Annotated in this window: 52 protein-coding genes and 2 pseudogenes (1 of these 54 cut by a window edge); 35 read left to right on the top strand and 19 right to left on the bottom strand. The window is 62.7% G+C overall.

From position 1 onward, the window contains the following. Positions 1-795, bottom strand: the 5' portion of a protein-coding gene (gene tal, locus ACF8FB_RS15295) for a transaldolase (protein WP_020190071.1). 132 nt of this gene lie to the left of the window's left edge; the window shows 795 of its 927 coding nt (coding positions 1-795); it begins with the start codon at positions 793-795; its stop codon lies beyond the left edge, outside the window. A gap of 156 nt (positions 796-951) precedes the next feature. Continuing rightward, positions 952-1,962 carry a tRNA dihydrouridine(20/20a) synthase DusA gene (dusA, locus tag ACF8FB_RS15290; protein ID WP_392510894.1) on the bottom strand — a complete coding sequence of 337 codons (1,011 nt, stop codon included), beginning with the start codon at positions 1,960-1,962 and terminating at the stop codon, positions 952-954. Positions 1,963-2,059: 97 nt separating this feature from the next. Between dusA and ACF8FB_RS15285 the strand changes: the two are divergent. After that, positions 2,060-2,185, top strand: a pseudogene (locus ACF8FB_RS15285) (site-specific integrase); the annotation flags it as partial. Positions 2,186-2,407: 222 nt separating this feature from the next. Further along, positions 2,408-2,716 carry a chorismate mutase gene (locus ACF8FB_RS15280; protein WP_392510892.1) on the top strand — a complete coding sequence of 103 codons (309 nt, stop codon included), beginning with the start codon at positions 2,408-2,410 and terminating at the stop codon, positions 2,714-2,716. A 45-nt stretch (positions 2,717-2,761) separates the two neighbouring features. Here the strand turns inward: ACF8FB_RS15280 and ACF8FB_RS15275 are convergent, their stop codons facing one another. Then, positions 2,762-3,379 (bottom strand): LysE family translocator, encoded by a 618-nt coding sequence (locus ACF8FB_RS15275; RefSeq protein WP_392510928.1) that lies wholly within the window; start codon positions 3,377-3,379, stop codon positions 2,762-2,764. A 174-nt stretch (positions 3,380-3,553) separates the two neighbouring features. Here ACF8FB_RS15275 and ACF8FB_RS15270 point away from each other — a divergent pair. The 4 genes and pseudogenes from ACF8FB_RS15270 to ACF8FB_RS15255 all read left to right on the top strand — a co-directional run. After that, positions 3,554-3,670, top strand: a pseudogene (locus ACF8FB_RS15270) (IS5/IS1182 family transposase); the annotation flags it as partial. A 186-nt stretch (positions 3,671-3,856) separates the two neighbouring features. Continuing rightward, complete coding sequence (locus ACF8FB_RS15265) at positions 3,857-4,330, top strand: hypothetical protein (protein WP_392511530.1); 474 nt, start codon at positions 3,857-3,859, stop codon at positions 4,328-4,330. Positions 4,331-4,769: 439 nt separating this feature from the next. After that, on the top strand, positions 4,770-5,333 hold the full coding sequence (locus tag ACF8FB_RS15260) for a TetR/AcrR family transcriptional regulator (RefSeq protein ID WP_392510888.1): 564 nt from the start codon (positions 4,770-4,772) through the stop codon (positions 5,331-5,333). Next, a complete protein-coding gene (locus ACF8FB_RS15255) occupies positions 5,330-6,304 on the top strand; it encodes an EamA/RhaT family transporter (protein ID WP_392510886.1) in 975 nt (324 codons plus the stop codon). The genes ACF8FB_RS15260 and ACF8FB_RS15255 overlap by 4 nt, the downstream gene beginning before the upstream one ends. Before the next feature lie 71 nt (positions 6,305-6,375). Here the strand turns inward: ACF8FB_RS15255 and ACF8FB_RS15250 are convergent, their stop codons facing one another. The 4 genes from ACF8FB_RS15250 to ACF8FB_RS15235 all read right to left on the bottom strand — a co-directional run bounded on the left by ACF8FB_RS15250 (position 6,376) and on the right by ACF8FB_RS15235 (position 9,523). After that, the gene (locus ACF8FB_RS15250; RefSeq protein WP_392510884.1) at positions 6,376-7,215 is read right to left on the bottom strand and encodes a GyrI-like domain-containing protein; all 840 of its coding nucleotides are present in this window, start codon (positions 7,213-7,215) and stop codon (positions 6,376-6,378) included. A 136-nt stretch (positions 7,216-7,351) separates the two neighbouring features. Then, positions 7,352-7,744, bottom strand: a complete 393-nt coding sequence (locus tag ACF8FB_RS15245) for a GFA family protein (RefSeq protein WP_081273312.1) — start codon at positions 7,742-7,744, stop codon at positions 7,352-7,354. An 81-nt stretch (positions 7,745-7,825) separates the two neighbouring features. Further along, the gene (locus ACF8FB_RS15240; protein WP_392510882.1) at positions 7,826-8,530 is read right to left on the bottom strand and encodes an SDR family oxidoreductase; all 705 of its coding nucleotides are present in this window, start codon (positions 8,528-8,530) and stop codon (positions 7,826-7,828) included. A gap of 99 nt (positions 8,531-8,629) precedes the next feature. After that, positions 8,630-9,523 carry a LysR substrate-binding domain-containing protein gene (locus ACF8FB_RS15235; protein WP_392510927.1) on the bottom strand — a complete coding sequence of 298 codons (894 nt, stop codon included), beginning with the start codon at positions 9,521-9,523 and terminating at the stop codon, positions 8,630-8,632. Positions 9,524-9,736: 213 nt separating this feature from the next. Here ACF8FB_RS15235 and ACF8FB_RS15230 point away from each other — a divergent pair, with 213 nt between their 5' ends. From ACF8FB_RS15230 to ACF8FB_RS15185, 10 genes are all read left to right on the top strand, one after another. Further along, positions 9,737-10,291 (top strand): helix-turn-helix domain-containing protein, encoded by a 555-nt coding sequence (locus tag ACF8FB_RS15230; protein WP_014591753.1) that lies wholly within the window; start codon positions 9,737-9,739, stop codon positions 10,289-10,291. A 27-nt stretch (positions 10,292-10,318) separates the two neighbouring features. Continuing rightward, positions 10,319-11,665: a glutamine synthetase family protein gene (locus ACF8FB_RS15225; protein WP_350297590.1), complete on the top strand. Its 1,347-nt coding sequence runs from the start codon at positions 10,319-10,321 to the stop codon at positions 11,663-11,665. Positions 11,666-11,749: 84 nt separating this feature from the next. Then, positions 11,750-12,523: a gamma-glutamyl-gamma-aminobutyrate hydrolase family protein gene (locus ACF8FB_RS15220; RefSeq protein WP_010953165.1), complete on the top strand. Its 774-nt coding sequence runs from the start codon at positions 11,750-11,752 to the stop codon at positions 12,521-12,523. Between the two features lie 69 nt (positions 12,524-12,592). Next, positions 12,593-13,951: an aspartate aminotransferase family protein gene (locus tag ACF8FB_RS15215; RefSeq protein ID WP_392510879.1), complete on the top strand. Its 1,359-nt coding sequence runs from the start codon at positions 12,593-12,595 to the stop codon at positions 13,949-13,951. Between the two features lie 183 nt (positions 13,952-14,134). Then, entirely contained in the window at positions 14,135-14,689 is a 555-nt protein-coding gene (locus tag ACF8FB_RS15210) for a helix-turn-helix domain-containing protein (protein WP_010953167.1), read from the top strand. A gap of 123 nt (positions 14,690-14,812) precedes the next feature. Next, complete coding sequence (locus ACF8FB_RS15205; protein WP_003248857.1) at positions 14,813-15,328, top strand: ProQ/FinO family protein; 516 nt, start codon at positions 14,813-14,815, stop codon at positions 15,326-15,328. Positions 15,329-15,729: 401 nt separating this feature from the next. Then, positions 15,730-16,212: a formate dehydrogenase subunit gamma gene (locus ACF8FB_RS15200; RefSeq protein ID WP_010953168.1), complete on the top strand. Its 483-nt coding sequence runs from the start codon at positions 15,730-15,732 to the stop codon at positions 16,210-16,212. Continuing rightward, positions 16,206-17,765: an NADH-quinone oxidoreductase subunit NuoF gene (locus ACF8FB_RS15195; RefSeq protein ID WP_190869073.1), complete on the top strand. Its 1,560-nt coding sequence runs from the start codon at positions 16,206-16,208 to the stop codon at positions 17,763-17,765. The genes ACF8FB_RS15200 and ACF8FB_RS15195 overlap by 7 nt, the downstream gene beginning before the upstream one ends. After that, positions 17,762-20,644: a formate dehydrogenase subunit alpha gene (fdhF, locus tag ACF8FB_RS15190; protein WP_392511529.1), complete on the top strand. Its 2,883-nt coding sequence runs from the start codon at positions 17,762-17,764 to the stop codon at positions 20,642-20,644. Before ACF8FB_RS15195 ends, fdhF begins: the two co-directional genes overlap by 4 nt. After that, positions 20,641-20,844, top strand: coding sequence for a formate dehydrogenase subunit delta (locus tag ACF8FB_RS15185; protein WP_010953171.1), 204 nt, complete (start codon positions 20,641-20,643; stop codon positions 20,842-20,844). The genes fdhF and ACF8FB_RS15185 overlap by 4 nt, the downstream gene beginning before the upstream one ends. 113 nt (positions 20,845-20,957) lie before the next feature. Here the strand turns inward: ACF8FB_RS15185 and ACF8FB_RS15180 are convergent, their stop codons facing one another. Beyond that, the gene (locus ACF8FB_RS15180) at positions 20,958-21,821 is read right to left on the bottom strand and encodes a universal stress protein (protein WP_392510870.1); all 864 of its coding nucleotides are present in this window, start codon (positions 21,819-21,821) and stop codon (positions 20,958-20,960) included. 154 nt (positions 21,822-21,975) lie between these two features. On the opposite strand from ACF8FB_RS15180, the gene ACF8FB_RS15175 reads away from it, so the two are divergent. Further along, positions 21,976-22,593, top strand: coding sequence for a tRNA-(ms[2]io[6]A)-hydroxylase (locus ACF8FB_RS15175; protein WP_003248869.1), 618 nt, complete (start codon positions 21,976-21,978; stop codon positions 22,591-22,593). Positions 22,594-22,615: 22 nt separating this feature from the next. On the opposite strand, the gene ACF8FB_RS15170 is transcribed toward ACF8FB_RS15175, so the two are convergent. Further along, entirely contained in the window at positions 22,616-23,041 is a 426-nt protein-coding gene (locus ACF8FB_RS15170) for a YqjD family protein (protein ID WP_010953174.1), read from the bottom strand. A 22-nt stretch (positions 23,042-23,063) separates the two neighbouring features. On the opposite strand from ACF8FB_RS15170, the gene ACF8FB_RS15165 reads away from it, so the two are divergent. Continuing rightward, complete coding sequence (locus ACF8FB_RS15165; protein ID WP_003248880.1) at positions 23,064-23,327, top strand: hypothetical protein; 264 nt, start codon at positions 23,064-23,066, stop codon at positions 23,325-23,327. A 20-nt stretch (positions 23,328-23,347) separates the two neighbouring features. Here ACF8FB_RS15165 and ACF8FB_RS15160 read toward each other — a convergent pair whose 3' ends face one another. Then, the gene (locus ACF8FB_RS15160; protein WP_020192401.1) at positions 23,348-23,827 is read right to left on the bottom strand and encodes an LEA type 2 family protein; all 480 of its coding nucleotides are present in this window, start codon (positions 23,825-23,827) and stop codon (positions 23,348-23,350) included. A gap of 131 nt (positions 23,828-23,958) precedes the next feature. Between ACF8FB_RS15160 and ACF8FB_RS15155 the strand changes: the two genes are divergently transcribed. Together ACF8FB_RS15155 and ACF8FB_RS15150 are read left to right on the top strand one after the other, a co-directional pair. After that, complete coding sequence (locus tag ACF8FB_RS15155) at positions 23,959-25,083, top strand: sigma-70 family RNA polymerase sigma factor (RefSeq protein WP_392510868.1); 1,125 nt, start codon at positions 23,959-23,961, stop codon at positions 25,081-25,083. A 228-nt stretch (positions 25,084-25,311) separates the two neighbouring features. Beyond that, entirely contained in the window at positions 25,312-27,738 is a 2,427-nt protein-coding gene (locus ACF8FB_RS15150) for a TonB-dependent receptor (RefSeq protein ID WP_392511534.1), read from the top strand. 24 nt (positions 27,739-27,762) lie between these two features. On the opposite strand, the gene ACF8FB_RS15145 is transcribed toward ACF8FB_RS15150, so the two are convergent. After that, positions 27,763-28,653, bottom strand: coding sequence for a LysR family transcriptional regulator (locus ACF8FB_RS15145; RefSeq protein WP_392511528.1), 891 nt, complete (start codon positions 28,651-28,653; stop codon positions 27,763-27,765). 102 nt (positions 28,654-28,755) lie between these two features. Between ACF8FB_RS15145 and ACF8FB_RS15140 the strand changes: the two genes are divergently transcribed. From ACF8FB_RS15140 to ACF8FB_RS15115, 6 genes are all read left to right on the top strand, one after another. Continuing rightward, positions 28,756-29,835, top strand: coding sequence for an extracellular solute-binding protein (locus ACF8FB_RS15140; RefSeq protein WP_064491662.1), 1,080 nt, complete (start codon positions 28,756-28,758; stop codon positions 29,833-29,835). 25 nt (positions 29,836-29,860) lie between these two features. Then, entirely contained in the window at positions 29,861-30,826 is a 966-nt protein-coding gene (speB, locus tag ACF8FB_RS15135) for an agmatinase (protein ID WP_004576768.1), read from the top strand. 232 nt (positions 30,827-31,058) lie between these two features. Further along, positions 31,059-31,376 carry a hypothetical protein gene (locus ACF8FB_RS15130; RefSeq protein WP_010953180.1) on the top strand — a complete coding sequence of 106 codons (318 nt, stop codon included), beginning with the start codon at positions 31,059-31,061 and terminating at the stop codon, positions 31,374-31,376. 22 nt (positions 31,377-31,398) lie between these two features. Beyond that, the gene (locus ACF8FB_RS15125; RefSeq protein WP_392511527.1) at positions 31,399-32,544 is read left to right on the top strand and encodes a PQQ-dependent sugar dehydrogenase; all 1,146 of its coding nucleotides are present in this window, start codon (positions 31,399-31,401) and stop codon (positions 32,542-32,544) included. 41 nt (positions 32,545-32,585) lie between these two features. Beyond that, entirely contained in the window at positions 32,586-33,692 is a 1,107-nt protein-coding gene (gene zapE / locus ACF8FB_RS15120) for a cell division protein ZapE (RefSeq protein WP_350297596.1), read from the top strand. A 13-nt stretch (positions 33,693-33,705) separates the two neighbouring features. Next, positions 33,706-34,287: a DinB family protein gene (locus ACF8FB_RS15115; protein ID WP_392511526.1), complete on the top strand. Its 582-nt coding sequence runs from the start codon at positions 33,706-33,708 to the stop codon at positions 34,285-34,287. Positions 34,288-34,359: 72 nt separating this feature from the next. On the opposite strand, the gene ACF8FB_RS15110 is transcribed toward ACF8FB_RS15115, so the two are convergent. The 6 genes from ACF8FB_RS15110 to yegQ form a co-directional block, all read right to left on the bottom strand. Beyond that, positions 34,360-35,358 (bottom strand): alpha/beta fold hydrolase, encoded by a 999-nt coding sequence (locus ACF8FB_RS15110; protein ID WP_392511525.1) that lies wholly within the window; start codon positions 35,356-35,358, stop codon positions 34,360-34,362. A gap of 75 nt (positions 35,359-35,433) precedes the next feature. Next, positions 35,434-35,871, bottom strand: coding sequence for a YqaA family protein (locus tag ACF8FB_RS15105; protein WP_104962177.1), 438 nt, complete (start codon positions 35,869-35,871; stop codon positions 35,434-35,436). After that, positions 35,871-36,299, bottom strand: coding sequence for a DUF411 domain-containing protein (locus ACF8FB_RS15100; protein WP_003248913.1), 429 nt, complete (start codon positions 36,297-36,299; stop codon positions 35,871-35,873). Before ACF8FB_RS15100 ends, ACF8FB_RS15105 begins: the two co-directional genes overlap by 1 nt. 14 nt (positions 36,300-36,313) lie before the next feature. Then, positions 36,314-37,198 carry a copper resistance protein B gene (locus ACF8FB_RS15095; protein WP_392510858.1) on the bottom strand — a complete coding sequence of 295 codons (885 nt, stop codon included), beginning with the start codon at positions 37,196-37,198 and terminating at the stop codon, positions 36,314-36,316. Continuing rightward, the gene (locus ACF8FB_RS15090) at positions 37,191-38,912 is read right to left on the bottom strand and encodes a copper resistance system multicopper oxidase (RefSeq protein WP_392511533.1); all 1,722 of its coding nucleotides are present in this window, start codon (positions 38,910-38,912) and stop codon (positions 37,191-37,193) included. The genes ACF8FB_RS15095 and ACF8FB_RS15090 overlap by 8 nt, the downstream gene beginning before the upstream one ends. A gap of 81 nt (positions 38,913-38,993) precedes the next feature. Continuing rightward, a complete protein-coding gene (gene yegQ / locus ACF8FB_RS15085; protein WP_392511524.1) occupies positions 38,994-40,328 on the bottom strand; it encodes a tRNA 5-hydroxyuridine modification protein YegQ in 1,335 nt (444 codons plus the stop codon). 132 nt (positions 40,329-40,460) lie between these two features. On the opposite strand from yegQ, the gene ACF8FB_RS15080 reads away from it, so the two are divergent. Continuing rightward, on the top strand, positions 40,461-41,525 hold the full coding sequence (locus ACF8FB_RS15080; protein WP_010953190.1) for an AI-2E family transporter: 1,065 nt from the start codon (positions 40,461-40,463) through the stop codon (positions 41,523-41,525). A 169-nt stretch (positions 41,526-41,694) separates the two neighbouring features. On the opposite strand, the gene phnX is transcribed toward ACF8FB_RS15080, so the two are convergent. Together phnX and ACF8FB_RS15070 are read right to left on the bottom strand one after the other, a co-directional pair. Continuing rightward, positions 41,695-42,522 carry a phosphonoacetaldehyde hydrolase gene (phnX, locus tag ACF8FB_RS15075; RefSeq protein WP_392510855.1) on the bottom strand — a complete coding sequence of 276 codons (828 nt, stop codon included), beginning with the start codon at positions 42,520-42,522 and terminating at the stop codon, positions 41,695-41,697. A gap of 34 nt (positions 42,523-42,556) precedes the next feature. Next, entirely contained in the window at positions 42,557-43,663 is a 1,107-nt protein-coding gene (locus ACF8FB_RS15070; RefSeq protein WP_103444025.1) for a 2-aminoethylphosphonate--pyruvate transaminase, read from the bottom strand. A gap of 112 nt (positions 43,664-43,775) precedes the next feature. Between ACF8FB_RS15070 and ACF8FB_RS15065 the strand changes: the two genes are divergently transcribed. From ACF8FB_RS15065 to ACF8FB_RS15030, 8 genes are all read left to right on the top strand, one after another. Continuing rightward, complete coding sequence (locus ACF8FB_RS15065) at positions 43,776-44,639, top strand: LysR substrate-binding domain-containing protein (protein ID WP_010953192.1); 864 nt, start codon at positions 43,776-43,778, stop codon at positions 44,637-44,639. A 77-nt stretch (positions 44,640-44,716) separates the two neighbouring features. Next, positions 44,717-45,739 (top strand): AraC family transcriptional regulator, encoded by a 1,023-nt coding sequence (locus ACF8FB_RS15060; protein ID WP_020192118.1) that lies wholly within the window; start codon positions 44,717-44,719, stop codon positions 45,737-45,739. 146 nt (positions 45,740-45,885) lie between these two features. After that, on the top strand, positions 45,886-50,331 hold the full coding sequence (locus ACF8FB_RS15055; protein ID WP_392511523.1) for an NEL-type E3 ubiquitin ligase domain-containing protein: 4,446 nt from the start codon (positions 45,886-45,888) through the stop codon (positions 50,329-50,331). A 122-nt stretch (positions 50,332-50,453) separates the two neighbouring features. Then, positions 50,454-52,100, top strand: a complete 1,647-nt coding sequence (locus ACF8FB_RS15050; RefSeq protein WP_392511522.1) for an acyl-CoA synthetase — start codon at positions 50,454-50,456, stop codon at positions 52,098-52,100. Between the two features lie 13 nt (positions 52,101-52,113). Beyond that, positions 52,114-52,881, top strand: a complete 768-nt coding sequence (locus ACF8FB_RS15045) for an SDR family NAD(P)-dependent oxidoreductase (RefSeq protein WP_003250091.1) — start codon at positions 52,114-52,116, stop codon at positions 52,879-52,881. 11 nt (positions 52,882-52,892) lie between these two features. Further along, entirely contained in the window at positions 52,893-54,086 is a 1,194-nt protein-coding gene (locus ACF8FB_RS15040) for an acetyl-CoA C-acyltransferase (RefSeq protein ID WP_010953196.1), read from the top strand. Positions 54,087-54,094: 8 nt separating this feature from the next. After that, positions 54,095-55,222, top strand: a complete 1,128-nt coding sequence (locus ACF8FB_RS15035; RefSeq protein WP_010953197.1) for an acyl-CoA dehydrogenase — start codon at positions 54,095-54,097, stop codon at positions 55,220-55,222. A 13-nt stretch (positions 55,223-55,235) separates the two neighbouring features. Beyond that, positions 55,236-56,009: an enoyl-CoA hydratase gene (locus ACF8FB_RS15030; RefSeq protein ID WP_003250095.1), complete on the top strand. Its 774-nt coding sequence runs from the start codon at positions 55,236-55,238 to the stop codon at positions 56,007-56,009. The last annotated feature ends 461 nt before the right edge of the window (positions 56,010-56,470 follow it).

The raw sequence follows: 56,470 nt of genomic DNA, 5'->3' as shown, positions 1-56,470 counted from the left end.
CTGCTTGGCTTCACCGGCGTTGCCCGGTTTCAGCACCTGCGGCAATTCACCCTGGTCATCACTCAGCTGCTGCAGCAGCTCGGGGCTGATGGTCAGGCGGTCACAGCCGGCCAGTTGTTCGATCTGGCCGATATTGCGGAAGCTGGCGCCCATGACCACGGTGTTGTAACCATTGGCCTTGTAGTAGTTGTAGATGCGGGTGACCGACTGCACGCCTGGGTCCTCGGCGCCCACGTATTCCTGGCCGGTGCTCTTCTTGTACCAGTCGTAGATACGGCCCACGAACGGCGAAATCAAAAACACCCCGGCATCGGCACAAGCCTGGGCCTGGGCGAAGGAGAACAGCAGGGTCAGGTTGGTCTGGATACCTTCCTTCTCCAGCTGCTCGGCGGCGCGAATGCCTTCCCAGGTGGAGGCCAGCTTGATCAGCACACGCTCTTTTGCCACTCCGGCCGCCTCGTACAGGGCGATCAGCTGACGCGCCTTGTTCAGCAGGGCTGGCTCATCGAACGATAGGCGTGCATCCACCTCGGTGGAGATACGCCCCGGGATGACCTTGAGAATGCCCGAGCCTACCGCCACTGCAAACTTGTCGCAGGCCAGGTCGACATTACCCTTGGCGTCGGCCTTCACCTGCTTGAGCAGATCGGCGTAGCCCGGGATGGCAGCAGCCTTGAGCAGCAGCGACGGGTTGGTGGTGGCATCGACCGGCTTCAGGCGGGTGATGGCGTCCAGGTCCCCGGTGTCGGCGACCACGGTGGTGAACTGCTTGAGTTGTTCCAGCTTGGAGGTCATGGGCGTGCTCTGTCCTGTGCATTTACTCGACATTACCCGAGGCCCGACAGCCGCTCAAGGGCCGCCGAAACCCTGCGGACCCGCTGGCCCGCACAGGGCTGTACGAAAGGTGAAGATTCGAGTCGCAAGCAAGCCCGAGGTTCCCTCCCTCTGAGGTCACCGCCCCTGCAACAACTCCACGGCCTGGTCAAACACCGCCAAGGGTTCGGCCGCCTTGTGAATGTCTGCCGACAGCAACTGGCGGAAGCGCCGCGCCCCTTTGAATCCTTGGGCCAGCCCCAGAATATGCCGGGTAACGTGGTGCATCGCACCGCCACTTTCCATATGCGTCACGATATAAGGCCGCAGTTGCGCCAATGCCTCGCTACGGCTGACCACCGGCGCATCGCTGCCAAACAGTTGCTGGTCCACCTCGGCCAGCAGATAAGGGTTGTGATACGCCTCGCGCCCCAGCATCACGCCATCGAAGGTTTCAAGGTGTGCCTGGCATTCGTCCAGGGTCTTGATCCCCCCGTTGAGCACGATCTCCAGGTCCGGGAAGTCCCTCTTCAACTGCGCTGCGATGTCATAGCGCAGCGGCGGGATCTCGCGGTTCTCTTTCGGCGACAGCCCTTCCAGAATCGCGATGCGTGCATGCACGGTAAAACTCCGGCAGCCGGCCTCACGCACCTGGCCGACGAAGTCGCTCAGTTCGGCGTAGCTGTCACGGCCGTTGATACCAATGCGGTGCTTCACCGTGACAGGCGTCGATACGGCATCTCGCATGGCCTTCACGCAGTCGGCCACCAGCGCCGGGTGAGCCATCAGGCATGCGCCGATCATGTTGTTCTGCACCCGGTCGCTCGGGCAGCCAACGTTGAGGTTGACCTCATCGTAGCCCGCTTCTTCAGCCAGGCGCGCACACGCGGCCAGGTCGGCCGGCACACTGCCGCCCAGTTGCAGGGCCAACGGGTGCTCAGAAGCATCGTGGCGCAGGAAACGGTGAGCGTCGTTGTGCAGCAGGGCGCCGGTGGTGACCATTTCGGTGTAGAGCAGGGTTTGCCGGGAGAGCAGGCGCAGGAAGAACCGGCAATGCCTGTCGGTCCAGTCCATCATGGGGGCAACGCTGAAGCGGCGTGACGGCTCAGGGCGCTTGGTTTGTGGCTTTGAAGCGTTTTCTAGGAGCATTCTGGGCTACGCATTTATGTACCATTTTCCGGGGGCGTGTTGGATTTGACAGTGGTGCGATGTACCACCGCCATTCACGCTCGTACCACCGGAAATCATGGCAACGATCAGAGCAAGGAAAAAGGCCGATTCGACGGTTAGCTATACCGTCCAGATCCGCCTCAAGAAAAAGGGTGTCCTAGTCTACCAAGAGTCCCAGACATTCGCCCGCCAGCAGGCTGCTTGAGCCTGGGCGAAAGATGGTTCGTGTGGAGGATCTGCATTTTCGCGATCTGCGCCACGCAGGCGTGAGCTGGTTATTCGAAATGGATTGGGTTATTCCTGCGGCGTTACACCCTCTGAGGCGCGTTAAGCAGACCTGGCATAGCAGCTACACTGCACGCCCCGATCACCCACGACAGCCTGCTCCAATCCATCGCAGGCTCATGAAAAGGAAGTCAAGCAAATGGATGTACCTTGCGCCTCTCTGGACGAAGTCCGTCAACGGATCGATGAAATCGACCGCAGCCTCGTTTCGCTTCTCGCCAAACGTGGAAGGCTCGTGACGCAAGCAGCGGGCTTCAAGAAAACCACCGATGATGTGCGTGCGCCTGCTCGGGTCGAGCAAGTGATCAAGAAGGTTCGTGAGATGGCTGACGAAACCGGTGCCTCGGCTGAGGTGGTGGAACAGGTCTATCGGGCGATGATTTCGGCCTTCATCGCCGAGGAACTGAACACCCATGCGAAGCTGGCCGTCGAGGCTTCAGCATCGTGATGAAACGCGGGGCTCATACGCAGCCCCGCCGCTTTCTCCTGCTTGCTATCTCTGGCTCAACGCCGCAATCGAGACGCCAGACGCGACGAAGGTGAGGCCTGCGCCCACGTTCAGCCCATTCACCAGCCGTGGCCGCCGGTACAGGTAGCGAGACAGTCCCGTGGCGAAAATGCCCATCAAGGCAAACCCTAATGCAGTGAGTGCGGCGAACCACACGCCGTAAACCATCATCTGCACGCTGACCGACCCGCGTGCGGGGTCGACGAACTGGGGAATGAACGCCAGCACGAACAAACCTGGCTTGGGGTTGAGCGCAGCCGAAAGCAGACCAGTCAGAAAAATGCTGGACAGAGATTGCCTGGACGCCGGCTGGAGGCTTATCAGGCTACGAGCGCGCAGAACCTTGATCCCTAGCCAGAGCAGATAGCCGGCACCCATGAGCTTGATCACCCAAAATGCGAGCACCGAGGTTTGCATTAGCAGGGTCAAGCCTAACGAAGCGGCTGCAATGTGAAACAAAATGCCTGCGCCTGACGCCATGCCGGATACGGCCGCTGCGACTTTACCCTGGCTGAGACCGCGGCCAATGGCCAACACGTTGTCAGGGCCCGGTGCCAGCACCAACAGCACGCAGGCGGCGGTATAGGCGAACCACACGTTCATGGGAAACACGGCTCTCTCCTTAAGCCTGATGAAGCATCCATCCTGACGGCGGGGTACGCCAATAGCAAGGCGGAACCTCAAGGGCTGTCAGCACTGGCGGGCTCGGCCCTGCTTGGTTGGTCGAGGATTCTCCGAACACGTCAGGACGGGGCAGACTACCTGTGCTGACACAGTCGTCCGCTCAAGCGCCAGTTCGGTTATGTGAAGGCTCGCTTTCGTGGCTTGGCCAAGAACACTGCACAACGGACCACGTTGTTTGCGCTGTCGGACCTGTGGATGGGGCGCCGCTAGTTGTTGAACGCCGCGCTATCGGCCGAAAAATGGGCCTGGCGCGGTCGAGATGTTGCTCATTACGCGCTCGGGAGAACGTGATCGGCGTTTCCCTGGCAGTCTGTCGGAATGCGAGAACTTTGGTGTCTGTGTCAGGTCCAATCCGCACTTTAGCCACCCACTCGCGCCTCCGGAGCCGAACAAAAAATGAAAAAACCTTTGGTTGCTGTCTTTGCTTGTGCATTGGCACTCGGGATGACGGCATTCTTGCCTGCCGATATCTCCCCGATCAGTTCCGCCTATGCCAAGGGTGGTGGTGGTGGTGGTGGTGGTGGCGGTGGCGGCGGCGGCGGCGGCGGTGGTCATGGCGGTGGCGGCGGACATGGCGGTGGAAACGGCGCCGGACATGCCGGTGGCATGGGAGGGCATAGTGGAAGCGGGAAGGGCCTTGGAAGTGATCACGCTGGAAAGGCGACACGCGATCATGGCGTAAGCGGCAATCATTACGGAAGCTCGCGCAACAGCGACAACGGTCATGGCACCACCACCTCGGGTGTCGCTAACTCCAAGGACACTCGCGGTTTGGCCAAGTCCACGGCCATCTCTGGAACGACGCCAGGCGATCATAATTCGAAAGGCCTCAGCAACGCTGTCGGGTCTTCTTCAAAAAATGATCGATGATTTGACCGCATCCATGCAGTACCGGCTTTAGCGTGCACGAAAGCCCAGCGTAGACCGGGCTAAAATGAACGGGTCACCCCCACACCCTGCGAGGGCTAAGCTTTCGCAGGGTGTTTTGTTTTGGAGGCCATCATCACGAGCGAGTCAGCACGGGTCGGGATCGATCTCGGTAAACACAGTTGCCACCGGCATGCCCAAGACACGTTGGGCCAAGCGGTGTTTCGCAAGAAGGTAGACGGCACGATCAGCCACACAGCCCAGATTCGCATCCCAAGTACAGGGGGCGCTTAGCTGGCGTAGCAAGTTTCTGATTGGCCAGGCCTGCGTTTTGCTGCTGCGCTCTGTGTCGTAGCGGCCATGCTTCAGGTCGTATCTGGATGCGGCCTGAATCTTACCGGTCAGTATAGTCAGCTCCGTCCCTTTGCCGGAGTGCCTTGAATTGGACAATACCCGTGAGCGTTTGATTGATGCCGCGCTGAAGCTGTTTCTGTTGCAAGGTGTATACGTGACGGGGGTAACGGCCATTGCCGCGATGGCGGGAGTTACCAAAATGACGCTCTACAGCCATTTCCCCTCCAAGGATGCGCTGATAGTGGCGTGCCTTGAGGAGCGTGACCGACGCTGGCGTGAAGAGGTAGCGCGCACCCTGGCCAGGCATCCTGAGCCAGTCAGTGGCATGCTCGCTTTTTTCGATCTGTATGAACGCTTTCTTTTGAAAGATAGCGAGCGCGGGTGCCTGTTCGTCAACAGTGCGGCTGAATTCCCCCAGTTTAGCCACCCCGTGCATTTAGCAGTGAGCAGGCATAAGCAAGGGATACGCGAAAACCTTGCTGCCTTGGCCATGAGCGCCGGTATAAACGACCCCGACGCAGTTGCCCAAGGGCTGTTTATCTTGCTGGAGGGCAGTTTTGTCAGCGGCGCGATGGGCCAGGACATGCGGGTATTCGACACTGCCCGGCAAATAGCTCATTGCTGGATTCAGAGGCAGGAGCAGAGCGTATGACCCTGGGCCTGTTAGCGGCCATTGCCGCCACCTTTTCCTGGTCACTGCTCTACATTTTTCCGGGGCTGGTCGGTGACTACAGCCTTTTTGACCTGGCGGTGGTGAGCTATGCCTTTGCCGGGTTAGGTAGCCTGCTGGTGCTGTTCGTTTACCGCAGCGAAGTGCGGCAATTGCGACTGAGTGACTGGGCCTGTGCCGCACTGCTGGGCTTCTTGGGATACATTGGCTACTTCTTCCTGATCACCACTGCGGTCTTGGCAGCCGGGCCGGTGATCCCCCCTGTGATGATGGGGTCAGTACCGATCGTGCTCGCGATTGCCGGCAACATGCGCAGCGCCAGCGTGCCTTGGCGCGCCATTGCCGGGCCACTGCTGGTGGCGGGTCTGGGCATCAGCCTGGTCAATCTGAGCGTGTTTGATGCTAGCCGTGCGGCGGCAGTGCTCCCAACCGCATCGTTACTGCTTGGGTTGCTTGCATCGTTGTTGGCAATCGCATTCTGGACCGGTTTTGGTCTGTTGAATGAAAGTGCTTTGGCTCGACGCCCAAGCATGTCTCCCATGTTGTGGTCAGCCATGTTGATCTTCATGTGCAGCGTCGAAATGCTGGCGTTCATCCCGGTTGGGCTGTACTTGAAACTGTCTCATTTCGCTAGCTATCCGAGCGGATTGGCAGGTACTCAGGCGCTGATCGTCTGTGGGCTGATTCAGGGGTTAGGGGCCACCCTTGCAGGTGCCTGGGCATGGTCAATCGCAACGCGGCGTCTTCCGCTGGCGCTGAGCGGGCAATTGATCGCCAGCGGGACCATTTATGCAACTACGATGGGCCTGCTCATCAACCAGCGCTGGCCGTCTCCTATGGAAGCGCTTGGTACAGCCTTGTTGTTTGTAGGGGTGGTGTGGGCTATTCACGCCTTTTATCGCAAGCAAACACGCCTCCAGACGCATGGCGAGGCATCCAGGGTACGTATCTGATCCCCGGCTCGGTTGCCCGGCCATGCGTCTGGGCCGGCCAAGTTGGCTACGCCCGCTGTCCATGGCTCAGCCTATTTCAGCGGCACGTAGATGTCCGTCTGCCATTGCTCCAGTGGCGTTTCCGGGTACACGCTCAGGTAATGAAAGAACAACGGATGATCACGCAGTTCTTCGTTGCTTGATGGCAGCCAGTCACGATAAAGCGGGTAGATGGTTTCGCCAATGTAGTCAGGCGAGCCGGTATGTCGGATCACGGCACAGCGCCCCGCCGGTATAACCCGTTCATGCACGCCGAAATCGTTGGGCTGCACTGTCTCGTCTATCTCGCCGCACACGGCAAAGCGAAAGGCTTGGGCCGGGGTGGTGTCGGGGTTGTCGTAGGGGATGCCGAAGGTTCGGCTGCTGGCCACAGGCGACTGGCCGCTTTGCATGCGCCATTGGCGAAAACGCGCGACGCTTTCGCTGACCAGGCCGGGCGGCCCTTGGTGTTCGAGCGCGGCCACGTGGGTTTCGGCGAAATTCACGATACGGATCTGCATGGTGATACTCCTGGATCGGTGAGGAACATTGAATACCGCACTCCAGGCCTGCCAGTTCGGTGCCTTGGCGAACGCGCTCGGCGCCATGCCGAAGGCGCGCTTGAACGCTCTGGCAAAGGCTTCGGGGCTTTCGAAACCGGCGCCGAATGCGGCCTCCAGTATGGGCGTCGCGGGCGAGGCGACCAGTTGATGCGCTGCGCGTCGAAGCCTCATCAGTTGCACATACCGTGAAACCGGAACGCCCATGTAGGCCGTGAACTGCCGATGGAAGTGAAACGCCGAGAAGTTGGCGATGCGGCTCAAGGCAATTACCGACAGATCGCCTTCGAGGTGGCTGTCGATGTAGGCAAGCACGGTTTCGAACCGTTTCATGTAGCTAGGGTTGTGCTGTGAGTCAGTCAACGAACGGAATCTCTGGAGGGTGCGGTAAGCGCTAGCATCCGTTGTTCAGGCACCGAGGTGCCTAGCCGTGATTGCTCTATCGGGTGGCTTGATGTGCTGCCAAGCGTTATGAGTCAGGGTTACAGGGTGAGTACCAAGGGGCAGCAGCGTCGACGTGGACATGTTTCTGCTTCCTGGGCAGGAACGGAGTATCAAGCGTTCCCAGCGCTATCGAAATCCAGTCGGCAAACTCACCTTGGGCGCGTGACCAGAACAAGGTCGAGCCGCACTCCGTGCAGAACTCGCGCGTAACCGTCGGTGATGAAGAAAAGGCCTTGATGCTGGAAGCGCCGCGCAGTATTCGCAGCATGCTGCGCGGAATGCTGCCGTACGAAGCGAATGCGGCGCCGTGACTTTTGCGGCACTGGCTGCAGTGGCAGTGGCTCACTGCCTTGGGTGGGGTGAGTAGCAGGTAAGAGACGGCTGCGCACAAGCAGCTTCCTTGGTATGCCTCTGTCATTGGCGCTTCCGTGCAGTTGGAAAAGCGCCAGCGTAATCGCCTTGGCCCGATCAGTCGACTGGCCTGCGGGCCGACAGGCAATCAAACGCTGCGTGTCAAGCCGCCATCGACCTTGATGTTCTGCCCGGTGATGTAGGCAGCGCCTTCGCTGGCGAGAAACGCAATGGTGGCGGCGATTTCCTCGCAGGTGCCATAGCGTTTGAGCGGCACGCTGTCGCGGCGCTGTTCGGTGGCTGGCAGGCTGTCGATCCAGCCGGGGAGGACGTTGTTGATCCTCACGTTGTCCCCGGCGAATTGGTCGGCGAAGATTTTGGTGAATGCGGCCAGGCCCGAGCGGAACACTGCAGACGTCGGGAACAGCTCACTGGGCTCGAACGCCCAGGCGGTGGAAATGTTGATGATCACACCCCCTTTCTGGCGCTGCATGCAGGGCGTCACAAGGCGAGTCGGGCGAATGACATTGAGCAGATAGGTGTCCATGCCCTTGTGCCAGTCTTCGTCGCTGATTTCCAGGATTGGCGCGCGCGGACCATGGCCGGCGCTATTGACCAGCACGTCGATGCGCCCCCACTTTTCCACCACGGCATCGACCAGGCGTTTCAGGTCCTCAACCGACTGGTTGCTACCCGTTACGCCAATACCACCAAGCTCGGCAGCCAGGGCTTCGCCCTTGCCCGAGGAGGACAGGATGCCAACCTTGAACCCGTCAGCGGCCAGGCGCCGTGCCGCTGCTGCGCCCATTCCACTGCCACCTGCTGTGATGATCGCAACTTTTTCTACTGACATGCTGCCTCCGGAACGTTAATCGCTGAATGCTTAGGCGCACTAAAATTAGCAGCAGTCGTGGCAGCGAGGGAGACAGCTAAACTTCACCAAGGCAGTAGATTAACTATTGCCTGCCTGTTGCTTGAACCAGCGCTGGACAATGCCTAGCGACTCCGGCTGCTGCAACTTTCGTGGCCACACCAGGTAGAACGACTTATCGAGCCTGAGTTGCTGGGCGAAGACCTGGGTCAGCCTGCCCGCGACGATGTCATCACTGACGAACGCCAGGCTTGCCAACGCAATACCCTGACCACTGATGGCGGCATCGATAGCCAATGAAGTCTGGTTGAACCGCAGGTTTCTGGCAGTCGCTTGCCCGTGTTGCGGGAACACTTGTGCCAGGAACCGAGGCCAGAAATCATGGGCATCATGGAGCAGGGTGAACGCTTGAAGCTGCTCGAAGCTGGTGGGGGTTTTGCTGGCTTCGAACAATGTTGGGCTGGCCACGGCGACGATACGCTGTTCCATCAACAGTTCGCTGTTCAAGCCCGCGCCGATGTCGGGCTTGCCATAACGGACTGCGAGATCCACGCCGTCGGTATTGAAGTGGGACAGCCGATCTGTGGCCAGTACACGTAAATCGATGTCCGGATGGCTGTGCGCAAAGCTGCCCAACCGGGGAATGAGCCATTTGGAGGCAAAGGTTGGTGTCACGCTGACCGTCAGGTGAGACGCCTGTGGCCGCAGCAGGCGGGTTGCCTCATCGATCATCGCCAAGGCGTTGCGAATGCTGCCGCTGTAGCCCAGCCCCGCATCGGTCAGTGCCAGGCCCCGGGGCAGGCGCTCGAACAAACGAAGGTTCAGGCTCGCTTCCAGCCCGCGTATCTGTTGTGCCACTGCCGCCTGGGTAACCCCCAGCTCTTCGGCGGCCAGGCGGAAGTTCAGGTGGCGGGCAACCACTTCGAACACACGTAGCGCATTGAGCGAGGGCAAATCAGGGAAACCGTTTGGCATGGCGATGGACAGGTTCGGGCTGGAGGATTCAGCCACGAGGCTACTCGCCGAGCGCCTGTAAAGAAACCCGCGCCACCGCAGCCAATCCGCTTCGCTGCGCAGCAAACCCTCTGTTGGCGGCTGCACAATTCCATCGTTCGACTTGACGCGTGAAATTTTTCATGTAAATTTTCATGAAAAATAAGTCTAAAAATTTCACGGCAGTCCGAAACGATGAAGATGCACGAAGAGGTTGAAGCCCTCGCGATCCTTATTCACGACCTGCGCAAATTCAAGAACCTGACCTTGGGTGAACTGGCCGAGCGCATCAACCGCTCGGTGGGTTTCCTCTCCCAGGTCGAACGCGGCGTTTCGCGCCCGACCGTGGCAGACCTCACCGCTATCAGCGAAGCGCTCGGCGTATCAACCGCGTACTTCTACAACCTGAGCAAGCCCCGCAGCATTGGCTGGGTCACGCGCCCCCACGAGCGGCGCACGTTGTACCTGGAGTCGGGCATCACCGACGTGCTGGCTTCGCCGACCATCGCAGGCGCCTTCTCCATGCTCGACAGCCTTCTCGAGCCGGGCGCCACCAGTGGGGAGGCGTACTTGAGCGACCGTTCCGAGCAGGGCTGTTTCGTGCTCGAGGGCGAACTCACGGTGTGGCTGGACCAGGGCGATGCTGTGACCCTGCAAGCCAACGACTGCTTCCAGCTGCAACCCCATGCGCCGTTCCGTTACGCCAACCTGACGGATAAAACCACCCGTGTGCTCTGGGTCTTCAATTGAATTCGTTCACCTCACAAGGATAAGAAGATGAGTGTCATCTTTCCGGACCTGCTGGCTGAAGTGCGCTCGTTCCGAGCAGAACACCCGGCAATTCGCTATGTCGACCTGATTGCGCTGGACATCCCCGGGCACTTCTACGGCAAGCGCTACCCCATGGACATGCTGGAAAAAGTCGCAGCCGGTGCGCCACTGAAGCTGCCGCAGAACTGCGTGCTGCTGGGTACCCAGGGCGGCCTTTACCCGATTGGTGACTATTGCTTCGCCGACGGCGACCCGGATGCCGCCCGGCGTCTGGTGCCGGGTACGCTGAAGCCGGTGCGTTGGGAAAAGGAAGTGATCGCCCAGATGCTGATCACGTCCGACGGCACTGCAAAGCCGATCGAATTCGAGCCTCGTGAAGTGCTGGCGCGTGTTCTTCAGCGTCTGGCCAAGCGTGGCATTCGCCCGGTGGTGGCGTTTGAACTGGAGTTCTACCTGTTCGACCGCAAGCTTGATAACGGCCTGCCCCAGTATCCACGTGACACGGCGACCGAGGATGAAGACGATCAGCCGAACATGCACATCGAGCGGTTGTCGCGCTTTTCGTCGGTCCTGCACGAGATGGTCGATGGCGCCAACGAGCAGGGCGTGCCGGCGAACGTCATCACCGCAGAGCTGGGCCCAGGCCAGTTCGAGATCAACTTCTCGCACAGCGACGATGCCCTCAGTGCGGCGGACTGGTCGGCACTGTTCTGCCGCAGTACCCGCGGTATCGCGATGAAGCACGGCTACCGTGCCAGCTTCATGAGCAAACCCTACCTGGACGCGCCAGGCAGCGGCATGCATGTGCACGTCAGCCTGTACGACGCCGCCGGCAATAACATCCTGGCGGGAAGCGAACAGCGCAAGCTGCGCCATGCGGTGGCAGGCTGCCTGGAACTGCTGCCGCACTGCATGCCGATCTTTGCCCCCAACCACAATGCCTACCGACGTTATGGCGCCATGGTCAACGCGGCGAGCAAGGCCAGCTGGGGTTTCGAAGACCGTGACGCGTGCATCCGCATCCCCGAGTCCGACCCGCGCAACCTGCGCATCGAGCACCGCATCGCCGGTGCCGATGCCAACCCGTACCTGGTGTTGGCGGCCATCCTGACCGGCATGGAGCATGGCCTGGACCGCGGCGTCGAGCCCATCGCCCCGCTGAACGACAACCGCCAGAGCGGCATCGACTTCCCCAAGGATGCCCTCAGCGCCTTGGCCGCCATGCGTCATCACCCGGTGGTCAACGAAGGCCTGGGCAGCGAGTTCGTGATGGTCTATTGCGAAAACAAATACCAGGAGCAACTGGACTTTATGCGCCACATCGATGCCCGCGAATACCGCTGGTTCCTGTAGGTGCCGAAGGTCGAACAGCGACGCTGCACCCTCCCTTTTTACCGTTTCAATACAACGCGCAATATGGATTTGCCGGAGGAAGATATGCCACGTGTGCCCGTGATCGGCATTACCGCATGCACCAGCATGATTGAGCTGCATGCAACCCAGACCATCAGCGAGAAGTACGCGCGCGCGGCAGCCAAGGCAGCGTGTGGGCTGCCCATCGTCATTCCCAGCCTCGGTGAGTTGATGGACAGCGCCGATATTCTCGACGTGGTGGATGGGCTGATCTTCACCGGTTCGCCGTCCAACATCGAGCCGTACCATTACAACGGCCCGGCCAGTGCTGCGGGTACCCATCACGACCAACTGCGCGATGCCACCACGTTGCCGCTGATGCGCGCCGCCATCGCCGCCGGCGTACCGGTACTCGGCATTTGCCGTGGCTTCCAGGAAATGAACGTGGCGTTGGGTGGCACCCTGCACCAGAAGGTCCACGAGACCGGCGTGTTCATGGACCACCGCGAAGGCAAGGATGAGCCCCTCGACAAGCAATACGGGCCGCGCCACACCCTGCATGTAGAGCCTGGCGGCATGCTCGACCGCATGGGCTTGCCGGCGATATTCGACGTCAATTCCATCCACGGCCAAGGCATCGACGTACTGGCCCCCGGGCTGAGGGTGGAGGCGCTGGCACCCGATGGCCTGGTGGAAGCGATTTCGGTCGAGAGCAGCAAGGGCTTTGCCCTGGGCGTGCAATGGCACCCCGAGTTCCAGGTCATGGATAACCCCCATTACCTGGCCATCTTCCAGTCCTTTGGCAAGGCCTGCCGGCACCGCTCGGTATTGCGCCAGAGGCTGTTGCTGTCTGCCTGAGCAGCCACCTTTCCCACCTGTAGAAAATACCCTCGCAGCGCGGCTGCGCAACTTGATGGAGTGAAGTCAATGAGTGAACAGAATTCGCAGACCCTTGCCTGGCAAACCATGAGCCGCGACCATCACCTGGCCCCGTTCAGCGATGTCAGGCAACTGGCCGAGAAAGGCCCACGCATTATTACCTCGGCCAAGGGTGTGTACCTGTGGGACAGCGAGGGCAACAAGATTCTCGATGGCATGGCCGGCCTGTGGTGCGTGGCGGTCGGCTATGGTCGCGAAGAGCTGGCCGAGGTCGCCAGCCAGCAGATGAAGCAGTTGCCTTACTACAACCTGTTCTTCCAGACCGCACACCCGCCTGCGCTGGAGCTGGCCAAGGCGATCGCCGAGGTGGCCCCGCAAGGCATGAACCACGTGTTCTTCACCGGCTCCGGCTCCGAAGGCAACGACACCGTGCTGCGCATGGTTCGCCATTACTGGGCATTGAAAGGCCAGAAGAACAAGAAGGTCATCATTGGCCGCATCAACGGCTACCACGGCTCTACCGTGGCGGGCGCGGCCTTGGGCGGCATGAGTGGCATGCACCAGCAGGGCGGGGTGATCCCGGATGTCGTGCACATCCCGCAGCCATACTGGTTCGGCGAAGGCGGCGACATGACCGAGGCCGACTTCGGCGTGTGGGCGGCCGAGCAACTGGAGAAGAAGATCCTCGAAGTTGGCGTGGACAACGTTGCTGCCTTCATCGCCGAGCCGATCCAGGGCGCCGGTGGCGTGATCATTCCGCCGCAGACCTATTGGCCGAAGATCAAGGAAATCCTGGCCAGGTACGACATCCTCTTCGTCGCCGACGAAGTGATCTGCGGGTTCGGCCGTACCGGTGAGTGGTTCGGTACCGATTATTACGACCTCAAGCCTGACCTGATGACCATCGCCAAGGGCCTGACCTCCGGTTACATCCCCATGGGCGGGGTGATCGTGCGTGACGAGGTGGCCAAGGTGATCAGCGAAGGCGGCGACTTCAACCACGGCTTCACCTATTCCGGCCACCCGGTGGCGGCAGCCGTGGGCCTGGAGAACCTGCGGATCCTGCGTGACGAGCAGATCATCCAGCAGGTGCACGATAAAACCGCGCCTTATCTGCAACAACGCCTGCGCGAACTGGCCGACCACCCGCTGGTAGGCGAAGTGCGCGGCCTGGGCATGCTCGGTGCGATCGAGTTGGTGAAAGACAAGGCCACCCGGGCCCGTTATGAAGGCAAAGGTGTCGGCATGATCTGTCGCCAGCACTGCTTTGACAACGGCCTGATCATGCGCGCTGTAGGCGACACCATGATCATCGCGCCACCGCTGGTGATCAGTATCGAAGAGATCGACGAACTGGTGGAGAAAGCCCGCAAGTGCCTGGACCTGACCTATGAGGCTGTTCGGTAAGGACGGAGGGCCTGGTTAGCTGTTCTCAGCACCGGTGAGATCGAGCGCCGCCTGCGCGGTGCTCGATCGGTGCCGCAATCGTACATTTCACGTCAGGCACCTTCCGCAAAGCATTTTGCTTTGTGAAATGAATCCTGTACTTTTCTGGGCATCCATTTCCCGTCTGAAAGTCGCGATTCAACCATGAAAGTGCACGAAGAAATCGAAGGCCTGGCAGTACTGATTCGCGACCTGCGCAAGTTCAAGGGCCTGACACTGGGCGAGCTGGCACAGCGCATCGGCCGTTCGGTGGGCTTTCTGTCCCAGGTCGAACGCGGCGTGTCACGCCCGACCGTGGCCGATCTCACAGCCATCAGCGAAGAGCTCGGTGTATCCACAGCCTACTTCTACAAGTTGGACAAACCCCGCGAGCTCGACTGGGTGACCCGCCCGCACGAGCGTCGCACGCTGCACCTGGCCGGTGGCATCACCGATGTGCTGGCATCGCCCTCCATAACGGGCGCGTTTTCCATGCTCGACAGCCATTTGCAGCCGGGAGCCAGCAGTGGCGAGGAGTACCTGGACGACAGCTCGGAGCAGGGTTGCTTCGTGCTCGAAGGCGAACTGACGGTGTGGTTGGGCGATGCTGAGCCGGTCACGCTGCACGCCAATGACAGTTTTCAGTTGCAACCCCACGCCCGTTTCCGTTACGCCAACCTGACCGACAAGCCCACACGCGTGCTTTGGGTGTTCAGCTGAGGGCCGTCGCACGGGCATGCGCGTTGGGCTTCGGCTAGCCGGGAAAGTTGGCCTGCAAGCAATGTGCAGGCTGCATGGGGTATCCTTGCACCACGCAATCAACTTCGAAGCAGTGAATGAACAATGGGTTTTGAACAACTAGCTGAGCTACGAGACCGCCTGCGGGCGGAAAAAGGGCAGGTAAAGGCCGAGAGCGCGAAACCGCCCAAGCGCAAGTCGCCCCCGCAGGCGAAGCCGCGTGAGATGGACCCGGCGGTGGCAGCGATCTGGCCACTGCAGAAGCATTTTCCCTTGGCTTTCCCGGTCAACCCGGCCCCCAAGGTGCCGCTCAAGGAGGGCATTTTCAAGGATGCCGAGCAACACCTGGAGCTGCTTGGGTTGACCCGCGAACAGCTCAAGCTGGGCATTTCCACGTGGTGCCGGGGCGCTCGATACTGGGCGAGCATGGTGGAGAATGCACCGCGCCTTGACCTGAATGGGCAGGCCGCAGGTACTGTGACCGCCGCTCAGGCGCTGCATGCCAAGCAGCAGGCTGCGCGGCAACGCAGCCAGGACCGACGCAATCGTGCGAAGTCAAAGGCCCAGGCCCAGGCTCCGGCCCCCGCCGCCGACACCGCAACGGTGCAGTCTACCGACTGAGCTCAGTCGCGTTCTGCCCCGTAGCCATGCTGGATGGCAGCCCATTGCCGGGGCTGCCGTCTGGCAGGCCCGGCAATGGACCAGGTTCGGTTTCGAGAGCCTGGTGCATGCAACGATGGTTTCAAGACCCACCTGATCGGCAAGCCGTGGCAGATGATGCCGGGGCGTAATCACGTGCGTCGGTTTCAGAATGCGCCTGGTCGCTCGCATACAACCCCTCGGCGCTACAAGTGCCATGCTAGCAGGATGCCCAAGGGTCAGTGCGCGCAGACGTGCGGCCGTGGGCGAGGAGGCCACCCGTACCACGCAACTGTGACGTGGACGGTGCGCCGCAGCAGAACACGCCGGAAACCTGCCCCTTAAAACAATCAGGCAGGGTCCGTGATGCCGAGGTCCGCTGTATGCCTGATGAATTGCTCCACCTGCCTGTAATCCAGCGCATTCTGGCCCGCGACAAGGACACCCCCGGTGCCCTGTTGCCGATCCTGCATGCCGTCCAGCACGAGATAGGTTACATCCCCGATGCCTCGGTCCCCGAAATCGCCCATGCCCTGAACCTCAGCCTGGCTGAAGTACGTGGGGTAATCAGCTTTTATCACGACTTCCGCACCGCGCCGCCCGCGCGCCACACCCTGCGCCTGTGCCGTGCCGAGTCGTGCCAGAGCCGTGGCGCCGAAGCCCTGGCCGCGCAATTGCGTGAACAGTTGGCACTGGACGACCACGGCACCAGCGCCGACGGGTCCATCAGCCTGCGCCCTGTTTACTGCCTGGGGGCCTGTGCCTGCTCGCCAGCGCTGGAGCTGGACGGCCAGGTGCACGCGCGCCTCACCCCTGAGCGCCTGCGGGACTTGGTCAACGGTTGCCGGGAGGACTCAGCATGCTGAAGCTGTATATTCCCTGTGATTCGGTAGCCCGTGCCGTGGGTGCCGACCAGGTTGCCGAGGCCCTGCTGCGCGAGGCCGAGCGCCGCCAGTTGCCGCTGGACATCCAGCGCACCAGCTCGCGCGGGCTTTACTGGCTGGAGCCGCTGATTGAGTGCGACAGTGCGCAAGGGCGCCTGGGTTTCGGCCCGATTACGCCACAGGATGTGCCGTCACTGCTTGATGCCCTGGCGGGGGAGCCCGGTGGCCACTCGCTGGCACTGGGGCTGGTCGAAGAAATACCCTATCTCAAGACCCAGCAACGCTTGCTGTTCGCTCGCGCTGGCATTACCCGCCCATTGTCGCTGGACGACTATCGCGCCAACGGCGGTTTCGCAGGCCTGGAGGCCGCTGTGGCGCTGGACGGTGCCGAAGTGGTTGCCGCAGTACTCGACTCCGGCCTGCGTGGCCGTGGTGGTGCGGCGTTCCCGGCCGGCATCAAGTGGCGTACCGTGCGTGATGCTGGCGCCGGGCAGAAGTACGTGGTGTGCAACGCCGACGAGGGTGACTCGGGCACGTTCGCTGATCGCATGCTGATGGAAGGCGACCCCTTCCTGCTGATCGAGGGCATGATCATTGCCGGCCTCGCCGTGGGTGCCGACAAGGGCTATATCTATGTGCGCTCGGAGTATCCCGATGCCATCCGGGTACTCGACCAGGCCTTCGCCATCGCACGTGACGCTGGCTACCTGGGTGCTGACGTAGCGGGCAGCGGCCAGGCGTTCGACCTGGAGGTGCGGGTGGGCGCCGGCGCCTATATTTGCGGCGAAGAAACCGCGCTGCTCGAATCCATCGAAGGCAAGCGTGGCATTGTCCGCGCCAAGCCACCGCTGCCTGCGCTGCAAGGGCTGTTCGGCCTGCCGACGCTGGTGCACAACGTGCTTACCCTGGCTTCGGTGCCCATCATTCTGGCCAAGGGTGCAGCGTTCTATCGCGATTTCGGCATGGGCCGCTCGCTGGGCACCATGCCGTTCCAGCTGGCCGGCAACATTCGCCAGGGTGGCCTGGTCGAGCGCGCGTTCGGCCTGACCCTGCGCGAGCTGGTGGAAGGCTATGGCGGTGGCACGGCCAGTGGCCGCCCGCTGAAGGCCGCGCAGGTCGGTGGCCCGCTCGGTGCCTGGGTACCTCCCAGCCATTTCGACACCCCATTGGACTATGAAGCGTTTGCTGCCGTGGGCGCGATGCTCGGCCACGGCGGTGTGGTGGTGGCCGACGATACGTTGAACATGGCCAGCATGGCGCGTTTCGCCCTGCAGTTCTGTGCCGAGGAGTCCTGCGGCAAGTGCACCCCGTGCCGTATCGGTTCCACCCGGGGCATGGAAGTGGTCGACCGGCTGATCGCCAGCAGCGACATCACCGAGCGCCATGACCAGGCGCTGTTGCTGCGCGACCTGTGCGACACCCTGCAGTACGGTTCGCTGTGCGCCATGGGCGGTATGACTGCCTATCCGGTGGCCAGCGCGCTCAAGTACTTCCCCGCCGATTTCGGGCTGACCACCACGGAGGCCGCACAGTGATCAATTTCTTCGACCCCGCTTCTGATAAAAGCAGCGACCTCGGCACCCCGGCCCGCGAAAGCGACGTGCAGGTCAGCCTGAGCATCGACGGCCGCGCCATCAGCGTGCCTGCTGGCACCTCGGTCATGCGCGCCGCCGCCATGCTGGGCACCAGCATCCCCAAACTGTGCGCCACCGACAGCCTCGAAGCCTTCGGCTCCTGCCGCATGTGCATGGTGGAAATCGAAGGCATGCGCGGCTACCCGGCATCCTGCACCACGCCAGTCAGCGAAGGCATGGTGGTGCGCACCGAAACCCCGCGCCTGGCCGGCCTGCGCCGCAACGTGATGGAGCTGTACATTTCCGACCACCCGCTGGACTGCCTGACCTGTTCGGCCAACGGTAACTGCGAGCTGCAGACCGTCGCCGGCCAGGTGGGCCTGCGTGAGGTGCGCTACGGCTATGACGGTGCCAACCACCTGGACGAGAAAAAAGACGTTTCCAACCCGTATTTCGACTACGAGCCGAGCAAGTGCATCGTCTGCAGCCGCTGTGTGCGCGCCTGCGAGGACATCCAGGGTACGTTCGCCCTGACCATTACCGGGCGTGGTTTCGAATCGCGGGTGGCGGCAGCGGGTGGCGAAAACTTCCTTGCGTCCGAATGCGTGTCGTGCGGCGCCTGCGTGCAGGCCTGTCCGACCGCGACCCTCACGGAAAAGAGCCTGGTGCAGCTTGGCCAGCCTGAGCGTTCGGTCATTACCACCTGCGCGTACTGCGGCGTTGGCTGCTCGTTCCGCGCCGAAATCAAGGGTGACCAGCTGGTGCGCATGGTCCCGGACAAGAACGGTGGCGCCAACCACGGCCACGCCTGCGTCAAGGGCCGCTTTGCCTGGGGCTACGCCACCCACCCGGACCGCATCACCAAACCGATGATCCGCAAGCGCCTGGAAGACCCGTGGCAGGAAGTCAGCTGGGACGAGGCCGTGACCTATGCCGCCAGCGAGTTCCGCCGCATCCAGCTCAAATACGGGCGCGACTCCATCGGCGGCATCACCTCCAGCCGCTGTACCAACGAAGAAGCCTACCTGGTGCAGAAACTGGTGCGCACGGCGTTTGGTAACAACAACGTCGACACCTGCGCACGGGTGTGCCATTCGCCCACCGGTTATGGCCTGAAGCAGACCCTGGGTGAGTCGGCCGGCACGCAAAGCTTCGACTCGGTGATGCAGGCCGACGTTGTACTGGTGATCGGTGCCAACCCTACCGATGCGCACCCGGTGTTCGGCTCGCAGCTCAAGCGCCGCCTGCGCCAGGGGGCGCGGCTGATCGTGATCGACCCACGGCGCATCGACCTGGTCGACTCGCCGCACGCCCGCGCCGACCTGCACCTGCAACTGCGCCCGGGCACCAACGTGGCCATGCTCAACGCCCTGGCCCACGTGATCGTCACCGAGGGCCTGCTGGCCCAGCGCTTCATCGATGCCCGCTGCGAAACCGAAGACTTTGCCCGTTGGCGCGACTTCGTCAGCCTGCCAGACAACGCTCCCGAGGTGCTCGGCCCGGTTTGTGGCGTGCCACCTGAGCAGATCCGCGCTGCGGCACGGCTGTATGCCACCGGCGGCAACGCGGCCATCTACTACGGCCTGGGTGTGACCGAGCACAGCCAAGGCAGCACCGCAGTGATGGGCATTGCCAACCTGGCCATGGCCACTGGCAACATCGGCCGTGAAGGGGTAGGGGTGAACCCGCTGCGCGGGCAGAACAACGTGCAGGGCTCGTGCGACATGGGCTCGTTCCCCCACGAGCTGCCCGGCTACCGGCATGTCTCCAACGAGGGCGTGCGCGCCGAGTTCGAACGGGCCTGGGGCGTGACCTTGCAGCCCGACCCGGGTCTGCGCATTCCCAATATGTTCGAGGCGGCGCTGGATGGCAGCTTCAAGGCGCTGTACTGCCAGGGTGAGGACATCGCCCAGAGCGACCCCAACACCCAGCACGTCACGGCGGCCTTGCTCGCCATGGAGTGTGTGGTGGTGCAGGACATTTTCCTCAACGAAACTGCCAAGTTCGCCCATGTGTTCCTGCCGGGCAGCTCGTTCCTGGAGAAGGACGGCACCTTCACCAACGCCGAGCGGCGTATTTCGCGGGTGCGCAAGGTCATGGAGCCGCTGGCCGGCAAGGCCGACTGGGAAGCTACCGTGGCCCTGGCCAACGCCCTGGGCTACCCGATGAACTACCGCCACCCGTCCGAGATCATGGACGAGATCGCCCGCCTGACGCCGACCTTCCGTCGTGTCAGCTACGCGGAAATCGACCGCCATGGCAGCCTGCAGTGGCCGTGCAACGACGCTGCGCCAGACGGCACGCCGACCATGCACATCGACCAGTTCGTGCGTGGCAAGGGCCGCTTCATGCTCACCGGCTACGTGCCCACCGACGAAAAGGTCAACAACCGCTACCCGTTGCTGCTGACCACCGGGCGCATTCTCAGCCAGTACAACGTCGGCGCCCAGACCCGGCGCACTGCCAACGTTGCCTGGCATGATGCCGACCGCCTGGAGATCCACCCGACCGACGCGGAAAGCCGTGGCATCCACGACGGTGACTGGGTCGGCATCGGCAGCCGCGCCGGGCAGACTGTGCTGCGTGCCAAGGTCAGTGCGCGGGTGGCGCCGGGCGTGGTGTACACCACCTTCCACTTCCCCGAGTCGGGGGCCAACGTGATCACCACCGACAACTCCGACTGGGCCACCAACTGCCCCGAGTACAAGGTGACGGCAGTGGAAGTGGTGAAAGTGTTCCAGCCATCGCAATGGCAGAAGCGCTATCAGGACTTCAGTGATGAACAGCAGCGGCTGCTGAAAGAGCGCCGCACTGCGGAGAAAGCCGAGGTTCGCCGATGAGCAGCGAAAACCTGGTCAAGATGGCCAACCAGATTGCCCATTACTTCGACAGCGAGCCCGACCGGGCGCTGGCGGTGCAAGGGGTGCGGCAGCATTTGCAGAGCTTCTGGACGCCGGCGATGCGCCGGCAGCTGGCGGAATGGAGCGAGGCCCATGCGGGGGAGGGGCTTGATCCGAAGGTGCGGGAGGCGTTGGTCTAGACTCCCGGGCGGCAACGGAACCTTGGGGCGGGTTTGCCGGCGAATGTGGCGTTGAAATCAATGACGCATTCGCGGGTGAACCCGCTCCTACAAGGGACCTGCATATTGCCTACTCAGCCGCGGGCCAGCTCCGCCAGGTGGGCGATGGCTTCCTCGCTCTTGAGCACCAGCACATCACCCTGCAGCGCATCCAGCACCACTTCCGAGGTATTACCAATCAACGCCCCGGAAATGCCCGTGCGGCACACCGTGCCCATCACCGTCACCACGGCATCGAGCTTCTGTTCGGTATGTGGAATCAACACATCCGCTGGCCCTTCGGCCACATGCAGGCATTCTTCCCGGATGCCGTATTCAGCCTGGAACGCGCTGCACGCTTCACGGTAGCGCTTTTCGATCGTATCGCTCAGCTGGAACGCCGGGTCCGACGCTGACAGCATCGGCGACGGGTGGGCACTGATGACGTGCAGTTCTCCCTTGGCCAGTTTGGCAATCTCGAAGCCGTGGTCGATGATGCTGGCATGCAGGCGGCGGTGGTCTTCGTCCTGGTTGCCCACGTCCACCGCCGCCAGGATCTTGCCCCCGGTCCATGGCCGCTCGCTCTTGACCATCAGCACCGCACACGGACATTGGCGCAGCAGCTTCCAGTCGCTGGGGGTGAGCAGGGCCTTTTTCAGCGGATTGTCCGGGCGGTGGTCCTTGATCACCAGTTCGCAGCCTTCGGCCTGCTGTACATGGATGATGGTGTCGTGCAGGTTGTCGCGCCAGCCCTCTTCATGGCTGACATTGTCGAAGCCGTCATCATGCAACTGGCTGCTCAGCAGGCTCAGCAGCGCACTGTGATCATGCCGTTTGTCGCACATCAGCAGGTGCAGGCGCGCGCCGGTGATGCCGGCAATCAGCTTGGCCCGAGTAAGCGCCCGGCTGTGGGCGTGCGCGGGGTCGAGGACGACGAGGATGCTGCGGACGGCTTGCATGGGCGTAAACTCCCTTCGATGATGGCGACCAGTGCCTGACTATAGTCGGCGCTTTCACCTCCAGCGCTTGATGTACATCAAGCATAGTCACTGGCGTCGCCAGCCGCCGCCGGTATAATCGCCGACCCTGCCTGTTCTGTGTGGTTGCACGCTTATGTCCCTGATCCCCGAAATCGACGCCTTTCTTGGCTGCCCGACGCCAGATGCCTGGATCGAAGCGGCGCTCGCCGACCAGGAAACCCTGCTGATCGACCACAAGAACTGCGAGTTCAAGGCCGCCAGCACGGCCTTGAGCCTGATCGCCAAGTACAACACTCACCTGGATCTGATCAACATGATGTCGCGCCTGGCCCGCGAGGAGCTGGTGCACCACGAACAGGTGTTACGCCTCATGAAACGCCGCGGTGTGCCGTTGCGTCCGGTGTCGGCAGGGCGTTATGCGTCGGGGTTGCGCCGGCTGGTGCGCGCCCACGAGCCGGTCAAGCTGGTGGATACGCTGGTGGTGGGGGCGTTCATCGAGGCGCGCAGTTGCGAACGTTTTGCCGCGCTGGTGCCGCATCTGGATGAAGAGCTGGGCCGCTTCTACCACGGGCTGCTGAAAAGCGAAGCGCGCCACTACCAGGGCTACCTGAAACTGGCGCACAACTACGGTGATGAAGCGGACATCGCTCGCCGCGTCGAGCTGGTACGCGCGGCGGAAATGGAGCTGATCCAGTCACCAGACCAGGAGCTGCGCTTCCACAGCGGCATCCCGCAGGCTTTGGCCGCCTGATGGGCACCAGGCGGCGCAGGCCTTAACTGCGCCGGCCCAGTAGCAGGCCTACCGCCAGCCCGAGGCCGGCAGAAATAGCAACAGTCTGCCAGGGGTGGCCGCCGATGTAGTCCTGGGTGGCGTCCACCACCGGTTGCGCCTTGCTGCGCACGTTGCTGGCCGCCTGGCGAGCCTGACGAAGTTTCAGGCTTACCTGGGCGCGCAGGGTCTCGGCTTCTTCGCCCACCAGGGCGGCACTGTCGTTCAGCAGTTTTTCCGATTCTTCTATCAGCGATTGCAGTTCGCTGAATACCTGGTCCTTGATCTGATCGCTGTCAGCCAGCGTGGCGTTTTTCCGGGCCATGAACTCGTCCTCGTCAATGGGGGTGTGAACAATGGATGCCGCCACGTCGGGAAAGTTGCGGCGGCTTTCCGATGATGGGTTGCCTGGGTGTAAGATAGCGGCCATTTTCAAACCTGCAGGTAACTTCATGAGTTTCAATCTGGCCAACATGAGCTTCGAGGAACGGGCGCAGATCGAGGCAGAGAAGGCTCGGCTGTTCGAGATGTGGCAGAACAACCTGGGCAAAGCCAAGGGCGAAGCCGCCCGGCTGATTGCCGAAAAGCCACGGCGCAAGGGCAAATGGGCCGAGTGGGTGCGCGCCGAACTGGACGGCATGACGCCGCCTGAATACGCCAGCATGGTGCGCAGCGAAGTCAACAAGCTGATGGCCGCAGCCAGCGCCAACCGCTGAGCACACCCGCCCGGCGCTTGTCAGTAGGTGCCCTTGGGCAGGTCCAGCTTGCCTTCATCGGTAAAGCGCACGGTCCCCAGCGGCCCGCCGGCCAGTTTGCCGCGCAGCTTGTAGGGTAGACCCTGCAGCGAATCCAGCTTGCCCAGCCCATAGGCCTGGCGCAGGAAGGAAAACGCCGTGATGCTTACCGGCACCACGATCACCGCTTCGTCGTAGCGGCCAATATGCCCCTGCTGGTCACTGACCCCAGCGGCCAGCGGCTGGCCGTTCACTTCCAGGTTCAAGGCGATGCCGTTGTAATCGATCGGCGCCTCATTGGGGTTTTGCACCCGCATTTTCACCGCCATGCGCAGTTCCAGCTCCTGACCGGGCAGTGGTTCGATGCCGATCACGCTGATGTTCACCGGGTCGCGTGGCTGGAACAGCGCACAGGCCCCCAGGCCACAGGCCAGCAGCAGGACCAGGAACAGGCGGGTGTAGCGGTATAGACGGGCAGTCATGGGCTGTGACCTTGCCGGAGTGGAGCTGGCAGTGTGGCAAATGCGCGTCGGCGTTGAAAGTATCGGTTCATATGAAAGATACTGTTTCTCATTAACGCTCGATAACCTCTCTTACTGGCTGTTCCCCAATCATGCTGACTTCACCCATGTCGGGCCTGCTGGCAAGTTTCCAGGAGCACTACGACGACCTGCTGCAGTTTCTGACACGGCGCATGAGTGACCGCCAGCGCGCGGCCGATGTGGCGCAGGAAACCTACCTGAAGCTGGTGAACATCGACGAGCAGGCGGTGCCGGTGTTGCACGCGCGCAGTTTCATCTTCCGCGTCGCCGGCAACCTGGCGATTGACGCCTTGCGCCGTGAGCAACGCATCGCCGCCAGCCACGACGACAGCGACGGAGCCTGTGAGGTGGCCTGCCCGGCGCCTGCACCCGAGGCGGCGTTGCTGGCCCGCGAGCGTTTGCAGATTCTTGACCAGGCGCTGTTGCAGTTGCCCGACAATGCCCGCCAGGCGCTGTTGCTCAACCGTGTCGAGGGCCTGACCCAGAAGCAGGTCGCTCAACGCCTGGGGGTTTCCGAGAGCATGGTGGCAAAGTATATCGGCCAGGCCTTGCGCCATTGCCGCGGCCGGCTGAAGCAGGCGGGTGTGGCGGCTTCGGTGGTGTTGCTGGTCGCCGCTGTGGCGGGTTGGCAGCAAGCCCCGATACTGCTGGCCGATTACCACACCGCCGTGGGCGAGCGGCAGGTCATTACCCTGACAGATGGCACACGGGTGACGCTGAACAGCGCCAGTGCCTTGAGCGTGGCGTTCAGCGAGCATGAACGGCGTGTGGTACTCGATGCGGGTGAGGCGTTGTTCGAGACCGCCGATGATTCACGTCCGTTTGTGGTCGAAACGGCCGGTGCGCAGGTGCAGGGCAATGCCGCCACCTTCAGCGTGCAGCGAGATGGCCACGTCGTGTTGGCTCGCGGTGAAGCCAAGGTGGGTGAACATGAACTGGCGGTGGCGGCCGATGCCGGCACGCAGATGGCCTGGCAGCGTGGCAAGCTGATCTTCAACGGCAAGCCGCTGGGGCAGGTGCTGGCCGAGCTTGAGCGATACCGGCATGGGCGCATTGTGTTGTCCGACAGCAAGCTGGCTGCGATGGAAGTGAGCGGGGTGTTTGACCTGGATGAACCTGAGGCCCTGTTGCGGACGTTGGAGCAGCGGTATGGCCTGAAGGTGACTTACCTGCCGTGGTTGGCCGTGGTGCATTGATCAGCCTGTGCCGGTCTCTTAGCGGGCAAGCCCGTTCCTGCACAGTTCGCACAATCTTCAGGCGGGCGCAGTCGTTGTAGGAGCGGGCTTGCCCGCGAAGAGGCCGGACAGAAATAAAAATATTTTCCATTTGGCACTGCAAGTTCCTGCAAGCCAGATCGTCGTAGTGAGACTGATCAGCAACCCATTCTCATTTACGACTTGTCAGGAAGCTCATTCGTGCCTCTGATGCTCAAGCCCTTGCACCGCCGTCGCGGTTCTTTTCACCATGCCTTGATGTCTTGCAGTGCCGTGGCCCTGTTGCTCGGCCCCCTGCACGCAGGGGCCGCGACGGCTGCCGAACAGACCCAGATGCAGGCCCGCCAGGTCCAGCTCGACCTGCCAGCCCAACCGCTGGACCAGGCGCTGACCACCTTCGCCGACCAGGCCGGCCTGCACCTGCTGTACACCACAGGCGATGTCGCCGGCCAGGTCAGCCCGGCGTTGCAGGGCAACTACAGTGTCGAGCAGGCCCTGCAGCAGTTGCTGGCCGGCAGCGGCATGAGCTGGCAGTTCAGCGAGGCTCGCACCGTCACCCTGCGCAAGGCCGAGGCCGCGCCGCAGGCGGTCAACCTCAAGCCGATCGAAGTCAGCGTAGCCTCGCGCACCAGCACCGCCATCAGCGAAATCCCCGGGACCGTCTGGGTAGTGGACCAGCAGCAATTGCGCGAGCAGATCGACAGCGGCGTCAGCCTGAAGGAAGCCATCGGCAAGCTGGTGCCGGGCCTTGACCTGGCGCCGGAAGGGCGCACCAATTACGGCCAGAACATGCGTGGGCGCAACGTGCTGGTGATGATCGACGGGGTCAGCCAGAACAGCTCCCGCGGCCTGTCGCGCCAGTTCGACAGCATTTCGCCGTTCAACGTCGAGCGCGTCGAAGTGCTGTCTGGCGCCAGCGCCATCTACGGCGGTGGCGCCACTGGCGGCATCATCAACATCGTGACCAAGAAGGGTGAGCCTGGCCCGGCGCGCTTCGAGACCCAGTTGGGGGCCAGCAGCGGTTTCAACAACAGCGACGACCTGGCCACCCGCTTCGCCCAGTCCGTCAGCGGTGGTAACGAGCGGGTCAATGCCCGGTTGGGCGTTTCCGGTGAGCAGAACGAAGCCTTCTACGATGGTGCTGGCGACCAGATCTTCATCGACAACACCCAGACCGACCTGCAGTACAATCGCACCATCGACGTACTCGGTACCTTGGGCCTGCAACTGAACGACCAGCAGAGCCTCGACCTGTTGGCCCAGTACTACGACTCGGGCAACCACGGCAGCACCGGTATCTACTTCCCCAACCTGAACTACAACGCGCCATCCGACCTGGAAGACGCCGAGCTGCGCAGCGGTTATTCATCGGACCTGGAGCCGCGTACACGGCGCTTGCTGCTCAACGCCAATTACCACCACACCGACGTGCTGGGCCAGGACTTCTACCTGCAGGCTTCGTACCGCAAGGAAGACGACAACTTCTACCCGTTCCCGTACTACAACCGTGCCACGCCCACCGGCTCGCGCGGGGTGTACTTTGCCGCCTCGCAGCAGAACTTCGAAGTCACCAGCCTCAAGGGCCTGTTTGCCAAACAGTGGGATACGCTGAAGCTGACCTACGGCGTTGACCTGGACCGCGAGCGCTTCAACGCCGAGCAGACCACCTTCAACGCCCAGACCTCGTCCGAGTCGGGTGGCCTGGAGCTGGAAAAAGACAGCAAGGCCGACCGCTACCCCAGCTACCGGGTGGATGGTGTGTCGGTGTATGCACAGCTGGACTGGCATGCCACCGACAACCTGACATTGTCCGGTGGTGCCCGGCGGCAGCAGATGGACGTTGATGTCAGCGACTTCAAGGGTGTGCCAGGTGGCAGTAACGACTATCAGGTCAACCTGTTCAACGTCGGTGCCATCTACGACTTCAAGAACGGCCACCAGGTGTGGAGCAACTATGGCGAAGGCTTCGACCTGCCTGACCCGGCCAAGTACTACGGCAAGCCGGGCCTGAGCGTGGCCGATAACCCGTTGGCCGGTATCAAGAGCCGCCAGGTGGAATTGGGCTGGCGCTATGCCGACCTGGATTGGGATGCGCAGGCAGCGCTGTACTACATCTGGTCGGACAAGATCATCAACGTCGATTCGCAAACGCTGACCATCGACGTGGAAGAGCAGAAAAGCCGCGACTTCGGCTTTGAAGGTGCACTGACCCGGCACTTCCAGACCGGCTGGGAAGCTGGCGGCACATTGCACATGACACGCTCCGAGGAAGAGGCCGAGGACGGCGGCTGGATCAAGCGCGATGCCCGTTATGCCTCTTTGTCCAAGGCCACTGCGTTCGTCGGCTGGAAGGGCGATGGCCGCAGTGCACGCTTGCAGGCCAACCATGCCTTCAGCCTGAAGGACGATGCCGATCACGAGATTGACGGCTACACCACCTTCGACCTGCTGGGCAGCCAGGACACCGGTTTCGGCACCTTCAGTGCCGGTATCCAGAACCTGCTGGACAAGCAGTACAGCACGGTATGGGGACAGCGTGCGACGTTGTTCTATTCGCCGACCTACGGGCCGGCGTATCTGTATGACTACCAGGGGCGTGGGCGGACCTATACGCTGAGCTGGAGCATGGCTTACTGATTGTGGTGGCCTGAACGGGCCTGTTCAGGCAAACGCCGCCAGCAAATCCTGCGCAAATACATGGGCTGCCTCGCCAACCCCCTGTGCCCGGTGCCGGGCCAGGGTGAACGGCACCGCAAAATCAAGCTCAGGGTCCAGCGCCCATAACAGCCCCTCGGCCTCCCAGGCCTGTGCACAGTGGCATGGCAAGTAGCCAATATGCCGACCAGACAGAATGAACGTCAGCACGCTTTCGATCTGCTCCGCCACTGCCGTGCTGCGTCTGCTCTGGAACGGTTCGCCCCCTTTGAGAAAACGGTACGGATGGCGCACCTGGTCCATGTCCAGCAACCGCTCAAGCCCAACATCCGTTTCGCCGTACAGCACATGCCCCCTGCCGCAATACAGCCGCTGTCGTTCCGCGAACAAGGGCTGGTAATCAAAGGCCGCCTGGTTGCCGGAAAAATAGCTGATGGCATAGTCCAGCCGCTGTTCCAGCAACAGCCGTTCCAGCTCCGCCGGCGGTGCACTGACAAGCTCCAGTTGCACCGATTCCTCTCGCCTGCGAAATGCCGCAATGGCCGCCGCCAGTTTCAGGCTCACCGCCTTGTCCTGATTTTCCGCCATGCCTATGCGCACAGTCCCCAGCAGCCGCCCGGCAACGCCGTTGACCTGCTGGCGAAACTGCTCGATGTTCAGCAGTAGCCCACGCGCCGCCTCCAATAGCAATTCACCTTTTTCCGTCAGGCGAAAACCACCCTTGCCACGGCTGCACAGGCGGTAACCCAAGCGTGCCTCCAGTTGCGCCATGCGCTGGCTGATGGTGGGCTGGCTCAGGCCCAGCACGCCTTGAGCGGCGCTGAAGCCACCCGCCTCGACTACAGTGACGAACAGCCGCAGCAGGTGCAGGTCGGGGTCGTGCACTTGTCCAAGCATTACATTGCTCCTGATGAATGTCAGCTTTGCAAACTTGCCATTGGTGCAATGTAACCAGGCTGGCATGCTCGCGGCATCCACCCATTTACCGAGGTGTCCGCCATGCGTCGATCGTTGTGCCTTTTGTCTCTGGTTCTGGCCCTGCCGCTGCAGGCCGAAGAAAAGGTCGTCAACCTCTACAGCTGGGCCGATTACGTCGCCCCGCAAACCCTGCAGCGCTTCGAACAGGAAACGGGCTACAAGGTGCGGTACGACACCTTTGACACCCCCGAAGTGCTGGAAACCAAGCTGTTGACCGGTGGTAGCGGCTACGACGTGGTGGTGCCGTCATCCACCGTGCTGGCCCGAGCGCTCAAGGCCAATGCCCTGCAACCGCTGGACGCTCAGGCCATGCCTGGTTATGGCAACCTCGACAAGGACCTGCTGGGCAAACTGGCCGAGGTTGACCCCGGCAACCGCCATGCTGTGCCGTACACCTGGGGCACGCTGGGCCTGGGGGTAAATGTGGAGGCAGTACGCCAGCGCCTTGGCGATGTACCGCTGGACAGCCTCGACCTGTTGTTCAAGCCCGAGTACGCCACCCGCCTGAAGGGTTGCGGCATCGCTTTGCCTGACTCGCCCCAGGAGGTGATCGGCGTAGCCCTGAACTACCTGGGCAAGGACCCTTACAGCCAGAACAAGGATGACCTGGCTGCCGCGCAGAACCTGCTCAGCCAGCTGCAGCCGTCGATCAGCTACGTTGCCAACGGCCGGCAGATCAACGACCTGGCCAATGGCAGCGTGTGCCTGGCATTGACCTACAACGGTGATGCCGCGATGGCCGCCGACCAGGCCCGGCGTGCCGGCAAGCCGTTCGAGGTGATCTACCGCATCCCCCGCGAAGGCACGCTGGTATGGCAGGACAACCTGGTCATCCCCAAGGACGCCCCGCACCCCGAGGCCGCACGGGCGTTCATCGCCTTCATGCTCAAGCCAGAGTCGGTGGCAGCGCTGACCAATACGCTGTTCTTCGCCAATGCCAACCAGGCTGCCACGCCGCTGGTGGACGAAGCGGTGCGCAACGACCCGGATATCTATCCGTCGGCCGAGGTGCGTCAGCGTCTGTATGCCGACCGCAGCATGGCCTTGGCCGACCTGCGCCAACGCAACCGTCTGTGGACCGCCTTCCGCAGCCGGCAGTAGCCCATGACAATCAAGGAGCCCGACCGTGGACCAAGCCGCAAGCAATGACCAGGCCATGACCCGCGATAGCCTGTATGGTACCGCCGCAGAAAGCACCTACGCTGGTGTTGTCAGTTTCTCCCGCCGCCGCTACAGCCGCGACTTGCGCGGTGTGGATGTGGTGGTCAGCGGTGTGCCGTTCGACACGGCCACCAGTAACCGCCCCGGCGCGCGCTTCGGCCCGCGGGCGATCCGTGCTGCCTCGGTCCAGCAGGCCTGGGCCCGCCACTGGCCGTGGGCGTTCGACCCGTTCGACCACCTGGCGGTCATCGACTATGGCGACTGTCCCTTCGACAGCGGCACGCCGCAGTCGGTACCGGACAGCATCGAGGCCCATGCCGAGCACATTCTGCAGGCGGGTTGCGCCATGCTGACCCTTGGTGGCGACCACTTCATCAGCTACCCGCTGCTCAAGGCTCACGCCCGCCGCCATGGCCCGCTGGCGCTGATCCATTTCGATGCGCACAGTGACACCTGGCCGGACGAGGCGGGCAAGCGCATCGACCACGGCACCATGTTCTGGCATGCCGCCCGCGAAGGCCTGGTTGACCCCGCCCACTCGGTGCAGATTGGCCTGCGCACGACCAATGACGACAGCCAGGGCTTTGCCATTCTCGACGCCAGGCAAGTGCACCGCCAGGGCACAGAGGCGGTGATTGCAGCGATTCGCCAGCGGGTGGGCGAGCGGCCGGTGTACTTGACCTTCGACATCGACTGCCTCGATCCGGCCTACGCGCCCGGTACCGGAACGCCGGTGTGTGGCGGGCTGAGCACGGTGCAGGCGCTGGAGATTCTGGGTGGGCTGCGTGGCATCAACCTGGTAGGCATGGACTTGGTGGAAGTGGCGCCAGCCTATGACCATGCCGATATCACCGCGTTGGCCGGGGCAACCCTGGCCATGGAGATGCTGTGCCTGTATGCGGCGCGGCACAAGGTGGACAACGGCCAGTAGATTTTGCGGCCATTCGCGGGCAAGCCCGCTCCCACACGTGTCTCACAGGGCCAGAAATCTGTGGGTGACCGTGGAGCGGGCGCGCCCGCGAATGGCTGCAAAGCAGCCCTCCGAGGCCCATACTGAAACATCAGGAATCATCTCCACCCGCATTCACACTTTTGCCGCGAACCCCTCGCGCCTTAGGCTATCAAACCCACCAGGCGCGGCATTTTCGTACAGGAGGTGAAGCATGACCCCGACATTGCCCATCCTGGCCCTCGGCCTGGCCTTGTGCCTGCCCGCGCACGCGGCTGCGCAGCAGCCCGTGCAACGTGCTGCCGGCAACAACAACCCTTACAACAGCCCGATCCAGCGGGCCAACCCCAACAGCCGTCAAGGCAGCATGCCGGCTGCGCCACCGGTACGTGGCCCGTCCACCGACCCGTACCAGCGCCCACCCACCCTGGACAACCGCGGCATCGGTAACGGCGACAACCTGCGTCGTCAGCAGCAAACACCGAACCTGGAACCCACCCGGCCACCGCGCGACAACCCACGTGCGCCTTAAGCCCACTTGAAAGGAATCCGGCATGCTTCGAGCACACTGGCTAGCCACCCTGACCGCCGCTGCGCTACTGCCACTGTGGGCGCATGCAGCGGCCGAACAGCGGTTCCCCAGCGAAGAAGGCACCTTGATCGTCGACACGCTTGCCGATGGCCTGCGCAACCCCTGGGCCCTGGCCTTCCTGCCCGGTGGCAAGGACATGCTGGTGACCGAGCGCGCCGGCAACCTGCGGCTGGTCAATGCCGGAGGCAAGGTTGGCCCGTCGATCAGCGGTGTACCCAAGGTCCGGGCCGAAGGCCAGGGCGGCTTGCTGGATGTGGCGCTGTCACCGGAGTTCGGCAAGGACCGCACCGTCTACCTGTCCTACGCCGAGGAGGGCAGTGACGGCAAGGCCGGTACTGCAGTCGGCCGCGGGCAGCTGTCCGAAGACCGCGCCCGGCTGGAGAATTTCACCGTGATCTTCCGCCAGCAGCCCAAGCTGTCGGTGGGTAACCACTTCGGCTCGCGGCTGGTGTTCGACCGCGACGGCTACCTGTTCATCGCCCTGGGCGAGAACAACCAACGTCCCACTGCCCAGGACCTGGACAAGTTGCAAGGCAAGGTCGTGCGTATTCTGCCGGACGGCGAAGTGCCCAAAGACAACCCCTTCGTCGGCAAGGACAACGTGCGCCCGGAGATCTGGTCGTACGGCCACCGTAATCAGCAAGGCGCCGCGCTCAACCCCTGGACCGGTCAACTGTGGACCCACGAACACGGTCCGCGCGGTGGTGATGAAATCAACATCCCAAAGCCTGGCAAGAACTATGGTTGGCCGATTGCGACCCACGGCATCAACTACTCGCTGCTGCCCATCCCCGAGGCCAAGGGCGAGCATGTGGACGGCATGGTCGACCCGCACCATGTATGGGAAAAGTCACCGGGTATCAGCGGTATGGCGTTCTACGACAGCCCAACGTTCAAGGCCTGGGACCACAATCTGTTCATAGGGGCGCTGGCCACGCAGGAATTGATCCGCTTGCAACTGGATGGCGACAAGGTGGTGCACGAGGAGCGGTTGCTCGGTGACCTGAAGGCGCGTATCCGTGATGTGCGGGTGGGGCCAGATGGTTACCTGTATGTGCTGACCGATGACAAGGACGGTGCGCTACTCAAGGTCGGCCTGGCCGACTGACGCGCGCCTGCACCGAGGGTGACAGTCGGGTAGAATGCGGCATGGCCCTCGACCCCCAAACCCTCTACCAGCAAGCCCTGAGCACTCGGGGCTACGTTGCTGACCCTGCCCAGGCCCGCGTCGTCGAGGCCTTGCAAGCCTGCTTCCAGTCCCTTGAGCAGGGCCGCCCCACCCAGGGCCTCTACCTCTGGGGCCCGGTCGGGCGCGGCAAGACCTGGCTGATGGACCAGTTCCACCAGTGTCTGCGCATACCGAGCCGGCGCCAGCACTTTCATCACTTCATGGCCTGGGTGCATCAACGCCTGTTTCAGCTCAACGGCACCGCCGACCCGCTGCTCGCCCTGGCGGGGGAGCTGGCGCGGCAGATCCGCGTGCTGTGCTTCGATGAATTGTTCGTCAGCGACATCGGTGATGCGATCATCCTCGGCCGCCTGTTCAAGGTATTGTTCGATCAGGGCGTGGTGATTGTTGCCACTTCCAACCAGCCACCCGAGCAGCTCTACCGCGATGGCTTCAACCGCGAGCGGTTCCTGCCAGCCATCGCCGCCATTGGTCGTCACATGCAGGTACTGCCGGTAGCAGGCGAGCAGGATCACCGCCTGCACCCCGGTGAAGCGCGGCAGCGCTATTGGGTAGCCGAGGCGGGGCAGGCCAGCCAGTTGGGCGAGGTGTTTCGCCAGCTCAGCCCGGAAGATGCCGGCACTGATCAGCCCTTGGGTATTGGCTCAAGGCACATTCACGTCGTGCGACGCAGTGAGCAGGCTATCTGGTGTCGTTTCACCGATCTGTGCGATCAACCCTTGGCGGCCATGGAGTTCATGGCCTTGTGCGACCGTTTTCCCTCGATTCTGGTATCCGGCATTCCGGCGCTGGGCGGGGAACAGCGGGCGGGGCGTATTGCCCGTGGCACCGAAGATGGCGCGGCGAGGGTAGTGGCGGGCGACCGTGAACTGCCTGCGCTGTCGCCCAAGGACGATGCGGTTCGCCGCTTCATTGCCCTGGTCGACGAATGCTATGACCGCCGGGTGGCGTTGTACCTGGAGGCACAGGTGCCGCTCGATGCCCTCTACACTCAAGGGTATCTGGCGTTCCCGTACCAGCGCACCCTGAGCCGGCTACGGGAGATGCAACTGCAACGCTTCGCCTGAAAAGGAGCCGACCATGCAGCCGTTATCGCATTATCTGCTGACCCAGGCCTATAACAATGGCTGGGCCAATCACCGCCTGTACAAGGCCTGCCTGCAACTGACCCAGGACGAGTTCGTCGCCCCGCGTTGCAGCTTCTTCCCGTCGATCAAGGCCACCCTCAACCATTTGCTCACGGTGGATTGGTTCTACCTGCATATGCTCGAGTGCGAGCAGCGCGGCGAGCAGCCCGATGCCGACGGCGAACGCTTTTTCGACCCGGAACAGCCGTTTGCCACCTGCACCGACCTGCATGCCGAGCAGGCCCAGGCTGATCACCGTTTGATCGCCTACTGCCGTGGGCTGAGTGATGGCGACCTGGGCCGCTATGTGAGCGTCGTGCGGCCTGATCGGGTGCAGCGCGAGCAGCGGCTGCGTTTGCTGGCGCATTTGTTCGAACATCAGGTGCATCACCGTGGGCAGGTGCACGCGATGCTCAGTGATACAGCGGTCAGGCCACCACAGCTGGATGAGTTTTTCTGCGAGGAAGAGGCCGAGTTCCGGACGGGCGACTTTGCCGAGCTGGGCTGGACGGAAGAGCAGATCTGGAAAGTGTAATGGCACCCTGTGGCAGCAGCGGTCTTGTGCAAAGTACAAAAGCGTACGCTGCCACAGGGGCCAATCCTTGGCTCACTTGCCCAGCCATTCGACCAGGGTGCGATTGAACCGCACCGGTTCCTCGATTTGCGGCGCGTGCCCCATGCCTTCGAATGTGATCAGCTCACCTTTGGGTATCAGCTTGGCCACCTGCGGCCCCAGCTCTGCATAGTTGCCCAACCTGGCCTTTACCTCCGGCGGCGCGATATCGCTGCCGATGGCCGTGGTGTCCTTGTCGCCGATCAGCAGCAGGGTCGGCATCTGCAGGTGCTTGAATTCGTGGTACACCGGCTGGGTGAAGATCATGTCGTAGATCAGCGCCGAGTTCCACGCCACCGCTTCATGCCCCGGCCCTTTGTTCAAGCCCACCAGCATCTGCACCCAGCGTTCGTACTCAGGCTTCCAGCGCCCGGCGTAATAGGTTTTGCGTTCATATGCACGTACGCCTTCGGCATCCAGTTTGAGTTCGCGGGCATGCCACTGGTCCACGGTGCGGTAGGGCACCCCCAGGGCTTTCCAGTCTTCCAGACCGATCGGGTTGACCATTGCCAGGCGTTCCACCTGCTGGGGGTACATCAGCGCATAGCGGGTGGCGAGCATGCCGCCGGTGGAGTGGCCGAGCACAATGGTCTGCTTCACACCCAGCTGTTCGAGCAGGGCATGGGTGTTGTCGGCCAGTTGTTGAAAGCTGTACTGGTAATGCGCCGGTTTGCTCGACGTACAGAAGCCGACCTGGTCGGGCGCGATGACCCGGTAGCCGGCCTTGCTCAGGGCGTCGATGGTGGTTTCCCAGGTGGCGGCGCAGAAGTTCTTGCCGTGCATCAGCACCACGTTGTGGCCGTTGGCCTGGCCTTGGGCGGGCACGTCCATGTAGCCCATCTGCAGGGCCTGGCCCTGGGACTTGAAGTCGAAATGCTTGAGGGGGTGCGGGTAGCTGAAGCCTTCGAGCTGGGGGCCGTAGGTAGGCGACTCGGCAGCGATGGCCGAACTGCTGGCAAGGCAGGCCAGGGCAAGGGCGGTTGCGCGCAGCATGGGGGCACTCCGTGTAGGGCCAGGTTGAATGGGGCGACTGTAACAGGCAGTGGACCACGCGAAACCTGAAAGGTGTTACCAGGCGTGAAACCAGCCCAGGGTAATCATCGCAAGCACCGCATAGCGGCCAGCCTTGGCCAGGGTCACCAGCAACAGGAAGCGCCAGAATGGCTCACGCATGATCCCGGCGATCAGCGTAAGCGGGTCGCCGATCACCGGCATCCAGCTGAGCAGCAGCGACCATTGCCCCCAGCGTTGGTAGCGCTGCTGCGCACGCGCCAGTTGGGCAGCGCTGAAAGGGAACCAGCGTTTCTCGCGCAGGTGCTCGATGGCCCGGCCCAGCAGCCAGTTGACCACCGAGCCGAGCACGTTGCCCAGGGTGGCTACCAACAGCAGGGTCGCCCAGGCCTCGGGCTGGCGCAGCAACAGGCCGACCAGCACGGCCTCCGATTGCAGCGGTAGCAGGGTGGCGGCACCAAAGGCGCTGAGAAACAGCGCCCCCAGGCTGAGCATCAGTAGTTGGCGACCACGGTGTCCTGGCCATCCTGGGTCACCCCGATGACCTGGTAGGCATCCTTGTGGTCACCCATCTCCATGCCGGGCGAGCCCATGGGCATGCCCGGCACCGCCAGGCCCTTGAGGTCGTTGCGTTTTGCCAGCAGGCGCACCTGCTCGGCCGGCACGTGGCCTTCGACGAACTTGCCGTCGATCACCCCGGTGTGGCACGACGCAAGGCGTGGCGCCACGCCGAGGCGTTGCTTGACGGCGCTCATGTTTGGCTCGACGTGGTCGTTGACGGTAAAACCGTTGTCACGCAGGTGGCTGATCCAGGCCTTGCAGCAGCCGCAGTTGGGGTCGCGGTAGACGTCGATGGTCTCGGCGGCCTGGGCCAGGCCGGTGACGGCCAGCAGGCTCAGGGTCAGCAGGTGTTTGCGCAGCATGGTGAAGCACTCCTTTAAAAACGCAGGCGGATACCGGCGACCAGGCGGGTCTGGCCCAGATCTTCGCCGTCTTCTCGGGCCTGGTTGGCACGCGAGCCGTGCAGGCGGTTGAAACTGAGCCCGACGTAGGGGGCGAAGCCGCGCGTGATTTCGTAGCGCAGGCGCAGGCCCACCTCGCTGTCGGCCAGCCCCGCACCTTGTTCGCGCCCGGCGTCGTTGCGCCCGTAGAGGTTGGCCTCCAGGGTCGGCTCCAGTATCCAGCGGTTGGTCAGCAGCATAGCGTAAGCGGCTTCCAGGCGCAGCGCCGTCTGTTGCCGCTCGCCTGCATAGGCGGTGGCTTGCAGCTCCAGGCCGTACAACGGTGTGCCCTGGATGCCGAAGGCGGCCCAGGTTTGGCCACTGGCAGGCTTGAAGTCCTGGCGTGCACCGGCCACCAGTTCCCACCACGGGCTCACGGCATGGCCCCACAGCGCCTGTAGCTCGGCCTTGTGGGTCTTGCCCTGTTCGCGTTCGCCTTCGGTGCGCAGCCACAAGCGGTCGATATCACCACCGACCCAAGCGGTGGCGTTCCAGTTCAGGGCACTGCTGCTCTCGAAGTTCTGGTATTCGAGCTTGTCCACGATCACTGTCCAGTTCAGCGCCCGGTCATGCGCCTGGTGCCCTGGCAATGGCGGGAAGGCGGCGCGGCGGTCGGCGTCGGTGATGACAGGCAGGGGCGTGCGAGGTTGGCTGGGGGAAGGCTGGTCGTGGCCCATGCTTTCATGGTTCATGGGCATGGCCTGATGGCCCATCTGGCCGTGGTTCGTGTGTTCGGAACCAGCGGCCATCGCCCGTTCACTGGCGAGCAAGGTCAGCAGCGCCACGCCTGCCACGAAGCTGCGGTTGCGGGTGTCATTCATCGACGCGTACCTCGCGGAGCATGCCGGTCTCCATGTGGTAGAGCAAGTGGCAGTGGTAGGCCCAGCGGCCCAGCGCGTCGGCGGTCACCCGGTAGGTGCGTCGGCTGCCGGGCGGGATATCGACGGTGTGCTTGCGCACCAGGAACTGGCCATGCTCGTCTTCCAGGTCGCTCCACATGCCGTGCAGGTGGATGGGGTGGGTCATCATGGTGTCGTTGACCAGGGTGATGCGCACGCGCTCACCGTAGGTCAGCCGCAGCGGTTCGGCGTCGCTGAACTTGATGCCGTCGAACGACCAGGCGAAGCGCTCCATATGGCCGGTCAGGTGCAGCTCGATGTCACGCGATGGCGGGCGACCGTCCGGGTCGGGGTAGGGGCTGCGCAGGTCGGCGTAGGTCAGCACGCGGCGACCATTGTCACGCAGGCCTATGCCAGGATCGGCCAGGTTGGGGCGCGGTGCCATGGTCTGCATGTCCACCAGCGGGTTGTCGGTTTCACTGATCGGGTGTTGCTGCATGGCCGACATGGCGGCGTGGTCCATACCGGCCATGCTGCCGTGGTTCATGCCCTGCGGATTTCTGTGGTCCATGTCCGCCATGGCATCCATGCCGCCGTGGCCCATGTCTTCCATGCTCAGCACCGGGCGCGGGTCGGGGGCAGGCACCGGCGCCTGCAGCCCGGCCGCACGGGCCAGGGTACCGCGGGCAAAGCCGGTGCGGTCCATGCTCTGGGCGAACAGGGTGTAGGCGGGTTGGTCACCCACGGTCACCAGCACGTCGTAGGTCTCTGCCACGGCAATGCGCAGTTCATCCACGCTCACAGGGGTTACCGGCAAGCCGTCGGCGGCGATCACCGTCAGCTTCAGCCCGGGGATGCGGAAGTCGAAGTAGGTCATGGCTGAGGCATTGATCAGCCGCAGGCGCACGGTTTCGCCTGGCTGGAACAGGCAGGTGAAGTTGCCTTGTGGTGGTTGGCCGTTGAGCAGGTAGGTGTAGGTGGCGGCGCTGATATCGGCGAGGTCGGTTGGGCTCATGCGCATGCGCGCCCAGGCCGTGCGTTCGGCGACGGTGGCGCTCCAGCCGTTTTCGGCCACGTCATCGATGAAGTCGCCAACCGTGCGCTTGTGGAAGTTGTACGCGTCGGACTGCGTCTTCAGCGTCGCCATCAGTTGTTCCGGCGCTTGGTCTGACCAGTCGCTCAATAGCAGCACATGGTCGCGCTGGTAGCGGTGCGTTTCGGGCTCGCGTGGCTCGATCACGATCGCCCCGTATACCCCGGCTTGCTCCTGTAGCCCCGAATGGCTGTGGTACCAGTAGGTGCCGCTCTGGCGCAGGGTGAACTGGTACAGGTAGTCGCCGCCGGGCTCGATGCCAGCGAAGCTCAGGCCAGGCACGCCGTCCATGTTGGCCGGCAGGATGATGCCGTGCCAGTGGATCGAAGTGTCCTGCGCCAGTCGGTTGCGCACGCGCAACGTCACGGTGTCACCTTCGCGCCAGCGCAGCAGTGGGCCGGGCAGGCTGTTGTTGACGGTCAGTGCGGTACGCGGTCGGCCTGTGATGTTGACCGGAGTCTGGCCAATGAACAGCTCGAAATGCTGGCCGGCCAGGTCTCGGCCTTCAGCGGCCTGGACCAGCGGGCGCCACAGACCCAGGCCCGCCAGCGTGCTGGCGGCGCCCAGGCCTTTGACAAACGTACGGCGGGAGGGGTTGCGCAACATGGCGTGGCCTCATGCGGAAGAGCCACGATGTTCGCTGCCGCCTGCTGTCAGGTAGCTGAGGTGCACATTACAGTGCTGTCAGTTTGCTGCTTCGTCGATGCGCAGGTCGCGCATCAGCAGGCCGTAGTCGAGGGCAACCTGTTCCGGGATCGGCAGATACACCACATGGCCATCGCCCGGTGCGACCTCGATGGCGTGCTGCTGGCGGTTGCACAGGCGGTGCAGGTCGAAGTGGTAGTTACCGCGCGGGGTCATCAGCTCCAGATGGTCGCCCACGGCGAAGCGGTTCTTCACCTTGACCTCGGCCAGGCCGTCGACGCGCACGCCAGTCAGTTCGCCTACGAATTGCTGGCGCTCGGACACCGAGTTGCCGCGCTGGTAGTTCTGGTACTCGTCGTGCACGTGGCGGCGCAGGAAACCTTCGGTGTAACCGCGTTGCGCCAGGGATTCGAGGTTGCCCATCAGGGCGCGGTCGAATGGTCGCCCGGCCACCGCGTCGTCGATCGCCTGGCGATACGACTGTACCGCGCGGGCACAGTAGAAGTGCGATTTGGTGCGGCCCTCGATCTTCAGCGAATGCACGCCCATCAAGGCCAGGCGCTCGACGTGCTGGATGGCGCGCAGGTCCTTGGCGTTCATGATGTAGGTGCCGTGTTCGTCCTCGAACGCCGGCATTTCAGTGCCGGGGCGGTTGCTTTCCTGCAGCAGGAACACTTGGTCGGTGGGTGCGCCCAGGCCCAGGGTGGGTTGCACTTGGCGCACGATGTCACCGGTGGCGTTTTCGGTGGCCGGCGTGGCGTCGTACTTCCAGCGGCAGGCATTGGTGCAGGTGCCCTGGTTGGCGTCACGCTTGTTGAGGTAGCCCGACAGCAGGCAACGGCCGGAATAGGCCATGCACAGGGCGCCGTGCACGAACACTTCCAGTTCCATGCCCGGCACCTGCTGGCGGATTTCCTCGATTTCGTCCAGCGACAGCTCCCGCGACAGGATCACCCGGCTCAGGCCAAGTTGCTGCCAGAACTGCACGCTGGCCCAGTTGACGGTGTTGGCCTGCACCGACAGGTGCACCGGCATCTGTGGGAAGTGCTGGCGCACCAGCATGATCAGGCCGGGGTCGGACATGATCAGCGCGTCCGGCGCCATCTCGATCACGGGTGCCAGGTCCTTGAGGAAGGTCTTGAGCTTGGCATTGTGCGGGGCGATGTTGACCACCACGTAGAAGCGCTTGCCCAAGGCGTGCGCCTCCTCGATCCCCAATGCCAGGTTGGCGTGATCGAACTCGTTGTTGCGCACCCGCAAGCTGTAACGCGGCTGGCCGGCGTAGACCGCATCGGCGCCGTAGGCAAACGCGTAGCGCATGGTCTTGAGGGTGCCGGCGGGGGCCAGCAGTTCGGGCTTGGCAGTAGGGTTCATGTGCGCACCGGGGCAAAAGGCGGGGATGCTAGGGTCGATGGACAAGGTGCGTATTGATTTGCGTCAAGTGAGCACGGCACTTTTGTCCAGGCGCGGTGCACTAATCACTCATAAGCCATTTGAGGAACTGCGATGAACGAAACCGCGCTACAGAACAAGGCCTTGGCAGTACTCTTGGCGTTGGTGACCATTGCCTTCTTCTGGATTCTTCTGCCGTACTACGGCGCAATCTTCTGGGCGGTGATCCTCGGCATCCTGTTCGCCCCGCTGCAGCGTCACTTGCTGATCCGCTGCGGGCGGCGGCGTAACCTTGCCGCGGCCACGTCCACGCTGGTGTGCCTGCTTGTGGCGATCCTGCCGGTGATCATCATCAGCGCCCTGCTGGTGCAAGAGGGCGCCACGCTGTACCAGCGCATCGAAAGCGGTCAGCTGGACATTGCCGGTTACGTCGAGCGCGGCAAGGACATGCTCCCGGCATTCGCCCAGCGTGGGCTGGACAATATGGGCATGGGTAACCTTGACGGGTTGCGTGACAAGATCACCAAGTGGGCAACCCAGGGTAGCCAGGTATTGGCCAGCCAGGCGTTCAGCTTTGGCCAGGGCACATTCGAGTTTCTGATCAGTTTCGGCATCATGATGTACCTGCTGTTCTTTTTCCTGCGTGATGGCCCGGAAGTTGCGCGCCGGGTGCGGATGGCCGTCCCGCTGCCCGAGCACCAGAAGCGTCGTTTGCAGTTGAAGTTCAATCGTGTGGTGAGGGCGACGGTGAAAGGCAACGTGCTGGTGGCCATTACCCAAGGTGCGTTGGGAGGTTTTATTTTCTGGGTGCTGGATATCCCGAGTGCGTTGGTGTGGGCGGTGCTGATGGCGTTTCTGTCGCTGCTGCCGGCGGTGGGCGCGGGCATCATCTGGGCGCCGGTGGCGGCGTATTTCCTGCTGACCGGGGCGATACTGCAAGGGGTGGTGCTTACCGCGTTCGGGGTGCTGGTGATCGGCCTGGTGGATAATGTGTTGCGGCCAATCCTGGTGGGCAAGGATACGCGCATGCCGGACTACCTGATCCTGGTGTCGACCCTTGGCGGGCTGGCGGTGTTCGGCCTCAACGGCTTCGTGATCGGCCCATTGATCGCGGCGCTGTTCGTTTCCAGCTGGGCGATCTTTGCCGCGACCAAACCGCGGGTGCAATTGCCACAATAGCGTTCTTGCTCAGGTTTGTCGGCTGTAGGAGCGGGTTCACCCGCGAAAGGGCCGGGCCTGCTGGCCAATTTCCACCAGGCGTTCACCGTTGTTGCCGCCACCGTATTCGCGGGTAAACCCGCTCCTACACAGATTGGTGGCGGACACACATACAGCGAAACCGCAGGGGTCAGAAGGCTTGCGGCATCTCGCCCTTGGCCAAGCGCCGGTTGATGTCGGCAATCACTTCGGGCAGGTCGTTGATGGTGTCGATCAGGTAATGCGGGCGGGAGCCGGCAAACAGTGCATGGATGCGCTGGCGCTCGCTTTCCAGTTTCTCGGCACTCAACGCCCGGAAGCCTTCCCAGGTCAGGCCCAGAGCATTACCCGAGCAGACCAGCGCCACGGTCCACATGCCGGCACGGCGGCCTTCAAGAATGCCAGGCACGGTGTCGTCCACCTTCACGCAGGCCGCTACATCGTCAATCCCCAGCGCAATCACGTTGGCCAAGGCCTGGGCCGGCCATGGGCGGCCGTTCGGGGTTTCATCGGTGGCCACTACATGGTCGGCTACGTAGCCGTTCTGCGCCGCCAGTTCCACCACCTTGTCCATCACCACTTTCGGGTAACCCGAGCACGAGCCGATCTTCAGGCCGTCCTGGCGTAGACCGGTGAGGGTGTCCAGTGCACCGGGGATCAGTGCCGAGTGCACGGCGATCTTCTCGATCTGCAGCGGCATGAAGCGGTTGTAGATGGCGGTGACGTCATCATCGGTCGGGGTACGGCCGAACACCTTGCGGTAGCGCTCGGCAATTTCCGGTACGTCGCACAGGGTGCGGATATGGTCCCATTTGCCCATGCCCATCGGGCCTCGGGCTTCCTCGATCGACACCTGCACGTCGAACTCGGCAAAGGCCTCGACGAAGATCTGGGTGGGAGCGAATGAGCCGAAATCGACCACGGTGCCAGCCCAGTCGAGGATGGCGGCTTGCAGTTGGATGGGGTTGTTATAGTTCATGTGCGCGAATTCCTGGGTTCGGGTGGGCAAAGCGTCAGATGTCCAGCACTTCCATTTCCCGCAGCACCTCGGCCACGGCATTTACGGCGGCCTGCATGCCGTCCGCCCCGACCACGCCGATGCAGCCGACGCGGAAGGTTTCGACCTGGGTCAACTTGCCCGGGTAGAGAATGAATCCCTTGGCCTTGACCCGCTCGTAGAAGTCCTTGAACTGGTAGCGGGCATCGGTGGGGGCGTGGAAGGTGACGATGATTGGCGCCTGGATCTCGGCAGGCAGGAAACTGCGCAGGCCGATGGCTGCCATGCCATCGAGCAGCGTCTTGCAGTTGTCTGCGTAGCGCTGGTGGCGGGCCGGAAGGCCACCTTCCTCGTTGTATTGCTGCAGTGCTTCGTGCAGGGCCGCGACCACGTGGGTAGGCGGGGTGAAGCGCCATTGCCCGGTCTTGGCCATGTAGGCGTGCTGGTCGTGCAGGTCCATGGCCAGCGAGTGGGCATTGCCTTCGGCGGCCGCCAGGGCGTTTTTTTCGGCGAAGACGAAGCCCATGCCGGGTACGCCTTCCAGGCACTTTCCGGAGGCCGCGATCAGTGCTTCGAAGGGGATTTCGCGGGCATCGATCGGCAATGCTCCGAACGAGCTCATGGCATCGATGATCAGGCGCTTGCCATGGCGTTTGATCACCTGGGCGATCTCGGGCAGCGGGTTGAGGATGCCGGTGCTGGTTTCGCAGTGGATCAGCGCCACATGGGTGATGGCCGGGTCTTCGGCCAGCAGCCGGTCGACGTCGGCGGCGGTGGTCGGCTGGTCTTCGGCCGTTTCGAAGGTGCTGTAGGTGCGACCCAGCACTTTGCAGATCTTCGCCAGGCGCTGGCCGTACGCGCCGTTGATCAGTACCAGAACCTTGCCATCGCGTGGCACCAAGGTGCCGATGGCCGCTTCCACGGCGAAGGTACCGCTGCCTTGCAGGGGCACGCAGTGGTGGCTGCTGGCGCCGTCGATGATGGCCAACAGTTGTTCGCAGACGCTGGCAGTCAATTGGTTGAAGTCACGGTCCCAGGAGCCCCAGTCCACCAGCATGGCTTGGCGGGTGCGGATTGATGTGGTCAGGGGACCTGGGGTCAGCAGAATCGGGGCGTTGCTCATTCCGTTATTCCTCACAAGCGGTGGGCTGAAACTACGGGGCCTAGGTTGCAATTCGCGCTGCCATCAATCAAATTGTTTGTTGTTATCCCAGCTATAAGTCAGGCCGATAAATATGAACCTGTTCCAGCTACGCGCCTTCGACGCCGTGGCCCGTGAGGGCAGCTTTACCCGTGCTGCCGAGCGCCTGTTCATCAGCCAGCCGGCGGTGACCGGGCACGTCAAGGCCCTGGAGGAGCACTACCAGATCACCTTGTTGCGGCGTACTGCACGGCGCGTGGAGCTGACCGAGGAGGGCACGCGCCTGGCGGCCATCACGCGCGCCATGTTCGGCCTGGCCGAAGAAGCGCAGGCCATGCTTGAGGCCAACCGCCAGTTGCTGACCGGGCGCCTGGAGGTAGCCGCCGACGGCCCGCATCGGGTCATGCCGATGCTGGCGCTGCTGCGTGAGCGGTACCCTGGTGTCACCGTCAACTTGCGCCTGGGCAATGCTCAGGAGACCTTGGCTGCGCTGCTCGGCGAGCATGCCGACGTGGCGGTGCTGACCGAAATCGAGCCGCGCAAGGGGCTGCATCTGCAAAATCTCTGTGAGTCGCGCCTGTGTGCGCTGTTACCGGTGGGGCACGCCTGGGCCAGCGCGCGGGAGGACTTGCCGTTGGCCGCGCTGCACCAGCAGATCATGGTGCTGCGCGAACCCAGCTCCACCACCCGGCGCACCTTCGACAAGGCCTGCATCAAGGCGGGCGTGCAACCGCGTGTATTGCTGGAGCTGGACAGCCGGGAGGCGGTAACCGAGGCTGTGGCCTCGCAGCTGGGGATTGGCGTTGTTTCTTCCACTGAAGTGGCCAATGATCCCCGTGTGGTGGCACGACCATTGGCCGGCGAGGGCCTTGTCAACCAACACGTGATCGGCTGCCTGGAGCGCCGTCGCGAACTGCGCCTGATTCAGGCATTCCTGAGCCTGGCAGCAGGGCTATGATGGCTGTTTGCTACGGGGCACCCTCGGCTTTTCATACAGACCCTAATATGGCCGGCAATCAGCCGACAGGACCGTCGATGAGCGACAAAGACACCATTTCCATGCAGCTGGTGCGCGAAGCGCTGTTGCAGACCTGCCCTGCCGGTGAGCCTGACAGTGGCTTGCTGGCCAGGGCGGGCATCGCCGTTGAACAACTGCACCTGCCAGAGGCAAGGGTCAGTGCCGAGTCCTATGCCCGCCTGTGGCGCTTGCTGGCCCGGCGCTGCAACGACGAATTCTTCGCGATGGACCCGCGCGGTCTGTGCAGTGGCAGCCTGGCGTTCATGTGCCGTGCCAGCATGGGCCAGCCGACCCTGGGCGCAGGCCTGGAAACCTCGCTGGCCTTTCTGTCGCTGATGCTTCAAGACATGCAGCCCAGCCTGGTGCGCCAGCAAGGCCTGGCCGAAATTGTCATTAATGAGCCGCGTGACGAACCGCGCCGCGCGTTCACCTATTTCACCTTCTGGATGATCGTGCATGGGGTGACCTGCTGGCTGGCCGGGCGGCGCATCCCGATTCTGAGCATTGATCTGCGTTGTGCCGAACCACCCTTTTGCGACGACTATCGGGTCATGTTTTCGGAGAACCTGCATTTTGAGCGTCCACGCACACGCATGATCATTGCTTCGCAATACCTCGACTTGCCCCTGCGGCGCAGCGAGGAGGAGCTGCAGCGTTTTCTGGCCGAAGCGCCGGGCAATATCCTGGTCAAGTACCGTGACCCGGCCAGCCTCGGGCGGCGTATCCGCACCGACCTGTTGCGCCTGGCCCCTGAGCAATGGCCCGATGCTGACCGCCTGGCCCGGCAGCTGTGCCTGTCGCCATCGACCCTGCGTCGGCGCCTGGCAGAAGAGGGGCAGAACTACCAGGGCTTGAAGGACAGCGTACGACGGGAGCTGGCGATCGCCTGGCTCAGCCAGGAAGACGTGGCCATGGGCGAGCTTGCCGAGCGTTTGGGGTTCGCCGACAGCAGCTCGTTCTATAAGGCATTTCGCAAGTGGTTCGGCTGCAACCCGGGACATTATCGGGCATTGATCCAGGCGCGAGGGGCAGGGCACTGAAGGGCGAACGCTTCCTGCAGTAGTGCATTACCGCGCGGGCCCAGAAGGCTTACCGAGCAGGCGCCGATCGAACCCGTTCCCTCTGCATCCTGGGCCGACATTTGAACAACATGGTTGGCTTCGTCATATAGCTAGGGGAACCCACCATGATCATCAACGCGACGGGCCATGACCGATTCATCGGTGCCCGATTACCTGAGTGGCTCAAACGCGCGTCAAGGGGCCAGATCAACACCCTGCGCACCAGTCTGAACGCGCACCATGCCAGCCAGGCACGCTTGAGTGGCCTGACGCTTGAGTTACTGCCGCTCCAGCAGTTTGCCGAGAAGCACCTGGCGGCGTTGCTGGATGCACCGTTGCCGGACGGGCAGGTATTTGCCCAGCTCGAGTGGCTGCGGGTGGCGCCACGCTTCGGCACACTGCCAGGTACCTTGCAACAGACATACGGGTACAGCCAGACGCGTGAGAACGGGTTACTGCGGCTGATGCGCAACTTTGCTGCGAATACCCGCTACTACGAGGGCACGGGGCTGGTTTTGCCAGGCAGCGATAAACCATTGAATGCATCGCTGGAAGCATTGATTACGGCCTGTCGCAATCTGGACGTTGGTCAGCGTTATCAGGACGCGTTGCAAAGGATCTTCCCGCCAGCTACCCAGGCGGTGCTGGCTGAAGACAAACGTTCGGGGTTGAAGCTGGCGACCGAGCTTGCGGCATTGCAGGGAAACATAAGCGTCGATGTGCAGCTCGCCTTGCGTGAGGTGGTGGACCCCGCTCAGGAGGGGCGACAACAAGGGCTCGAAGGCAAACCCATGCTGTTGAGGGCAATAGGGAAACCTGTGGTCGATGGCTTGCTGATCCACCTGCATGACAAGGCGGGAAATGAACGGGGCATCGTGCTTTACCTGCCTGGTGATCCCCGGCAGGCATTGCGGTTCTTCGACAATGCCGCCTCCATGAACAGTACCGTGGCAATGTTGTTGCAAGATCCGGGTTACTGGCAGTTCTTCACACAGCTCATCAGCCTTGAGCACCGTGCAGGTTTTGTCAGTACCCTCGGCAAGCGCCTGAAAGACAAGCTGCCGGACCTCGAGCTTGAGGGTGAAACACCTGGGGGAGGGGTTTTCACGCAACTGGCGACTCGGCAAGTGCAACGGGTCAAGGAAGATGCCCGGTTGCTGCTGGTACCGACCGCTGACGCTGATAGCCGGGCGGTTAGCGCCAGACACGCTGAGTGGAAGGCGGCAGGTCTGGACCTGGTAAACCTCGCCGGCCTTTTCATCCCGGCTGTGGGGGGCGTGCTGCTGGGGCAGGTGGTTGCTCAGACGTGCGCTGAAGTGTTCGAAGGGATGAGGGATTGGTCGAAGGGGCACCAACACGAAGCGCTGCAGCATCTGCTGGGGGTCGCCGAAACCTTGGCGGCTACCGCAGCGACGGTGGCGGGTGTCAGTTTTGTGCGCAGTGCGTTTGTCGCGGGCCTGGAGCCGGTAAGCCTTGGGAATGGGCGCAGTCGCCTGTGGCAGTTCAACGCCAGAAATTATCGATCATTGCCGGGCCCTGTCGATCTGCTCGAGGAGGAGCGCGGTGGCGAGGCGGGCCGCCGCTGGGTCCGTATCGATGGACGTTACCTCGAAGTGCATCAGCCCGTCGTCGATGGCCCCTATCGCCTGCGCCATGCAGCGAGTGAGGGTGGCTACGGGCCGGTCGTGTTGCACAACGGTGAGCGTGGCTGGCAGCTGATGCGTGAACAACCCTTAAGCTGGCAGGCGCCTGCCCGCATGCTGGATGCATTATGGCCACAGCTTTCCCCTGTCGACGCGCATCAGGCCGAGCAGATAATGCGGGTGGCAGGTATCGATGCAGACTTGTTGCGCGGCGTTCTCGTGGAGAATCGCCCGGCGCCGGTGAGCCTTGGCCAAACCTTGCGCGCCTTCCAGGCGCATGCACGCATTGAAAGGTTTTTCGAGCGTGTTCGGCTGAAGGCGTTGATGCCATCGGACAGGGAGCTGCTGGCCTGGTGTGAAGCAAGGCCAGGCGTGGGCGCCGGACTGGAGCAGATGCAGGTGCATGAGGCTGGGTTGCGGCCGCAATTGTTTGCTCGCCTGACAGAACAGTCACTGGCAGCAGACCCGCTGAGCATGTTGGTAAAACGGGACTTCCCGGGTTTGCCTTCGGCCTACATAAATGAAGTAACCGGCCAGGCGCATGAGCTTGAGCACCAAATGGCGCGTGTCGAGCGGCGGCTGCCATTGCCGTGCGCGAAGAACGCCCGTTCGCTCTTGCGTCTGGCTCGCCTGAGCCGGGGGCTGGCGGGGTTGTATCTGAGCACGGCGTACAGTGATGTCACCGGCGAACTGGCCCTTGCGTTGCTGGATAGCTTCGAACTCGAGCAACTTGACCTCGACTTGCGCGACCGCGGGCTGGATGGGCGGTCTATCAGGCGCCTCGGTAGCGGCGGGCGAACCGAGGCAAGAAGAATAGTGGTCAGGCATGAAGGCAGGTTTCTGATCTACAACGGGTCAGGTTTGCCACACGTGTTTATCGCTGACGAGCCGGGATGTATCTTCGAGGCGCTTTCTGCCGCACTGACATCAGAGCAGCGGGCAGCGATGCAACTGGTGGGCAGTGCTGCGGCGAGCCAACTGCGTGAGAAACTTCTGGCGCGGTTACCCGCTTCCCATTGGGATATCGCGCGCATGCTCGGCTGGCCAGAGGAGCAGGCCTGGCTCAATCCAGGGCGTCGCATGGACGATGGGCGCGTGGGATACCCGCTCAGTGGCCGCCCTGGCGCTGCACCCAGAGATGAGCGGGCGATCATTCGTGACCAGCTACGGTCGCTTTATCCTGGCCTGGACGAGGCCGCGCTCGATGTGGAGCTGGCGCGTGTGCAACAAGGCCCACAGCCAGTCTTCGAGCGCCTGGTAGAACTGCAGGAAGCCCATGACCAACTGGTGCTGTACCTGAATCGCTGGGTCGGTGCCGAGTTGCAGGAGGGTCGACGCGCCGCCCGCAGGTTGACGGCCGATAGCATCCTGCGAGCCTGGCGACTGCAGGGCGAGCCTGTTTCGGCCGGCGAGGGGCAAACACAAGGGCAGCGCTTGTCGATGAGCGGTTTGAGTTTGCGCACACTGCCGGCACTGCCGCCGAACATCGATTTCCATCGCATTACCCTGCTGAGCGTGAACGACACCCGGATTACTGACATACCGGTCGACTTCCTTCGCCCCTTCACTGCCCTGACGCACCTGAACCTCAACAACAACGCGTTGATGCGTCTACCAACAGGCATTGCCCATTTACCGAATCTTCAATCGCTTCGGTTGGCGCATAACGAGATACGCCTCGATGCCCAGGCGATCGGCGTTTTGCATGGTTTGTCCAACCTTGCGCATCTTGATCTCAGTCATAACCGGCTGGAAGCGCTGGACATGAGCTTCCACCAACTTTCTCGGCTGACAAGCCTGAACCTGCGTCATTGTCGCCTGGGCAGTTGGCCGCTTCGCCTGGAGCTCTGTGGTCTACTCGAGTGTGCTGACCTGCGCAACAATCAACTCCGCGAAGTGCCCACCGAGATCCAGCTGATGCCTTATGCATTTCGACGCGCCATTCTGATAGAAAACAACCCCTTGTCGGTCATGCAGCAAAGAGGGTTGTATGCACTCGATGTGATCGAAGAGCACCGGCACTCACCTGAGCAGTTGGGGTCAGTTGACCTGGCCAGGGCCCGTACGCGTTGGGTAGGCCATACGGATGCGACGGTTCAGGCCGAGCGTGAGGCCGTGTGGCTGCGGTTGCTGGAGCAACCGGGTAGCAGCGGGTTGTTCAGGTTGTTGGCTCGCCTGGAGATGACTGCGGACTACAGCCAAGCGGGTGAAGGGCGGGATGCGCTGGTTGACGGGGTATGGACACTGCTGGCTACGCTGGACGGCGACCCGGTGCTGTGCCGGCGGATTTTTGAGCGGGCCGGCCTGCCGCTGTCATGTTCGGACGCCGTTGCCAGCCATTTCAGTGCATTGCAGGTATTGGTGAGGCAGGCGCAGGCCGAAGCCGCCGCAGTCAACCCTGAACGCAGGGGCGAGTTGCTTGAACTGGGCAGGCAACTGTTCCGGCTGGATCAACTGGAAGGGATTGCCTACCAGGATGGCCGGCAGCGTCTGGCTGCCAGTGAACATGTCGACCAGTTGGCATTGGGGCTGGCTTACAGGGTGCAACTTCGTAGCCGTTTGCGGTTGCCCAACCAGCCGTATGCCATGCGCTATCCCGATGCTGTCGCGCTGACACAGGCCCAGGTAGAGGATGCATTTCTGCGGGTTACGCGCGCGCAGACCATCGAGGGCCTGACCGATAGCCTGAGCCAGCGCGCGTTCTGGCGCCGTTACCTGCGCCAGCAACATGACCAAATGTTCGATGCCCTCAGTGCGGATTACACTCGGCGCACGCTTGAGCTGCAGGCTCAACGTCCTGTCTTGGCGCCGGCGGCCTTCGAGCAGCAACTACGCCGGCTACAGGAACAGCAGGACCTCGATATCGAGCGCCTGGTCGCAGGGCTCACCCAGTCCTACCTGCGTGCAGCCGAGCGCGCAGAGGGGTGATTAGCGGCGGCCAAACCAGTCATCCAGATTGACAGCTTTGGCCATTGCCGCCGCGCATGAGCGGCGCGAACATCGTCGGACCGATGCTTCAACTCCAAAAACAAGAAACCAGGAGTCCGATGATGCGCGATTACGCCGAGGCCGCTCGTACGTTCGACCATGACCAGGCCGTTGTGACGGCATTGCACGGCAACCTTGAAGCCCTTAATGCCTGTGTCGAATGCTGTGACCGGCATGCCGGTGACGGCAAGCTGGCACTGATTCATGAGGACCGCGATGGTAACAGCGCGCGCTATAGCTTCGATCAGCTTCAGGTGCAGGCTGCTCGGTTCGCCAATGTGTTAAAGGCGCAGGGGGTAGGCGCCGGAGACCGGGTTGCCGGCTTGATGCCGCGTACCCCTGAACTGCTGGTGACCATCCTCGCTACCTGGCGCCTCGGGGCGGTTTACCAGCCCTTGTTCACCGCGTTCGGCCCCAAGGCCATCGAGCACCGGCTTGAGCAATCCCATGCCCGAGTGGTGGTCACCGATAGCCACAACCGCGCCAAGCTGGACGATGTGCACGCCTGCCCGACCATCATCACTGTCAAGGCCCGCAGTGGTGAGCTGGACTTCCAGCGATGCCTGGAACGCGCAGCGGACGTATGTGAGCCGGTGATGCGCTCAGGCAACGATCCATTCCTGCTGATGTTCACTTCCGGAACCACTGGCCCTGCAAAACCCCTGGAAGTGCCACTGCGTGCGATCGTCGCGTTTCAGGGCTACATGCGTGATGCCATCGAGCTGCTGCCCGAGGACAACTTCTGGAACCTGGCCGACCCGGGTTGGGCTTACGGCTTGTATTACGCCGTTACCGGTCCGTTGTCGCTGGGGCACGCCACCACGTTCTACGATGGCCCGTTCAGTGTCGAGAGCTGCGCCCGGGTGATCGACAAGCTGGGCATCACCAACCTGGCCGGCTCGCCCACCGCGTATCGCTTGCTGATTGCGGCGGGCAAAGATTTCTCGGCACCGATCAAGGGCCGCCTGCGGGTGGTCAGCAGTGCCGGCGAACCGCTGAACCCCGAGGTGATCCGCTGGTTCGCCGACGAGCTGGGCGTGACCATTCACGATCACTACGGCCAGACCGAACTGGGCATGGTGCTGTGCAACCACCATGGCCTGCAGCATCCGGTGCACCTGGGCTCAGCCGGCTATGCCATCCCCGGCCACCGCATCGTGGTGCTGGACGAGCAAGGTAACGAACTGCCAGCCGGCCAGCCAGGCATCCTCGCCGTTGACCGTGAGCAGTCGCCGCTGTGCTGGTTCGGCGGTTACCACGGCCTGCCGACCAAAGCCTTCGTCGGCAAGTACTACCTCAGCGGCGACACTGTCGAGCTGAACCCGGATGGCAGCATCAGCTTCGTTGGCCGTAGCGACGACGTAATCACCACCTCCGGTTACCGGGTGGGGCCGTTCGATGTGGAAAGCGCGTTGATCGAGCACCCGGCGGTGATAGAGGCAGCGGTGATCGGCAAGCCCGACCCGGAGCGTACCGAGCTGATCAAGGCGTTCGTGGTATTGGCCAGCGGCTACGCCGGCAGCGTCGAGCTGGAAGAAACCTTGCGCCAGCATGTGCGCCAGCGCCTCTACGCGCATGCCTACCCCAGGGAAATCGAATTCGTCAGCGAGCTGCCCAAGACCCCGAGCGGCAAGCTGCAACGCTTCATCCTGCGCAACCAGGAAGTCGCCAAACAACAAGCGCAACAGGCCACCCCTGCCAGCGTCTGAAAGGAAAGTACTCATGCACATAGCCAATAAACATTTCATCGTCAGCGGCGCCGCTTCCGGGCTGGGTGCCGCGACTGCACAGATGCTGGTCGAGGCTGGCGCCAAGGTCATGCTGGTCGACCTCAATGCCCAGGCTGTCGAAGCCAAGGCCCGCGAACTGGGCGACAATGCCCGTTTCGCCGTGGCTGATATCAGTGACGAGCAGGCGGCCCAGTCGGCTGTCGATGCAGCTGTCAGCGCCTTTGGCAGCTTGCATGGGTTGGTCAATTGTGCCGGTATCGTCGGTGCCGAGAAGGTGCTGGGCAAGCAGGGCCCGCATGGCCTGGCCAGCTTCGCCAAGGTCATCAACGTCAACCTGATCGGCAGCTTCAACCTGTTGCGTCTGGCTGCGGCGGCCATGGCCGAAGGGGCTGCCGATGAGAGCGGCGAGCGTGGGGTCATCATCAACACGGCCTCCATTGCCGCCTATGACGGCCAGATTGGCCAGGCCGCCTACGCTGCCTCCAAGGGGGCCATTGCCAGCCTGACCTTGCCGGCCGCGCGCGAACTGGCACGCTTCGGCATCCGCGTGATGACCATCGCTCCGGGCATCTTTGAAACCCCGATGATGGCCGGCATGAGCGATGAGGTACGTGCTTCACTGGCTGCCGGCGTACCGTTCCCGCCCCGCTTGGGCCGCCCGCAGGAATACGCCGCGCTGGCCCGCCACATCATCGAGAACAGCATGCTCAACGGTGAGGTCATCCGCCTCGACGGTGCGCTGCGCATGGCTGCCAAGTAAGGAGAGCGAACATGACCCTCGCCAATGACCCCATCGTTATCGTCAGCGCCGTGCGCACGCCCATGGGCGGGTTGCAGGGCGACCTCAAGAGCCTGACTGCGCCGCAACTGGGCAGCGCCGCCATTCGTGCTGCCGTGGAACGGGCCGGCATCGATGCCGCCGGTGTCGAGCAGGTACTGTTCGGCTGCGTGCTGCCGGCCGGCCAGGGCCAGGCACCGGCACGCCAGGCCGCGCTGGGCGCCGGGCTGGACAAGCACACCACCTGCACCACCCTGAACAAGATGTGCGGCTCGGGTATGCAAGCCGCGATCATGGCCCATGACCTGCTGCTGGCCGGCACCGCAGACGTGGTAGTGGCGGGTGGCATGGAAAGCATGACCAACGCGCCGTACCTGCTGGACAAAGCCCGTGGCGGCTACCGCATGGGCCACGGCAAGATCATCGACCACATGTTCATGGACGGTCTCGAAGACGCCTACGACAAAGGCCGCCTGATGGGTACCTTTGCCGAGGACTGTGCCCAGGCCAATGCCTTCAGCCGCGAGGCCCAGGACCAGTTCGCCATCGCCTCGCTGACCCGAGCGCAGGAAGCCATCAGCAGCGGCCGTTTTGCCGCCGAGATCGTGCCGGTGGAAGTCACCGAGGGCAAGGAAAAGCGCGTCATCAAGGATGACGAGCAGCCGCCCAAGGCGCGTCTGGACAAGATTGCGCAGCTCAAACCGGCGTTTCGTGAAGGCGGCACCGTGACGGCGGCCAACGCCAGTTCGATTTCCGACGGCGCTGCGGCGCTGGTACTGATGCGCCGCTCCGAGGCCGACAAACGTGGCCTCAAGCCATTGGCCGTCATCCACGGCCACGCCGCCTTTGCCGACACCCCGGCGCTGTTCCCGACCGCCCCGATCGGCGCGATCGACAAACTGATGAAACGCACCGGCTGGAACCTGGCCGAAGTCGACCTGTTCGAGATCAACGAGGCCTTCGCCGTGGTCACCCTGGCGGCCATGAAACACCTCGATCTGCCACACGACAAGGTCAATATCCACGGCGGCGCCTGCGCCCTCGGTCACCCGATCGGCGCTTCTGGCGCACGTATTCTGGTCACCCTGTTGTCGGCCTTGCGCCAGAACAATCTGCGTCGGGGTGTGGCGGCCATCTGCATCGGCGGTGGCGAGGCCACGGCCATGGCTGTTGAATGCCTGTATTGAGGTGAACCATGCTGGTAAATGACGAGCAACAACAGATCGCCGACGCGGTACGTGCGTTCGCCCAGGAACGCCTGAAGCCGTTTGCCGAGCAATGGGACAAGGACCATCGCTTTCCGAAAGAGGCCATCGACGAAATGGCCGAACTGGGCCTGTTCGGCATGCTGGTGCCCGAGCAGTGGGGCGGCAGCGACACGGGTTATGTGGCCTATGCCATGGCGCTGGAGGAAATCGCTGCGGGCGATGGCGCCTGCTCGACCATCATGAGCGTGCACAACTCGGTGGGTTGCGTGCCGATCCTGCGCTTCGGCAACGAGCAGCAGAAAGAGCAGTTCCTCACCCCGCTGGCGACAGGTGCGATGCTCGGTGCTTTCGCCCTGACCGAGCCGCAGGCTGGCTCCGATGCCAGCAGCCTGAAGACCCGCGCACGCCTGGAAGGCGACCATTACGTGCTCAATGGCAGCAAGCAGTTCATTACCTCGGGGCAGAACGCCGGCGTAGTGATCGTGTTTGCGGTCACCGACCCGGAGGCCGGCAAGCGTGGCATCAGCGCCTTCATCGTGCCGACCGATTCGCCGGGCTACCAGGTAGCGCGGGTGGAGGACAAACTCGGCCAGCACGCCTCCGACACCTGCCAGATCGTTTTCGACAATGTGCAAGTGCCAGTGGCCAACCGGCTGGGGGCGGAGGGTGAAGGCTACAAGATCGCCCTGGCCAACCTTGAAGGCGGCCGTATCGGCATCGCCTCGCAAGCGGTGGGTATGGCCCGCGCGGCGTTCGAAGTGGCGCGGGACTATGCCAACGAGCGCCAGAGCTTTGGCAAACCGCTGATCGAGCACCAGGCCGTGGCGTTTCGCCTGGCTGACATGGCAACGAAAATTTCCGTTGCCCGGCAGATGGTATTGCATGCCGCTGCCCTTCGTGATGCGGGGCGCCCGGCGCTGGTGGAAGCGTCGATGGCCAAGCTGTTTGCCTCGGAAATGGCCGAAAAGGTCTGTTCGGATGCCTTGCAGACCCTGGGCGGTTATGGCTATCTGAGTGACTTCCCGCTGGAGCGGATCTACCGCGACGTTCGGGTTTGCCAGATCTACGAAGGCACCAGCGACATTCAGCGCATGGTCATTGCGCGCAATCTTTGAAGGAGCAGACTGCATGGCATTCGAAACCATCCTGTTGGACATCCACGGCAAGGTTGGCCTGATCACCCTCAACCGGCCGCAGGCGCTCAATGCGCTGAACGCGCAGATTGTCGGCGAGATCAACCAGGCTCTGGACCAGCTCGAGCGCGACCCGAACATCGGCTGCGTGGTGCTGACAGGCTCGGCCAAAGCCTTTGCCGCTGGCGCCGACATCAAGGAAATGGCCGAGCTGCAATACCCGCAGATCTACGTCGACGACCTGTTCAGCGACGCTGACCGCATCGCCAATCGCCGTAAGCCGATCATTGCTGCCGTGTCTGGATTTGCCCTGGGCGGCGGCTGTGAGCTGGCGATGATGTGCGACTTTATCCTCGCTGCGGACAATGCCAAATTTGGTCAACCGGAAATCAACCTGGGCGTGCTGCCGGGCATGGGCGGTACCCAGCGCCTGACGCGTGCGGTGGGCAAGGCCAAGGCCATGGAGCTTTGCCTGACCGGCCGCCTGATGGGCGCGGAAGAAGCCGAGCGTGCAGGCCTGGTGGCGCGGATCGTGCCGCAGGCAGAGCTGGTGGAAGAGGCGCTGAAGGTGGCGGCGACCATTGCCAGCAAGTCGATTCCGGTGAGCATGATGGTCAAGGAGAGCGTCAACCGGGCATTTGAAGTAACCCTCAGCGAGGGGGTTCGCTTTGAGCGTCGGGTCTTCCATGCGGCTTTCTCCACCGAAGACCAGAAAGAAGGCATGGCCGCATTCATCGCCAAGCGTGAGGCACAGTTCAAGGACCGTTGATCAGACTCGGTTCGTTGCCGTTGCCGTTGCCGTTGCCGTTGCCGTTGCCGTGGCTTTTGCTTCTAAGTGCGCGATAGTTCAGGCGACGCAGATTGCGACTTCAGGAGGCCGAGCGTAGGGCTTGCGGAGGGAGGTGACGGGCATGGATGCCCGTCAAGCGCTGAGGCCCCATGGATGGGGCCTGCAGCGCGTACTCCCGGGAGCAAGACCGTAGCGAGGGAACCCCGGAGCGTAGCGCAGGGGCCGGATGATGGGAGCCAGCGTTTTTTGGTTACTTTTTGTCGCGTTTGACAAAAAGTGACCCGCCGTAAGGGCGGAAAGGTGACTATGCGCCACCTGCGTGAATGAATACCTACTCGATGTGAATGCCCACATCCAAGAAGCAAGAAGCAAGAAGCAAGAAGCAAGAAGCGAACTCGTCTGTTTTGACTCAGCGAACCGTCCATTTGCGATGGCGACGC

Source organism: Pseudomonas sp. yb_2 (assembly GCF_043103905.1).
Classification (GTDB): Bacteria; Pseudomonadota; Gammaproteobacteria; order Pseudomonadales; family Pseudomonadaceae; genus Aquipseudomonas; species Aquipseudomonas alloputida.
Note: the sequence above shows the minus strand (reverse complement) of the source record. Positions and strands in the feature narration are given on the sequence as shown.

Coding starts and splice junctions, on each gene's coding strand:
- ACF8FB_RS15205 (WP_003248857.1), top strand. CDS start 14,813: ATGGGTTTTGAACAACTAGCTGAGCTACGAGACCGCCTGCGGGCGGAA.
- ACF8FB_RS15160 (WP_020192401.1), bottom strand. CDS start 23,827: ATGACTGCCCGTCTATACCGCTACACCCGCCTGTTCCTGGTCCTGCTG.
- ACF8FB_RS15130 (WP_010953180.1), top strand. CDS start 31,059: ATGACCCCGACATTGCCCATCCTGGCCCTCGGCCTGGCCTTGTGCCTG.
- ACF8FB_RS15060 (WP_020192118.1), top strand. CDS start 44,717: ATGAGCGACAAAGACACCATTTCCATGCAGCTGGTGCGCGAAGCGCTG.
- dusA (WP_392510894.1), bottom strand. CDS start 1,962: ATGCTCCTAGAAAACGCTTCAAAGCCACAAACCAAGCGCCCTGAGCCG.
- ACF8FB_RS15225 (WP_350297590.1), top strand. CDS start 10,319: ATGAGTGTCATCTTTCCGGACCTGCTGGCTGAAGTGCGCTCGTTCCGA.
- ACF8FB_RS15240 (WP_392510882.1), bottom strand. CDS start 8,530: ATGTCAGTAGAAAAAGTTGCGATCATCACAGCAGGTGGCAGTGGAATG.
- ACF8FB_RS15265 (WP_392511530.1), top strand. CDS start 3,857: ATGAAAAAACCTTTGGTTGCTGTCTTTGCTTGTGCATTGGCACTCGGG.
- ACF8FB_RS15055 (WP_392511523.1), top strand. CDS start 45,886: ATGATCATCAACGCGACGGGCCATGACCGATTCATCGGTGCCCGATTA.
- ACF8FB_RS15180 (WP_392510870.1), bottom strand. CDS start 21,821: ATGCAAGCCGTCCGCAGCATCCTCGTCGTCCTCGACCCCGCGCACGCC.
- ACF8FB_RS15275 (WP_392510928.1), bottom strand. CDS start 3,379: ATGAACGTGTGGTTCGCCTATACCGCCGCCTGCGTGCTGTTGGTGCTG.
- phnX (WP_392510855.1), bottom strand. CDS start 42,522: ATGAACTATAACAACCCCATCCAACTGCAAGCCGCCATCCTCGACTGG.
- ACF8FB_RS15235 (WP_392510927.1), bottom strand. CDS start 9,523: ATGCCAAACGGTTTCCCTGATTTGCCCTCGCTCAATGCGCTACGTGTG.
- ACF8FB_RS15140 (WP_064491662.1), top strand. CDS start 28,756: ATGCGTCGATCGTTGTGCCTTTTGTCTCTGGTTCTGGCCCTGCCGCTG.
- zapE (WP_350297596.1), top strand. CDS start 32,586: ATGGCCCTCGACCCCCAAACCCTCTACCAGCAAGCCCTGAGCACTCGG.
- ACF8FB_RS15035 (WP_010953197.1), top strand. CDS start 54,095: ATGCTGGTAAATGACGAGCAACAACAGATCGCCGACGCGGTACGTGCG.
- ACF8FB_RS15105 (WP_104962177.1), bottom strand. CDS start 35,871: ATGCTCAGCCTGGGGGCGCTGTTTCTCAGCGCCTTTGGTGCCGCCACC.
- ACF8FB_RS15185 (WP_010953171.1), top strand. CDS start 20,641: ATGAGCAGCGAAAACCTGGTCAAGATGGCCAACCAGATTGCCCATTAC.
- ACF8FB_RS15175 (WP_003248869.1), top strand. CDS start 21,976: ATGTCCCTGATCCCCGAAATCGACGCCTTTCTTGGCTGCCCGACGCCA.
- ACF8FB_RS15210 (WP_010953167.1), top strand. CDS start 14,135: ATGAAAGTGCACGAAGAAATCGAAGGCCTGGCAGTACTGATTCGCGAC.
- ACF8FB_RS15155 (WP_392510868.1), top strand. CDS start 23,959: ATGCTGACTTCACCCATGTCGGGCCTGCTGGCAAGTTTCCAGGAGCAC.
- ACF8FB_RS15195 (WP_190869073.1), top strand. CDS start 16,206: ATGCTGAAGCTGTATATTCCCTGTGATTCGGTAGCCCGTGCCGTGGGT.
- ACF8FB_RS15215 (WP_392510879.1), top strand. CDS start 12,593: ATGAGTGAACAGAATTCGCAGACCCTTGCCTGGCAAACCATGAGCCGC.
- ACF8FB_RS15230 (WP_014591753.1), top strand. CDS start 9,737: ATGAAGATGCACGAAGAGGTTGAAGCCCTCGCGATCCTTATTCACGAC.
- ACF8FB_RS15080 (WP_010953190.1), top strand. CDS start 40,461: ATGAACGAAACCGCGCTACAGAACAAGGCCTTGGCAGTACTCTTGGCG.
- ACF8FB_RS15065 (WP_010953192.1), top strand. CDS start 43,776: ATGAACCTGTTCCAGCTACGCGCCTTCGACGCCGTGGCCCGTGAGGGC.
- ACF8FB_RS15200 (WP_010953168.1), top strand. CDS start 15,730: ATGCCTGATGAATTGCTCCACCTGCCTGTAATCCAGCGCATTCTGGCC.
- ACF8FB_RS15125 (WP_392511527.1), top strand. CDS start 31,399: ATGCTTCGAGCACACTGGCTAGCCACCCTGACCGCCGCTGCGCTACTG.
- ACF8FB_RS15150 (WP_392511534.1), top strand. CDS start 25,312: ATGCTCAAGCCCTTGCACCGCCGTCGCGGTTCTTTTCACCATGCCTTG.
- ACF8FB_RS15165 (WP_003248880.1), top strand. CDS start 23,064: ATGAGTTTCAATCTGGCCAACATGAGCTTCGAGGAACGGGCGCAGATC.
- ACF8FB_RS15030 (WP_003250095.1), top strand. CDS start 55,236: ATGGCATTCGAAACCATCCTGTTGGACATCCACGGCAAGGTTGGCCTG.
- ACF8FB_RS15070 (WP_103444025.1), bottom strand. CDS start 43,663: ATGAGCAACGCCCCGATTCTGCTGACCCCAGGTCCCCTGACCACATCA.
- yegQ (WP_392511524.1), bottom strand. CDS start 40,328: ATGAACCCTACTGCCAAGCCCGAACTGCTGGCCCCCGCCGGCACCCTC.
- ACF8FB_RS15050 (WP_392511522.1), top strand. CDS start 50,454: ATGCGCGATTACGCCGAGGCCGCTCGTACGTTCGACCATGACCAGGCC.
- ACF8FB_RS15110 (WP_392511525.1), bottom strand. CDS start 35,358: ATGCTGCGCGCAACCGCCCTTGCCCTGGCCTGCCTTGCCAGCAGTTCG.
- ACF8FB_RS15250 (WP_392510884.1), bottom strand. CDS start 7,215: ATGAAACGGTTCGAAACCGTGCTTGCCTACATCGACAGCCACCTCGAA.
- ACF8FB_RS15095 (WP_392510858.1), bottom strand. CDS start 37,198: ATGAATGACACCCGCAACCGCAGCTTCGTGGCAGGCGTGGCGCTGCTG.
- ACF8FB_RS15045 (WP_003250091.1), top strand. CDS start 52,114: ATGCACATAGCCAATAAACATTTCATCGTCAGCGGCGCCGCTTCCGGG.
- ACF8FB_RS15040 (WP_010953196.1), top strand. CDS start 52,893: ATGACCCTCGCCAATGACCCCATCGTTATCGTCAGCGCCGTGCGCACG.
- ACF8FB_RS15280 (WP_392510892.1), top strand. CDS start 2,408: ATGGATGTACCTTGCGCCTCTCTGGACGAAGTCCGTCAACGGATCGAT.
- ACF8FB_RS15100 (WP_003248913.1), bottom strand. CDS start 36,299: ATGCTGCGCAAACACCTGCTGACCCTGAGCCTGCTGGCCGTCACCGGC.
- ACF8FB_RS15220 (WP_010953165.1), top strand. CDS start 11,750: ATGCCACGTGTGCCCGTGATCGGCATTACCGCATGCACCAGCATGATT.
- ACF8FB_RS15170 (WP_010953174.1), bottom strand. CDS start 23,041: ATGGCCGCTATCTTACACCCAGGCAACCCATCATCGGAAAGCCGCCGC.
- ACF8FB_RS15255 (WP_392510886.1), top strand. CDS start 5,330: ATGACCCTGGGCCTGTTAGCGGCCATTGCCGCCACCTTTTCCTGGTCA.
- ACF8FB_RS15115 (WP_392511526.1), top strand. CDS start 33,706: ATGCAGCCGTTATCGCATTATCTGCTGACCCAGGCCTATAACAATGGC.
- ACF8FB_RS15145 (WP_392511528.1), bottom strand. CDS start 28,653: ATGCTTGGACAAGTGCACGACCCCGACCTGCACCTGCTGCGGCTGTTC.
- ACF8FB_RS15245 (WP_081273312.1), bottom strand. CDS start 7,744: ATGACAGAGGCATACCAAGGAAGCTGCTTGTGCGCAGCCGTCTCTTAC.